The 57,671-nt window shown below is 45.1% G+C and carries 52 protein-coding genes (1 of these 52 only partly in view); 35 read left to right on the top strand and 17 right to left on the bottom strand.

The annotated features are described in order from the left end of the window. Nucleotides 1-135 precede the first annotated feature (135 nt). Nucleotides 136-1,320, top strand: coding sequence for an NnrS family protein (locus tag L1D37_RS15075; protein WP_239848372.1), 1,185 nt, complete (start codon nucleotides 136-138; stop codon nucleotides 1,318-1,320). Between the two features lie 85 nt (nucleotides 1,321-1,405). On the opposite strand, the gene L1D37_RS15080 is transcribed toward L1D37_RS15075, so the two are convergent. Further along, nucleotides 1,406-2,416, bottom strand: a complete 1,011-nt coding sequence (locus L1D37_RS15080) for an adenosine deaminase (RefSeq protein WP_239848373.1) — start codon at nucleotides 2,414-2,416, stop codon at nucleotides 1,406-1,408. Between the two features lie 349 nt (nucleotides 2,417-2,765). Here L1D37_RS15080 and L1D37_RS15085 point away from each other — a divergent pair, with 349 nt between their 5' ends. After that, nucleotides 2,766-3,083: a DUF3622 domain-containing protein gene (locus L1D37_RS15085; protein ID WP_017056240.1), complete on the top strand. Its 318-nt coding sequence runs from the start codon at nucleotides 2,766-2,768 to the stop codon at nucleotides 3,081-3,083. 191 nt (nucleotides 3,084-3,274) lie between these two features. On the opposite strand, the gene L1D37_RS15090 is transcribed toward L1D37_RS15085, so the two are convergent. After that, nucleotides 3,275-4,321: a succinylglutamate desuccinylase/aspartoacylase family protein gene (locus L1D37_RS15090; RefSeq protein WP_017633425.1), complete on the bottom strand. Its 1,047-nt coding sequence runs from the start codon at nucleotides 4,319-4,321 to the stop codon at nucleotides 3,275-3,277. A gap of 271 nt (nucleotides 4,322-4,592) precedes the next feature. On the opposite strand from L1D37_RS15090, the gene L1D37_RS15095 reads away from it, so the two are divergent. Next, on the top strand, nucleotides 4,593-5,132 hold the full coding sequence (locus tag L1D37_RS15095; protein WP_017066819.1) for a DUF3332 family protein: 540 nt from the start codon (nucleotides 4,593-4,595) through the stop codon (nucleotides 5,130-5,132). A gap of 139 nt (nucleotides 5,133-5,271) precedes the next feature. Here L1D37_RS15095 and L1D37_RS15100 read toward each other — a convergent pair whose 3' ends face one another. Then, entirely contained in the window at nucleotides 5,272-6,744 is a 1,473-nt protein-coding gene (locus L1D37_RS15100; RefSeq protein ID WP_239848374.1) for an aminoacyl-histidine dipeptidase, read from the bottom strand. A gap of 1,063 nt (nucleotides 6,745-7,807) precedes the next feature. Here L1D37_RS15100 and L1D37_RS15105 point away from each other — a divergent pair. The 15 genes from L1D37_RS15105 (at nucleotide 7,808) to L1D37_RS15175 (ending at nucleotide 21,016) form a co-directional block, all read left to right on the top strand. Continuing rightward, on the top strand, nucleotides 7,808-9,097 hold the full coding sequence (locus L1D37_RS15105; RefSeq protein WP_017633422.1) for an NCS2 family permease: 1,290 nt from the start codon (nucleotides 7,808-7,810) through the stop codon (nucleotides 9,095-9,097). An 84-nt stretch (nucleotides 9,098-9,181) separates the two neighbouring features. Further along, complete coding sequence (gene tet(34) / locus L1D37_RS15110) at nucleotides 9,182-9,646, top strand: oxytetracycline resistance phosphoribosyltransferase domain-containing protein Tet(34) (RefSeq protein ID WP_004741499.1); 465 nt, start codon at nucleotides 9,182-9,184, stop codon at nucleotides 9,644-9,646. A gap of 89 nt (nucleotides 9,647-9,735) precedes the next feature. Beyond that, nucleotides 9,736-10,989, top strand: a complete 1,254-nt coding sequence (gene frsA / locus L1D37_RS15115; protein WP_239848375.1) for an esterase FrsA — start codon at nucleotides 9,736-9,738, stop codon at nucleotides 10,987-10,989. Between the two features lie 144 nt (nucleotides 10,990-11,133). Further along, complete coding sequence (gene crl, locus L1D37_RS15120; RefSeq protein ID WP_123311983.1) at nucleotides 11,134-11,523, top strand: sigma factor-binding protein Crl; 390 nt, start codon at nucleotides 11,134-11,136, stop codon at nucleotides 11,521-11,523. A gap of 76 nt (nucleotides 11,524-11,599) precedes the next feature. Next, on the top strand, nucleotides 11,600-12,784 hold the full coding sequence (gene proB, locus L1D37_RS15125) for a glutamate 5-kinase (protein ID WP_171349567.1): 1,185 nt from the start codon (nucleotides 11,600-11,602) through the stop codon (nucleotides 12,782-12,784). A gap of 66 nt (nucleotides 12,785-12,850) precedes the next feature. After that, nucleotides 12,851-14,101 carry a glutamate-5-semialdehyde dehydrogenase gene (locus L1D37_RS15130; RefSeq protein ID WP_239848376.1) on the top strand — a complete coding sequence of 417 codons (1,251 nt, stop codon included), beginning with the start codon at nucleotides 12,851-12,853 and terminating at the stop codon, nucleotides 14,099-14,101. Nucleotides 14,102-14,255: 154 nt separating this feature from the next. Further along, complete coding sequence (nrdR, locus tag L1D37_RS15135; RefSeq protein ID WP_004734394.1) at nucleotides 14,256-14,705, top strand: transcriptional regulator NrdR; 450 nt, start codon at nucleotides 14,256-14,258, stop codon at nucleotides 14,703-14,705. A gap of 40 nt (nucleotides 14,706-14,745) precedes the next feature. Continuing rightward, a complete protein-coding gene (gene ribD / locus L1D37_RS15140) occupies nucleotides 14,746-15,825 on the top strand; it encodes a bifunctional diaminohydroxyphosphoribosylaminopyrimidine deaminase/5-amino-6-(5-phosphoribosylamino)uracil reductase RibD (protein ID WP_239848393.1) in 1,080 nt (359 codons plus the stop codon). A 69-nt stretch (nucleotides 15,826-15,894) separates the two neighbouring features. Then, nucleotides 15,895-16,551 (top strand): riboflavin synthase, encoded by a 657-nt coding sequence (locus L1D37_RS15145; RefSeq protein ID WP_048612249.1) that lies wholly within the window; start codon nucleotides 15,895-15,897, stop codon nucleotides 16,549-16,551. Between the two features lie 108 nt (nucleotides 16,552-16,659). Next, on the top strand, nucleotides 16,660-17,769 hold the full coding sequence (gene ribBA / locus L1D37_RS15150; RefSeq protein ID WP_176680330.1) for a bifunctional 3,4-dihydroxy-2-butanone-4-phosphate synthase/GTP cyclohydrolase II: 1,110 nt from the start codon (nucleotides 16,660-16,662) through the stop codon (nucleotides 17,767-17,769). Between the two features lie 279 nt (nucleotides 17,770-18,048). Further along, nucleotides 18,049-18,519 (top strand): 6,7-dimethyl-8-ribityllumazine synthase, encoded by a 471-nt coding sequence (ribE, locus tag L1D37_RS15155; protein WP_004741508.1) that lies wholly within the window; start codon nucleotides 18,049-18,051, stop codon nucleotides 18,517-18,519. Next, entirely contained in the window at nucleotides 18,519-18,986 is a 468-nt protein-coding gene (nusB, locus tag L1D37_RS15160; RefSeq protein ID WP_004734399.1) for a transcription antitermination factor NusB, read from the top strand. The genes ribE and nusB overlap by 1 nt, the downstream gene beginning before the upstream one ends. Nucleotides 18,987-19,101: 115 nt before the next feature. Then, complete coding sequence (gene thiL / locus L1D37_RS15165) at nucleotides 19,102-20,076, top strand: thiamine-phosphate kinase (protein ID WP_239848377.1); 975 nt, start codon at nucleotides 19,102-19,104, stop codon at nucleotides 20,074-20,076. Next, entirely contained in the window at nucleotides 20,076-20,582 is a 507-nt protein-coding gene (gene pgpA / locus L1D37_RS15170; RefSeq protein WP_239828699.1) for a phosphatidylglycerophosphatase A, read from the top strand. The genes thiL and pgpA overlap by 1 nt, the downstream gene beginning before the upstream one ends. Nucleotides 20,583-20,656: 74 nt before the next feature. Continuing rightward, entirely contained in the window at nucleotides 20,657-21,016 is a 360-nt protein-coding gene (locus L1D37_RS15175) for a putative quinol monooxygenase (protein ID WP_102437309.1), read from the top strand. A gap of 150 nt (nucleotides 21,017-21,166) precedes the next feature. On the opposite strand, the gene dxs is transcribed toward L1D37_RS15175, so the two are convergent. Genes dxs through xseB form a run of 3 tightly spaced genes read right to left on the bottom strand, consistent with a single transcriptional unit; the run spans nucleotide 21,167 to nucleotide 24,219 of the window. After that, on the bottom strand, nucleotides 21,167-23,050 hold the full coding sequence (gene dxs / locus L1D37_RS15180; protein ID WP_239848378.1) for a 1-deoxy-D-xylulose-5-phosphate synthase: 1,884 nt from the start codon (nucleotides 23,048-23,050) through the stop codon (nucleotides 21,167-21,169). Nucleotides 23,051-23,071: 21 nt separating this feature from the next. Beyond that, nucleotides 23,072-23,956 (bottom strand): (2E,6E)-farnesyl diphosphate synthase, encoded by an 885-nt coding sequence (gene ispA / locus L1D37_RS15185; protein ID WP_239848379.1) that lies wholly within the window; start codon nucleotides 23,954-23,956, stop codon nucleotides 23,072-23,074. A gap of 20 nt (nucleotides 23,957-23,976) precedes the next feature. Continuing rightward, the gene (gene xseB / locus L1D37_RS15190) at nucleotides 23,977-24,219 is read right to left on the bottom strand and encodes an exodeoxyribonuclease VII small subunit (protein ID WP_004734405.1); all 243 of its coding nucleotides are present in this window, start codon (nucleotides 24,217-24,219) and stop codon (nucleotides 23,977-23,979) included. A gap of 297 nt (nucleotides 24,220-24,516) precedes the next feature. Between xseB and pomA the strand changes: the two genes are divergently transcribed. The 8 genes from pomA (at nucleotide 24,517) to L1D37_RS15230 (ending at nucleotide 34,144) form a co-directional block, all read left to right on the top strand. Beyond that, complete coding sequence (gene pomA, locus L1D37_RS15195) at nucleotides 24,517-25,281, top strand: flagellar motor protein PomA (RefSeq protein ID WP_004734406.1); 765 nt, start codon at nucleotides 24,517-24,519, stop codon at nucleotides 25,279-25,281. Nucleotides 25,282-25,293: 12 nt separating this feature from the next. Then, nucleotides 25,294-26,241 carry a flagellar motor protein MotB gene (locus tag L1D37_RS15200; RefSeq protein WP_017633412.1) on the top strand — a complete coding sequence of 316 codons (948 nt, stop codon included), beginning with the start codon at nucleotides 25,294-25,296 and terminating at the stop codon, nucleotides 26,239-26,241. A 337-nt stretch (nucleotides 26,242-26,578) separates the two neighbouring features. Next, nucleotides 26,579-28,027, top strand: coding sequence for a tRNA uracil 4-sulfurtransferase ThiI (gene thiI / locus L1D37_RS15205; RefSeq protein WP_239848380.1), 1,449 nt, complete (start codon nucleotides 26,579-26,581; stop codon nucleotides 28,025-28,027). 635 nt (nucleotides 28,028-28,662) lie between these two features. Beyond that, nucleotides 28,663-29,571, top strand: a complete 909-nt coding sequence (locus tag L1D37_RS15210; RefSeq protein ID WP_017080068.1) for a transcriptional regulator GcvA — start codon at nucleotides 28,663-28,665, stop codon at nucleotides 29,569-29,571. Then, nucleotides 29,564-30,187 carry an alpha/beta fold hydrolase gene (locus tag L1D37_RS15215; RefSeq protein WP_239848381.1) on the top strand — a complete coding sequence of 208 codons (624 nt, stop codon included), beginning with the start codon at nucleotides 29,564-29,566 and terminating at the stop codon, nucleotides 30,185-30,187. The genes L1D37_RS15210 and L1D37_RS15215 overlap by 8 nt, the downstream gene beginning before the upstream one ends. After that, complete coding sequence (locus tag L1D37_RS15220) at nucleotides 30,177-30,575, top strand: DUF423 domain-containing protein (protein WP_017632369.1); 399 nt, start codon at nucleotides 30,177-30,179, stop codon at nucleotides 30,573-30,575. The genes L1D37_RS15215 and L1D37_RS15220 overlap by 11 nt, the downstream gene beginning before the upstream one ends. Continuing rightward, nucleotides 30,572-31,663 carry a 23S rRNA (cytidine(2498)-2'-O)-methyltransferase RlmM gene (gene rlmM, locus L1D37_RS15225; protein ID WP_086715245.1) on the top strand — a complete coding sequence of 364 codons (1,092 nt, stop codon included), beginning with the start codon at nucleotides 30,572-30,574 and terminating at the stop codon, nucleotides 31,661-31,663. Before L1D37_RS15220 ends, rlmM begins: the two co-directional genes overlap by 4 nt. Nucleotides 31,664-32,113: 450 nt before the next feature. Next, nucleotides 32,114-34,144, top strand: coding sequence for a TonB-dependent receptor (locus L1D37_RS15230; protein WP_239848382.1), 2,031 nt, complete (start codon nucleotides 32,114-32,116; stop codon nucleotides 34,142-34,144). A 128-nt stretch (nucleotides 34,145-34,272) separates the two neighbouring features. On the opposite strand, the gene xni is transcribed toward L1D37_RS15230, so the two are convergent. The 5 genes from xni to queF all read right to left on the bottom strand — a co-directional run bounded on the left by xni (nucleotide 34,273) and on the right by queF (nucleotide 41,752). After that, the gene (xni, locus tag L1D37_RS15235) at nucleotides 34,273-35,046 is read right to left on the bottom strand and encodes a flap endonuclease Xni (RefSeq protein WP_213865401.1); all 774 of its coding nucleotides are present in this window, start codon (nucleotides 35,044-35,046) and stop codon (nucleotides 34,273-34,275) included. A gap of 189 nt (nucleotides 35,047-35,235) precedes the next feature. Next, nucleotides 35,236-36,600, bottom strand: a complete 1,365-nt coding sequence (ppnN, locus tag L1D37_RS15240) for a nucleotide 5'-monophosphate nucleosidase PpnN (RefSeq protein ID WP_239848383.1) — start codon at nucleotides 36,598-36,600, stop codon at nucleotides 35,236-35,238. 309 nt (nucleotides 36,601-36,909) lie between these two features. Next, complete coding sequence (locus tag L1D37_RS15245; RefSeq protein WP_017630802.1) at nucleotides 36,910-38,475, bottom strand: GGDEF domain-containing protein; 1,566 nt, start codon at nucleotides 38,473-38,475, stop codon at nucleotides 36,910-36,912. Nucleotides 38,476-38,593: 118 nt separating this feature from the next. Beyond that, the gene (locus L1D37_RS15250; protein ID WP_239848384.1) at nucleotides 38,594-40,852 is read right to left on the bottom strand and encodes a tetratricopeptide repeat protein; all 2,259 of its coding nucleotides are present in this window, start codon (nucleotides 40,850-40,852) and stop codon (nucleotides 38,594-38,596) included. Nucleotides 40,853-40,906: 54 nt separating this feature from the next. Further along, nucleotides 40,907-41,752: an NADPH-dependent 7-cyano-7-deazaguanine reductase QueF gene (gene queF, locus L1D37_RS15255; protein WP_176680317.1), complete on the bottom strand. Its 846-nt coding sequence runs from the start codon at nucleotides 41,750-41,752 to the stop codon at nucleotides 40,907-40,909. 131 nt (nucleotides 41,753-41,883) lie between these two features. Between queF and syd the strand changes: the two genes are divergently transcribed. The 3 genes from syd to L1D37_RS15270 all read left to right on the top strand — a co-directional run bounded on the left by syd (nucleotide 41,884) and on the right by L1D37_RS15270 (nucleotide 44,826). Next, a complete protein-coding gene (gene syd, locus L1D37_RS15260) occupies nucleotides 41,884-42,429 on the top strand; it encodes a SecY-interacting protein (RefSeq protein WP_017630799.1) in 546 nt (181 codons plus the stop codon). A gap of 4 nt (nucleotides 42,430-42,433) precedes the next feature. Beyond that, nucleotides 42,434-43,210 carry a Zn-ribbon-containing protein gene (locus L1D37_RS15265; RefSeq protein ID WP_017630798.1) on the top strand — a complete coding sequence of 259 codons (777 nt, stop codon included), beginning with the start codon at nucleotides 42,434-42,436 and terminating at the stop codon, nucleotides 43,208-43,210. A 410-nt stretch (nucleotides 43,211-43,620) separates the two neighbouring features. After that, the gene (locus L1D37_RS15270; RefSeq protein WP_239848385.1) at nucleotides 43,621-44,826 is read left to right on the top strand and encodes a carbohydrate porin; all 1,206 of its coding nucleotides are present in this window, start codon (nucleotides 43,621-43,623) and stop codon (nucleotides 44,824-44,826) included. Between the two features lie 110 nt (nucleotides 44,827-44,936). Here the strand turns inward: L1D37_RS15270 and L1D37_RS15275 are convergent, their stop codons facing one another. The 3 genes from L1D37_RS15275 to metN form a co-directional block, all read right to left on the bottom strand. Beyond that, nucleotides 44,937-45,746: a MetQ/NlpA family lipoprotein gene (locus L1D37_RS15275; RefSeq protein WP_017630795.1), complete on the bottom strand. Its 810-nt coding sequence runs from the start codon at nucleotides 45,744-45,746 to the stop codon at nucleotides 44,937-44,939. Nucleotides 45,747-45,826: 80 nt separating this feature from the next. Beyond that, entirely contained in the window at nucleotides 45,827-46,510 is a 684-nt protein-coding gene (locus tag L1D37_RS15280; RefSeq protein WP_017060764.1) for a methionine ABC transporter permease, read from the bottom strand. After that, nucleotides 46,500-47,534 (bottom strand): methionine ABC transporter ATP-binding protein MetN, encoded by a 1,035-nt coding sequence (metN, locus tag L1D37_RS15285; protein ID WP_017060763.1) that lies wholly within the window; start codon nucleotides 47,532-47,534, stop codon nucleotides 46,500-46,502. Before metN ends, L1D37_RS15280 begins: the two co-directional genes overlap by 11 nt. A gap of 207 nt (nucleotides 47,535-47,741) precedes the next feature. Here metN and gmhB point away from each other — a divergent pair, with 207 nt between their 5' ends. The 5 genes from gmhB (at nucleotide 47,742) to treC (ending at nucleotide 53,270) form a co-directional block, all read left to right on the top strand. Continuing rightward, nucleotides 47,742-48,326, top strand: a complete 585-nt coding sequence (gmhB, locus tag L1D37_RS15290) for a D-glycero-beta-D-manno-heptose 1,7-bisphosphate 7-phosphatase (RefSeq protein ID WP_017060762.1) — start codon at nucleotides 47,742-47,744, stop codon at nucleotides 48,324-48,326. A 115-nt stretch (nucleotides 48,327-48,441) separates the two neighbouring features. Then, nucleotides 48,442-48,777 carry an MliC family protein gene (locus L1D37_RS15295; protein WP_239848386.1) on the top strand — a complete coding sequence of 112 codons (336 nt, stop codon included), beginning with the start codon at nucleotides 48,442-48,444 and terminating at the stop codon, nucleotides 48,775-48,777. 91 nt (nucleotides 48,778-48,868) lie between these two features. Next, the gene (gene treR / locus L1D37_RS15300) at nucleotides 48,869-49,813 is read left to right on the top strand and encodes a trehalose operon repressor TreR (RefSeq protein WP_239848387.1); all 945 of its coding nucleotides are present in this window, start codon (nucleotides 48,869-48,871) and stop codon (nucleotides 49,811-49,813) included. Between the two features lie 205 nt (nucleotides 49,814-50,018). Further along, complete coding sequence (treB, locus tag L1D37_RS15305; RefSeq protein ID WP_239848388.1) at nucleotides 50,019-51,443, top strand: PTS trehalose transporter subunit IIBC; 1,425 nt, start codon at nucleotides 50,019-50,021, stop codon at nucleotides 51,441-51,443. A gap of 141 nt (nucleotides 51,444-51,584) precedes the next feature. Further along, nucleotides 51,585-53,270 carry an alpha,alpha-phosphotrehalase gene (gene treC / locus L1D37_RS15310; RefSeq protein WP_239848389.1) on the top strand — a complete coding sequence of 562 codons (1,686 nt, stop codon included), beginning with the start codon at nucleotides 51,585-51,587 and terminating at the stop codon, nucleotides 53,268-53,270. Between the two features lie 144 nt (nucleotides 53,271-53,414). On the opposite strand, the gene L1D37_RS15315 is transcribed toward treC, so the two are convergent. The 3 genes from L1D37_RS15315 to L1D37_RS15325 all read right to left on the bottom strand — a co-directional run bounded on the left by L1D37_RS15315 (nucleotide 53,415) and on the right by L1D37_RS15325 (nucleotide 56,669). Then, complete coding sequence (locus L1D37_RS15315) at nucleotides 53,415-54,323, bottom strand: hypothetical protein (protein ID WP_239848390.1); 909 nt, start codon at nucleotides 54,321-54,323, stop codon at nucleotides 53,415-53,417. Between the two features lie 145 nt (nucleotides 54,324-54,468). Next, nucleotides 54,469-55,977: a winged helix-turn-helix domain-containing protein gene (locus L1D37_RS15320; protein ID WP_239848391.1), complete on the bottom strand. Its 1,509-nt coding sequence runs from the start codon at nucleotides 55,975-55,977 to the stop codon at nucleotides 54,469-54,471. A gap of 89 nt (nucleotides 55,978-56,066) precedes the next feature. Continuing rightward, nucleotides 56,067-56,669: a YitT family protein gene (locus tag L1D37_RS15325; protein ID WP_017630786.1), complete on the bottom strand. Its 603-nt coding sequence runs from the start codon at nucleotides 56,667-56,669 to the stop codon at nucleotides 56,067-56,069. A gap of 347 nt (nucleotides 56,670-57,016) precedes the next feature. Between L1D37_RS15325 and glyA the strand changes: the two genes are divergently transcribed. Beyond that, nucleotides 57,017-57,671, top strand: the 5' portion of a protein-coding gene (gene glyA / locus L1D37_RS15330) for a serine hydroxymethyltransferase (protein WP_017066387.1). Its footprint extends 596 nt past the window's final position; the window shows 655 of its 1,251 coding nt (coding positions 1-655); its start codon is at nucleotides 57,017-57,019; the stop codon falls past the right edge of the window.

Consider the following 57,671-nt stretch of genomic DNA (forward strand, 5'->3'; position numbering starts at 1 on the left):
TGAGTGGCTGTTTTTACTGGCTTTATCGAATTGGCGCGTTTCATGCAATGTGATCTGCATATTGCATCGAATTTGATGCACACCAAATTTGGTTTAGGTAATACCTGGCCGCTTATCTGAGAATTAGGAGCGAGTTTGTTAAATATCACAGATAAAAGTGTAGAAGACGCGATTCCAGCCTACCTGCGTTTAGGCTTTCGACCTTTCTTCTTTTTAGGCAGTCTCTATGCCGTGATTGCGATTGTGGCTTGGGTCATCATGTTCCAAAACGGTCAGCTAGAGATTTTAAACGTGCCCGCACTGTGGTGGCACGTGCATGAGATGCTGTTTGGTTTTTCGATGGCGATTGTTGTCGGCTTTGTGCTCACTGCCGTGCAAACCTGGACCGGGGTCAATGGCACCAAACACTATCGATTAGCGGTGTTAGTTGGTTTGTGGTTGGCACCTCGCATTCTGTTTTGGACACCCGCTCCGTTGTGGTTGATCTCTTCGATTGAAGCGCTGTTCTTAATCTTCGCGGCTTACGAGATTGGTTTTCGTGTCGTGAAGTCGAAAGGTTGGAAGAACCTGTTCTTCGTACCGCTGTTTATATTGGCTATCGTGGCGAACTTTGCGAGCTACGCGACCATTAAAGGTATGCCTCCGTTTCCATCATCAGCGGTATGGCAAGCGATGTTGTGGTGGTTTACGTTATTGCTGTCTGTAATGGGAGGACGAGTGATTCCATTCTTTACCGCTCGTCGCTTCGACTTTGAGAAAGCACAGCCATTGGTCTGGTTGGAATGGCTTGCAAACTTGCCTTTGGTTGGACTGTTTGTTTTGAGCTTCTTCCCACTCACCTTTGCTCAGGTAGGTAACGAGTTAATGGTGTTTGCAGGCGTGACTCAGTTAGTTCGCTTTATTCGTTGGAAGCCATGGACAACCTTGTCAGAGCCTTTGGTGTGGTCACTGCATGCGGCTTACTTGTGTATCCCTTTAAGCTTGTTGTTACGTGGTCTGTTAGACAACCCATTTGCGAGTCATAACATGCTGCACCTGTTTGCGATTGGTGGCTTGAGCGGTTTGATTCTTGCGATGATTACCCGAGTGACAATGGGACACACAGGTCGTGCGATTTACAAAGGCCCAAGCATGGCGCTAGCCTTTTCAGCGATTTTTACTGCAGCACTCGTTCGTAGCTTAGGCGTGACTTTCTTCCCTGCTTACTTGTTTGAGATGGTTAACATCAGCGCAGGTTTATGGACGTTGGCGTTTGGTCTGTTTATCTGGAAATTCGGCATGATGCTGTTAACTCCACGAGTGGATGGTCATCCGGGCTAAGTTAATTTCAGTCTATTGATTAACAAAGGGAAGCGTTGAGCTTCCCTTTTTTGATCGTGTGGAAGAGTGCGGCCACTTCAATAAATCATTCACTATTTGCTGCAAGATATTGGCGTATTTGGGTAATGAGGTCTTCTTTGGCGTGAGGGGAGATGAAGCTCGCCTCGACGGCGTTAATGCTGAACTGCGCTAATTCTTGATGAGTGAGTGGGTGTGCATTGGCCACGGCGAGGAAGTTGTCATTCATGTAACCACCAAAGTAAGCAGGGTCATCCGAATTGATGGTGACACACAGCCCTTTTCTCAGCAGTTCAACAATGTTGTGCTGTTGCATGGTGTCGAAGACTTTTAGCTTGGTATTCGATAGCGGGCAGACCGTCAGTGGAATCCGTTTTGTTGCTAACTCTTCGACTAATTCAGCGTCCTCGATACAGCGAACTCCATGGTCAATTCGAGTGATGCCCAACAAGCTCAACGCATCGATAATGTTTTGTGCAGGGCCTTCTTCTCCGGCGTGCGCGACGGTTAGAAATCCTTGATTGATGGCTTCTTGGAAGACATGTTTAAACTTCTCTGGCGGGTTCCCTTGCTCGGATGAATCTAGCCCAACCGCAATGATTTTGTCTTTGTAGAAAAGGGCTTGTTGGAGTGTTTCAAATGCGCTGTCTTCATCAAGGTGGCGTAGAAAACACATGATCAGTTGGCTGCTGATCCCGAGTTCCTGTGTGGCTTGCTCTAGTGCTTGGGTAATGCCGCCTACAATCGTGTCAAAAGCGATGCCGCGTTCCGTGTGGGTCTGAGGGTCGAAGAATATCTCAGTGTGAACCACGTTATCTTGTTGGCATTTCAACAGGTAAGCCCACGTTAGATCGTAGAAATCTTGCTGGTGGATCAGCACCTTGGCGCCTTGATAATAGATGTCGAGAAAGGACTGAAGATTGTGGAATTGGTATGCGTCTCGCACTTGGTCTGGGTTTTCAAAGGGAATCGACACGTTATTACGCTTGGCGAGCTCGAACATCAGCTCTGGTTCTAATGTGCCTTCTATGTGTAAGTGCAGCTCAACCTTCGGTAAATTTTTGATGAAGCTATCCATAGCAACTCCTTAGCTATTTTAATTATGGGCGGAGTAGGTGAGATGTGAGCGCCTATCAATAGGAAGTCTTAGCGATTCATTTATCTCTGTTTGAGCATAGTTCATTTCATTGTGGTCGATAAAACAGTGCCGAAATTGGTGGTGAATAGAGGCTTGCTAAGGAATTGAAATGAGCCGCAAACGATTTGCTGCATAGGAGTGTGATCCGCTGCAAATATTTGCAGCAATATTCATTGATTTGTGCTCTAATACCGCGCTTACCAAGGGATGGTGTTAAAAGATGCTCACTTAGATGGAGTTATCAAAGTTGACCGATCCCTTAATGATCTCCCTTAGGAAAAAATAGAACATGTCTAAGAACAAAAAATTTGATATCCGCCTTACAGAAAAACGCAACGGTTGGTGTGCAGAGATTACTCGTCAAGTAACGTCTCGCAGCACAACAGTATCTAAGCGTGAGTCTGGTTTCGAAACTGAAGCTCTTGCACAAGAGTGGGCAGAGAAAGAGCTAGCATCTTTCATCGCAAACCAAGCTGAACGTAACGAGCGTAAATCAGAACAGCGTAAAGAGCGTGACGAATTACGTCACACTAAAGAGCTAAAAGCTGAGCAAGCACGTGAAGCACGCGCTAAAGCTCGTGCAGAAGAGCAAGAAGACGCTGAGTAATTCGGTGCACGATTAACTTATAGGTCCCTTAATTTTAAGATAAGGGACTTATAAAAAAAGCCCCAATATAGTCACCTATATTGGGGCTTTTTCGTTTGTGGAGTTCGTTTCTATTTTGCCTAAGACCGACGGTTTTAGCTTTAGCTTTAGCCTTGGCTTGTCGCTTTTAACGTCGATCTCCTAAGCTTTAATCAGTTGTTTAGCGCAGTTAGCCAATCGTCTTCTGCTACTTCTTCAATGTAGCTCTCTACTGATTGTCCCACTTCTTCATCGTCTTGCTTGAAGTAAGCGATGTGGAACACAGCATCACCTTCGTTCACCAAAGGCAGAGTCTGCTGACCAATCACGATACCGCCTTTGGTCGTGATCACTTGGCCTTCTTGGTGACCTAGCGGAGAACTGATGTAAGCCAGAGTTTGTCCTGCTTCAACTTGTTCGCCCAGCCTTACCATATTACGTAAGATGCCGTCTGATTCTGCGCGGATCCAGCTGGTAGATTTACTCAATACTGGCTCTGGCAACTTCTTACGGTTCGGGCGCAGCATGCCGATTTCTTTCATTACTTGGTGAATACCCAAGTAACCAGCACGAATCGCTAGATGATCGAAACGCAGCGCTTCACCACCTTCGTAAGTTAATACAGGAATACCAAGTTTTTCTGCTTCGCTACGCAGTGAACCGTCACGCAGTGGAGAATCGATGATCACTGGTGTTGCGAATGCTTTCGCGATGCGCATTGTTTCTGGGTTCGATAGGTTTGCACGAATCTGTGGCAGATTGGTACGGTGAATCGCGCCCGTGTGAAGATCCAAGATGTAATCGCAGTGCTTCGCTACATTCTCGAAGAAAGTGTAAGCGATACGTGATGTTAGAGAGCCTTTCTCACTACCTGGGAAGCAACGGTTTAGGTCGCGACGGTCTGGTAGGTAACGAGACTTATGGATGAAGCCGAACACGTTAACGATAGGCACGACAATCAAGGTACCTTTCAGTTTCTTTGGATCGATAGCGTTCGTCAGTTGTCGAGCAATCTCAACACCGTTTAGCTCATCGCCGTGGATCGCCGCGTTTACCATCAGTGTTGGACCCGCTTGGCGACCGTGAATGATTTCAATCGGGATCGAAAGTGGAGAGTGCGTGTAAAGCTGAGCTGCTTGCAGTTCAATCTCCATTCGTTGTCCTGGCTGAACAGTATAACCAAGTAATTCGAATGGTTGATTAGGTTTTAGTCTTGCCATTTAGGTTGTTCTCAACATGGTGATAATTCGTTAACACGGAATGTATCAATCGTTGATTTTTAGTACGAATCAATCACTTTACGGTCACGACAAAAGTTTTTTATGAAGGGGCTTCAGAATTGGTTTCCGTTTTTGATTTGGTGAATTAGAGGGTGTTTCAAATTGTGAATTTCCTGACAATACATTGATTTAACTCTGATATTTGTTGTTTGCTTGCTTGGTATTATCCATCGCCATTTTTTGGCGGCCAAATTCAAATATCGAGATAAAAATGAAAAAAACAATTTCAAAAGTCGTTGCACTGGCGGTGGTTTCTGTCGCTTTATCTGGCTGTGTTGGTAGTAACGCAGTAACGGGTTACCTAATGAAGTTCAACGTTAAGGCTGTTGATAACCGTTACGCACGTGGTGGTTTGAACATGCTACTTGCACCTGCTTACGGCCTAACGGTTGCTGCTGATTACCTGGTATTCAACTCACTAGAGTTCTGGACTGGTAGCAACCCTCTGACTGGTTCTCCACACATCTTTGATACAAAGACTGACACTTACTTAGATATCAACCATCAGTTGGATCCGTCTCTAACGGAAGCGCCTGTTGGTCCTATCACGAGTGCAGATGTGATCGAGAAAGGTCAAATGCAACAGATTGATGAAAACACGATCCAAATGGACATTACTTACCAATCTGGTGAGCGTGCGACGTTAATCGGTGTTCGTGATGGCGAGATGGTGACGTACTTCATCGATGGCGAAGTGGTTGCACAAACTTCAATTGATGAGCTAGAAAGCTACGCGGCTTCACGCGCTTAATTGTTTCTTTAGTCACAAATAGTCGATGACAAAGATTAGATACAAAAACAGGTACTCATTGAGTACCTGTTTTATTTTGTCTCGAATAAAAGGTGCTTACTGAAAAGCCCCCTTTACTGAACAAACATAGCTTATAGAATTAAGCTTTTTCTGGGATTGCTTCTAGTAGCGCAACCATTTGGTTCCAGAATAGCTCAACGGTGTCGATCTTCACTTTCTCATCTGGAGAGTGAGGGAACTTGATCGTTGGGCCGAAAGAAACCATATCCATGTTCGGGTAAGGTTCTTTGAATAGACCACACTCAAGACCAGCATGGATAACCATGATGTTTGGTTTGTGACCGTAGATACCTTCGTACATGTCGCGGAAGATGTGCATGATTTCTGAATCAGCGTCTGGTTTCCAACCTGGGTAAGCGCCAGAGAACGCGATGTTCGCGCCTGCTAGCTCAGCAACAGAGTTCAGCATGCCTTCAACTTGCTTACGACCAGAGTCGATCAGAGAACGAATCAGGCAAAGTACAGTGATTGAGTTCTCTTCTGTTGTGATAACACCAACGTTTAGAGACGTTTCAACAACACCTTCGATCTCGTCACTCATACGAATCACGCCGTTTGGCGCAGCGTTTAGTGCAGCGATAAAGCGAGCTTGGTCAGGTGCTGCTAGAGCGCCCATTTCAACCGAAGCTTCTTCGTTGAAAGTAACAATGCTGTCTTCTACTTTACCTAGCTCTGTTGAAAGAAGCTCTGTGTAGTAGTTGTATAGCGAAGCCAGTTTCTCTTGGTTTTCAGCAGGTACTGCAACTGTTACGAAGCCTTCACGAGGAATCGCGTTACGAAGGCTACCACCTTTGAATTCTACGATGCGTAGGTCTAGCTCTTTCGCGTGACCCGCTAGGAAGCGAGCAAGCAGTTTATTCGCGTTTGCACGACCAGTGTGGATATCACAACCAGAGTGACCGCCTTTAAGGCCTTTTAGCGTTAGCTTACGTGTTACGAAATCAGCAGGAATTGCGTTACGTGCAACATCAAATGTCATTGCGCCGTCGATACCGCCAGCACAACCCATGTACACTTCGCCTTCTTGCTCAGAATCGGTGTTAAGAAGGATGTCACCTTCTAACCAACCTGCCTCAAGACCGAAAGCACCTGTCATACCTGCTTCTTCGTCTACTGTTAGTAGAACTTCGATAGGGCCGTGCTTGATTTCGTTTGAAGCAAGAACTGCCAAACAAGAAGCCATGCCCATGCCGTTATCAGCGCCAAGCGTTGTGCCTTTTGCTGTAACCCACTCACCATCGATGTATGGTTGGATTGGATCTTTAGCGAAGTCATGAACGGTGTCTTCGTTCTTTTGTGGAACCATATCGATGTGAGCTTGTAGCACCACACCTTTTTTGTTTTCCATACCCGGCGTTGCAGGCTTCTTGATGAATACGTTGCCCGTTGGGTCACGACGTACATCTAGGCCTTGCTCTGTTGCCCAAGCAATAATGTATTGAGCAAGCTCTTCTTCATGCTTTGAAGGGTGTGGGATTGAGCAAATCTTATCGAAGAACTGCCAAATAGGGGCAGGGGATAATTTACTGATCTCAGAATGGAATTCAGACACGGATGACTCCTTTTTTATTTGATAACCATATATTTAGGATTTTTATAGGTAAAAACTTAGAACAAAAATCTAAAGTATGGGTCTGTTTTGATGGCAACAGCATACCACTAGAGTGTTTTGACGAGTAGCGCTTCTAAACCTGAAATGCCTCAAATTTTGAACGCCATCTTGTTCATTTGATCTTGAATAAGTGCGTTGATGCTTATAAATGGCGCAAGCAAACGTTTGTTTAAGTCTGTTTTGTAATTTAATTACGAAATTAAGTTTGCAAAATAACCATAAATGGCAAAAAGTGTGACGTATAGCAAAAAATACTTGTAATCTTTTTTCTTTGAGGTATATTAATAACCAACTTCTGAAGTGAAGAGTAAATGCTCAAAGGATGAGTCCGTTTTATCGCCTCCAAGGAACCGAGAAATCAAATTCGTTTTTTATTGATTTATTAAGGTGATAGTTATGAAAGGTTTACCATCTGCAATGTTCTGGCTTAACAGCTCTGTTTACACTAGCAACTTTGCATACCCTACAAGCTTCGGTTACTAATACCGTAAGCATGTAACTCGAACAGTTTTGTTCACCCCTATATATTGGAATTCTTTTACAGCCCTTTTGGTTGACAGATTCTACCGCCACTCAGTTTTGAGTGGCGTTTTTTTTGCCTGCTACTTTTCCAAACCGCTTTATCTTGTCTCTTTTCTGCTGTTCTTCATGGTTGTTTTTTAAACGCCAAAATATCAATTTGCGCCTTATTACTGATCCTGTTGAAAAATACACAACTCTTGTGGGTTTGAATTCAGAATTTAATGGTTAGATTCTCTATCAAAATAATCGATGGTCGAAAAAGTAACCAAGATTTTTTATTGGGCTAAATGGCTTTAATTGACTGTTTATTATGGCTATTTCTTGGGAAGCACTTCGTTTTTAATCGCTTTGTTTCATACGGCATTCTGATAAATATCGATTAGAGCCTTAATTCTATCTGGAATTTGTTATTTGATAACTTTATAATCCACAGCCAATCGATTACGCAACCGTTTACTTTTTACCCTTATAGGATTCGATAATGTTCGAAAAGCTATTCAAACTCAGTGAAAACGGCACCAATGTGCGCACTGAAATCATCGCAGGTCTAACAACCTTCCTAACAATGGCTTACATCATTTTTGTAAACCCAATGATCCTAGCTGATGCTGGTATGGACCACGGCGCTGTATTTGTAGCAACCTGTTTAGCGGCTGCTATTGGCTGTTTCATCATGGGCTTTGTTGCTAACTACCCAATCGCTCAAGCACCAGGTATGGGTTTGAACGCATTCTTTACCTACGCAGTAGTTATGGGTATGGGTTATACGTGGCAAGTTGCTCTGGCAGCGGTTTTCGTATCAGGCGTAATTTTCATTTTCTTAAGTATCTTTAAGATCCGTGAATGGATTATCAACTCGATTCCTATGTCTCTGCGTGTTGGTATCTCTGCGGGTATCGGTCTTTTCCTAGCGTTTATTGCACTGAGTAATGCTGGCATCGTTGTTTCTAACCCAGCAACTAAAGTCTCTCTGGGCGATATTACTGCGATTGCTCCTATCCTAGGTTCATTAGGCTTCTTCCTTACGATTGCTCTTGTTCACCGTGGTGTGAAAGGCGCAGTAATGATTGCGATTCTAGCGATCACGGCTCTTGGTATTATTATTGGTGACGTTCAATACGGCGGCATCATGTCTACACCACCAAGTCTAGCTCCTACGTTCATGCAGCTTGATTTCTCTGCTGTATTTGAAATCGGTATGATTTCAGTAGTATTCGCATTCTTGTTCGTCGATTTGTTCGATACAGCGGGTACGCTAGTGGGTGTTGCAACGAAAGCAAACCTAATCAAAGAAGACGGTAAACTACCTCGTCTAAACAAAGCACTGCTTGCTGACTCTACAGCAACCTCTATTGGTGCATTGCTAGGTACATCAAACACAACTTCTTATGTAGAGAGTGTTGCAGGTGTCGCTGAAGGTGGTCGTACAGGTCTAACTGCCGTTGTTGTTGGTATCTTATTCCTATTGGCTCTTTTCTTCTCGCCACTTGCAGGTATGATTCCGGCTTACGCAACATCAGGCGCGCTTTTCTATGTAGCAATTCTGATGATGTCTGGCCTAGTTGGCATTGATTGGCGTGATCTTACGGAAGCTGCACCAGTCGTGGTAACATGTCTGCTAATGCCGCTGACGTACTCTATCGCTGAGGGTATCTCACTAGGTTTCATCGCTTACGCTGCAATTAAGCTGCTAAGTGGTAAAGGTCGCGATGTTTCACCTGCTGTGTGGGTAATGTCGGCTATCTTTATTCTTAAATACATTTTCGCTTAATCGTCTAGATTTCTGCTTAATCGCTGAAGAGGCTATGTACGACATAGCCTCTAATAACATGACAAAATTATTAGGTTTTATACTATGAGCAACAAATTCGTTATCACTTGGGACAACATGCAGACTTACTGCCGTCAACTAGCTGAAAAGCAAATGCCAGCAGAGCAGTGGAAAGGCATCTGGGCGGTAAGCCGTGGTGGTTTGGTTCCTGGTGCAATCTTGGCTCGTGAGCTAGGTATTCGTCACGTAGATACGATTTGTATTTCTAGCTACGACCACGATCACCAACGTGATATGACAGTAGTTAAAGCACCTGAAGGTGACGGCGAAGGCTTCCTAATCGTTGAAGACCTAGTGGACAGTGGCGACACTGCACGTAAGCTTCGCGAAATGTACCCGAAAGCGAAACTAATCGCAGTATGTGCAAAGCCATCTGGCGCACACCTACTAGACGAGTACATCGTAGATATCGCTCAAGACACATGGATTGAGCAACCTTGGGATACAAGCCTAAGCTACGTTGAACCAGTAAATCGCAAGTCAAAATAAGTGTAAACTTAGTTTTTTGAGAAATGACCCTTTATAGGGTCATTTTTTTTTATATGATTAGTGACAACCATTTCTTATTAAGTATCCCAATGTCTGAATCAGAAGAAACGAGCTCGAACCTTTCGGAAACCTTGTTTGTAAAGCACAAGCAGGCCAAAGAGACCTCAATGCTGACACAATACATGCCAAGCTCTGAAGCGTTATTGGATGAGAAGCGTGAGCAGCAGAATTTATCTTGGTATCGAAACCTAAGACGTCTTCAGTGGGTATGGCAAGGCGTTAACCCAATTGAGCAAGAGGCGGTATTGTCACGAATCGCATCGTCAGGCAACTCACGCACAACCGATGAGTGGTTGGATACCGTGATGGGCTACCGCAGCGGCAACTGGGCATACGAGTGGACCAAGCTAGGTATGCAACATCAGAACCGTTCTAATGAAAAGAGCGGTGAAGAGATGGCGGAAGAGCTGTTCTCTGCGTCTTTGTGTTTCAGCATTGCGGGCTACCCACATCTTAAGAACGATAACTTGGCGGCTCAGGCTCAGGTATTGGCGAACGCGGCCTATTCGGAGGCGATTAAGCACACCAAGCTGATCGTTAAGCAGATTGAAGTGCCGTACCAAAACAAGAAGATCAAAGCGAATTTGCACCTAGCGAAAACAGACAAGCCTCAACCGGTTGTTATCGTGAGTGCTGGTTTGGATAGCTTACAAACAGACATGTGGCGTTTGTTTAGGGATTACTTAGCACCTAAGAACATCGCGATGCTGACGGTAGACATGCCATCGATAGGCCACAGTTCTCACTGGCCATTAACGGAAGATTCTTCGTGCTTACACCAAGCGGTATTGAATGAGCTGCCAAACATCCCTTGGGTTGATCATCACAAGGTGGGCTTATTTGGCTTCCGCTTTGGTGGCAATGCCATGGTGAGATTGTCGTTCGTTGAGCAACAGAAGATCAAAGCGTGTATCTCTCTTGGTGCGCCTATCCACGATATCTTTGTTCATGCCGATAAACTTAAGCAGATGCCGAAGATGCACTTAGATGTGCTGGCTTCTCGCTTAGGTAAAGGTGCGGTGGATATTAACAGTCTTTCTGGGCAGTTGATGGCGTGGTCACTTAAGGTGCAAGGGCTGCTGTCAAACAGTAAAACCCGTGTTCCTATCTTGGCATTAGCCTTAGAAGGGGACCCAGTATCACCGCCAATGGATAATCAACTGGTTGCTATTTACAGTGATTACGGTAAAGCGAAGAAAATCAAAGCTAAATCAATTACACAAGGTTATGAGCAATCCCTCGAATTGGCGATAAAGTGGCTTGAGGATGAATTATTTAGATGACATTTCTCCTAAATTAGTTAAGCATGAAAAGTGTACAGATTAAGTACCTGATACTCAGAGAAAATTTATAAAATCCAACTGCGTACTTTCAACGTATTGCAGTCTGAGTAACGTCATTCTTAACATTGAAAACGGAGATTCAATATGTCAGAAGTGACACAAGAACCAACGCATTATCGCTTGTTAAACGTTTTAAAGGCCATTGGTCCTTATTTGAGGGAGCCGCAGTCAGAAGAAGGCCATTATCTTTTTGATTGCTTGTCTGTGTGTGTGAACGATAAAAAATCACCAGAAGAACGTGAGTTCTGGGGCTGGTGGTTGGAATTGGATAAGTCGGAAGAGGGATATTCGGCGAAGTACAACATCGGTAAATACAACATTGAAGGCAACTGGGATTCTTTACCACTGCCTAAAAAGGCGGTCGCTGAGGTGTCTCGAACTCAAGAAGCCTTCCATCAAAAATTGGTTGATGAACTTCAAAGTAAGTTTGAAATCAGTATCCAATTAGACGAAGAGTCTGTCGAATTCGTCTGATTTTAAAGGTTACTCTTCTCTATAAAGCAAAAAGGTGCGATTTCGCACCTTTTCTACTTGTGAATTCCCCTGTTGATTGCTAAAACATCACCTCTTATTTGTTTTATCCATAAAAGACTTCATGACAACAAATCATCAAAGCGGGACAACAACACAGCGTAAAACTGTCGTTGTTAAACTGGGTACCAGTGTCTTAACTGGTGGAACATTGGCATTAGATCGTGCTCACATGGTTGAGTTGGTTCGTCAATGTGCTGAATTAAAAAAACAAGGCCACTCTGTGGTTATGGTTTCGTCTGGCGCAATTGCAGCAGGACGTGAGCACCTTGGTTACCCCGCACTTCCCAACTCAATGGCGAGCAAACAGTTGCTTGCGGCAGTTGGGCAAAGTCAGTTGATTCAAGTTTGGGAGTCTTTGTTTGCTATCTATGGCCTTAAGATTGGCCAAATGCTACTGACTCGTGCTGATCTTGATGATCGCGAGCGTTTTCTAAATGCACGTGACACGATCAACGCACTCGTTGAGCACGACATTATTCCTGTCGTAAATGAAAACGATGCAGTAGCGACCAACGAAATTAAAGTGGGCGACAACGATAACTTGTCGGCTCTGGTTGGTATTTTATGCGGTGCGGATAAGCTTTTGCTGCTGACCGACCAAAAAGGTCTGTTTACAGCTGACCCTCGCAAAGACCCAAATGCTGAGCTCATCAAAGAAGTGAAAACAATTGATGACACACTGCGTAAGATCGCAGGCGGCAGCGGCACTACGTTGGGGACTGGCGGCATGGCAACAAAACTGCAGGCGGCAGATATTGCTCGTCGTGCAGGTATTGAAGTTATTATTGCGGCAGGCAGTGCTGAAAATGTGGTGTTCGACTCTTTGAGCGACAACCCACAAGGCACCCGTTTCCTACCGTTAGCTGAAGCGCTTGAAAACCGTAAGCGTTGGATTTTAGCTGGCCCTGCTTCTGCAGGTGACATCGTGGTAGACGATGGTGCAGTAAACGCTGTTAACACCAAAGGCAGCAGCTTGTTGGCGAAAGGGGTTATTCGAGTTCAAGGCGAGTTTTCTCGTGGTGAAGTTACCCAAGTCACAGACAGCAAAGGCAAGGTAGTGGCGCGTGGTATCGCTAGCTACTCAAGCCAAGACCTAGCAAAAATAGCAGGCAAGCACAGTAAAGATATTGGCGACATACTTGGTTACGATTACGGGTCAGAAGTCATTCACCGTGACGACCTTGTTGTAATCCAAGAATAGATCGTGATGAGAAGGCGAATCGCCTTTTTGCATCCAAAGACAGACAGAATTTAGGGAGAGTTAAACGTGGATTTAACTAACATGGGTATCGCAGCAAAAGAAGCTGCTTTCCACCTAGCGACCGCATCTACGGCGCAAAAGAATAAAGCATTGGCGATCATCGCTGATGAACTAGAAGCAAACGCAGCAACGATTTTAGAAGCGAATGCGAAAGACATCGAACTAGGCCGTGAAGCTGGTTTAACTGACGCACTGCTTGACCGTCTACTTCTTAACGAAGAGCGCTTAACAGGCATTGCTAACGATGTTCGTAACGTAATTAGCCTGAATGACCCAGTTGGCAGCGAGATTGACAGCAAAGTACTGGAAAACGGTATGTCACTGTCTCGTCGTCGCGTACCACTTGGTGTGGTTGGTGTTATCTATGAAGCGCGTCCGAACGTAACCATCGATATTGCGGCACTGTGTCTGAAAACAGGTAACGCAAGCATCTTACGTGGTGGTAAAGAGACGTTCTTCTCGAACATGGAACTGGTTAAAGTCATCCAGTCTGCACTAGAGAAAGCGAAACTTCCTGCGGCTTCTGTTCAGTACATCGAGAAACCGGATCGTGAGTTGGTATCTCAATTGCTTAAACTGGACGACTACGTGGATATGATCATTCCTCGTGGTGGCGCTGGTCTGCACAAGATGTGTAAAGAGAACAGTACGATTCCAGTGATCATCGGTGGTTTCGGTATCAGCCATATCTTTGTTGATGAGAGCGCTGATCTTGAGAAGTCTGTTGATGTGGTTGAAAACTCAAAAGTTCAACGTCCATCTGCATGTAACTCATTGGATACGCTGTTAGTACATGAAGCGGTTGCTGAAGCTTTCCTTGCTAAGCTAACACAACGTTTAGCTGGCAAAGTAACCTTGGTTGCTGACGCGAGTGCAAAATCATTGCTTACTGGTTTTGAAGACCAACGTGACGCGGTTGAAGGCGACTTTGACACTGAATGGTTAAGCTACACGCTAGGCGTGAAAGTGGTTGCGGACGTTGCAGAAGCGATTGACCACATGCGCGTACACAACGCGAGTCACTCAGACGCAATCATGACTAACAGTCTAGAAAGCTCTGAGCGCTTTATTAACTCGGTAGGTTCTGCTGCGGTTTACGTGAATGCATCAACTCGCTTCACCGATGGCGCACAGTTTGGTTTAGGTGCAGAAGTGGCGGTATCTACTCAGAAACTGCATGCTCGCGGCCCAATGGGCTTAGAAGAATTGACAAGCTACAAATGGGTGGGTAAAGCGAACTATTTAGTTCGAGGTTAACGTTCTCGTTAATTTTCCTCCTCAGCTCATTTTGAAATTGCTATCGCGTAGCAATAATCAATGAATCACCACACAAAAGGGCCTTAATTGGCCCTTTTTCTTTCCTAACGTTTGGCAATTCCGTTACACTGATATTCAATTATTTGGAGGTGATATGCATTGTCCTTTTTGTTCAGAGAACGACACTAAAGTAATCGATTCAAGACTGGTAGCCGATGGTCATCAGGTTCGTCGTCGTCGTCAATGCCTTGCATGTAGCGAACGTTTTACTACGTTCGAATCGGCAGAACTTGTGATGCCTAAAGTAATTAAGTCGAATGGAAACCGCGAACCATTTAATGAAGATAAAATGGTCGGTGGTGTTCAGCGCGCCCTAGAAAAACGCCCAGTGAGTGCTGATGCAATTGAACTTGCGATCAGTACGATTAAGTCACAACTCCGTGCAACTGGTGAGCGTGAAGTACCAAGCGAGATGATCGGTAATCTTGTGATGGGCCAATTGAAAGAATTGGATAAAGTGGCGTACATCCGTTTTGCCTCTGTTTACCGCAGCTTTGAAGACATCCGAGAGTTTGGCGAAGAAATCGCTAAATTAGAGGACTAACCCCTCAATCATGTCTAATTTTACTCCCCTAGATTTTCAAATGATGTCGCGTGCTATTCAATTAGCGAAACGCGGCATTTACACCACTGCGCCAAACCCAAATGTCGGCTGCGTCATCGTACAAACCGATGGTCAGATCGTTGGTGAAGGTTTTCATGCTAAAGCGGGCGAACCTCATGCTGAAGTGCATGCCATGCGAATGGCTGGTGAAAAGGCAAAAGGCGCAACAGCTTATGTCACACTAGAACCTTGTTCTCATTACGGTCGAACGCCGCCTTGTGCTGAAGGTTTGATTAAGGCTCAAGTTTCAAAAGTGATTTGTGCCATGCAGGACCCAAACCCTAAAGTCGCAGGGCGTGGTATCAACATGCTACGCGATGCGGGTATTGAGATTGAAATCGGTTTGCTTGAGCAAGATGCTCTCGACTTGAACCCTGCATTTATCAAGCGTATGCAAACAGGCATGCCTTTTGTTCAGCTTAAGATGGCAGCGAGCCTTGATGGGCAAACAGCATTGGCAAATGGTCAAAGCCAATGGATAACATCGCCAGAAGCACGTCGTGATGTTCAAAATTATCGAGCAAAATCAGGTGCGGTGCTATCAACCAGCCAAACGGTGATTGAAGACAACGCATCGCTGAATGTTCGTTGGGCCGAATTACCAAGCAGCACTCAAGCTCATTACGCTGAAGACGAACTACGTCAGCCGATTCGCGTGATTCTTGATCGCCAAAATCAACTGCGCCCTGAGCTCAAGTTGTACCAGACGCCAACATCGGTATTGAGAGTCGCTGAAGCCTCTGCCGATATTACAGTTGGAATAACGGATGCAGGTCAGCTGGACTTACACGATTTGATGCGTCAGTTACCTGCGAATCATATTGACCATATTTGGGTCGAAGCGGGCGCCACGTTGGCAAAAAGCTTGATTGAAGCGCAGTTGGTGGATGAGCTAATCCTCTATTTAGCACCTAAACTTATGGGCAGTGACGGACGAGGTTTGATGGGCGCATTAGGGCTCACCTCAATGTCTGATGTGATTGACCTAGAAATTAAAGATGTTCGACAGGTTGGTGTGGATATTCGCATCGTAGCGAAACCCGTATTTCGAAACCGATAATAACGAAACTATAGTGGGAATAAATCCGCTCACTACATACATGTCGTTGACAACAAAAAGAGTTTTAAAATGTTTACAGGAATTGTAGAAGCCGTAGGTACATTGAGTGCAATCACTCCCCGCGGAGAAGACATCACCGTAACGGTTAACGTGGGTAAGCTTGATATGGCTGACGTTCAGTTAGGCGATAGTATTGCTACCAATGGTGTTTGTTTGACGGTTGTTGAGTTCAATGACCACAGCTACAGTGCAGACCTTTCGCTTGAAACCCTGAAAAAAACGGGTTTTGTCGATTACCAAGCTGGCGATAAGGTGAACCTAGAGAAAGCGATGCTACCGACGACTCGTTTCGGTGGTCACATCGTATCGGGTCACGTGGATGGCGTGGGCGAGATTGTTGAGCGCAACCAAGTTGGCCGTGCGATTGAGTTCTGGGTAGAAATGCCGGCTGAAATCTCAAAGTACGTCGCTCAAAAAGGTTCGGTGACGGTGGATGGTATTAGTCTTACCGTGAATGATTTACGTAAGAATGCATTTAAGCTAACGATCGTTCCTCACACATCTTCAGAAACCACCATCGACCAATTCAATGTCGGTCGCAAAGTGAATCTAGAAGTCGATGTGTTAGCACGCTACATGGAGCGTCTACTTCAAGGCCAACAGCAAGAGTCTGAGCCTGAATCTCGATTGACGATGGAATTCTTACAGCAGAATGGTTTTGCCTAATCGTTGAGACAAAGTGCGTTAAGCATCACTTTGTAAAGCGAAGCAATATCATCAGGTTTAAATAGTGTCGGTTCTAGGAAGCAGAACCATTTCAAAGGATATAGAACAATGCCAATTAGTACTCCTCAAGAAATTATTGAAGACATTCGCCTAGGAAAAATGGTTATCCTGATGGATGATGAAGATCGCGAAAATGAAGGCGATCTGATCATGGCAGCAGAACATGTTACGCCAGAAGCGATTAACTTCATGGCGATGTACGGCCGTGGTTTAATCTGTCTAACGCTGACCAAAGAGCGCTCAAGCCGCATGGGTCTTGCGCCTATGGTTCAAGACAACAACGCTCAGTACACCACGAACTTTACGGTTTCGATTGAAGCGGCAGAGGGTGTAACGACCGGTATTTCAGCATCAGATCGCGCGGTTACAGTTCAAGCTGCAGTGGCGAAAGATGCAAAAGCGGCTGACCTTGTACAACCAGGTCATATCTTCCCGCTAACAGCGCAAGACGGTGGTGTTCTAACTCGCGCTGGTCACACAGAGGCAGGTTGTGATTTAGCTCGTCTAGCAGGCTGTGAGCCAGCATCAGTCATCGTTGAGATCCTAAATGATGACGGCACTATGGCGCGTCGCCCTGATCTTGAAGTGTTTGCTGAAAAGCATGATATCAAGCTAGGTACCATCGCTGACCTGATTGAATACCGCAACAATACAGAAACAACTATTGAGCGTGTTGCACAATGTCACCTACCGACTGAATTTGGTGATTTTGAGTTGGTGACTTACCGCGACACGATTGATAACCAGATCCACTACGCGATGCAAAAAGGCGACCTATCTAATGGTGCTCCTTTAGTGCGTGTTCATCTACATGATACGTTCACCGATCTGCTTCATTCTGATCGTGGCACTGAGCGTAGCTGGTCGTTAGATAAAGCGATGAAGCGCATTGGCGACGAAGGCGGTGTGTTGGTGATTCTTGGCAACGAAGAGTCGTCTGACTCTCTGATCCACAAAGTGAAGACGTTCGAAGCTCAAGATAAGAACGAACAGCCAACGATGGCTAAGAAGCAGGGTACTTCGCGTCGTGTTGGCGTAGGTTCTCAGATTCTACAAGACCTTGGCGTTCATGATATGCGTCTATTGTCTTCAAGCACTAAGCGTTACCACGCACTAGGTGGTTTCGGTCTGAACGTGGTTGAATACGTTTGTGAGTAAGCACTCACAGATTAATTTGTAGCAACACAATCAATGATGACTCTGATTGCTCTTTTGGTGACGAATTAGACCAAAAGAGCACAGTCGCTAAGCTTAATTTTTCGTGCGTTAAATGCAGATGCTTGGCGACTTGTTGTTCCTATACGGTTGGGAGCAGCGCTGCGTTATCATCTTTACATCTCCGGTGTCTGTTCTGCTAAATTAGCATTAGATATTGCTCACAGTTTTGTGCTAGAATCCGGCGATTCTCACTTGATGAAAATAGTTAAAGGAAGGCTTATGAAAGTGATCGAGGGTGGCTTCCCAGCGCCAAATGCAAAAATTGCTATCGTTATTGCTCGTTTCAACAGTTTTATTAACGAAAGTTTACTTTCTGGTGCAATCGATACTTTAAAGCGTCACGGACAAGTAAGCGAAGACAACATCACTGTTGTTCGTTGCCCTGGTGCAGTTGAACTTCCACTTGTAGCGCAGCGCGTTGCAAAAACAGGTAAGTTCGATGCGATTGTATCTCTTGGTACAGTAATTCGTGGCGGTACGCCTCATTTTGACTATGTTTGTAGTGAATGTAATAAAGGTTTGGCACAAGTTTCTCTGGAATACTCTCTTCCAGTAGCATTCGGTGTGCTAACTGTTGATACGATCGATCAAGCTATTGAACGCGCAGGAACCAAGGCTGGTAATAAGGGTGCAGAAGCTGCACTTAGCGCACTTGAGATGATCAACGTTCTTTCTGAAATCGATTCCTAATGGGGGCCAGTGTGAAACCAGCCGCACGTCGTAACGCACGTCAATTTGCTCTACAAGCAATTTATTCTTGGCAAATTACTAAAGAAAATATTGCTACCGTTGAAGAACAGTTCTTATCTGGTGGTAAGTATGATGAAGAAGAGCATCATGCTGCAGAACCTGCACTTGCTATGCCAGAAACAGACGTTGCATACTTCCGCGACCTGCTAACTGGTGTTGCTCTTAGCCACATGGAACTTGATAGCAAGCTTCGTCCATTCGTATCTCGCCCTATGCAAGATCTGGATCTGATGGAACTAGCGCTTCTACGTTTAGCTATGTACGAGATGACTCGTCGCGAAGATGTACCATACAAAGTGGTTATCAACGAAGCTATCGAGCTTGCGAAAGTATTCGCAGCAGAAGACAGCCATAAGTTTGTTAACGGTGTGCTTGATAAAGCTGCACCGCACGTTCGTAAGAAATAAGACGTTCGTATATTGAATCTAAAGGTCAGCTATCATGCTGGCCTTTTTTGTAACTAAATTTCTGTAATACCAATAATTATGGAGATTTGTATGAAGACTAAAGATAGGGCATGTGATGTCTGGCGAATTTAACCTGATTGAAAAATATTTTGTAAATCGACAACCACAACGTAAAGACGTATATCTGGCAGCTGGCGATGATTGTGCTTTGGTTAAAGCACCGAGCAATGTTGAGATTGCGATCAGCACCGACACCTTAGTCGCGGGCACTCACTTCTTAGCGGAAGCGAACCCGGCCTGGGTTGCACACAAGGCTTTGGCGTCTAACATCAGTGACCTTGCGGCTATGGGCGCGACACCCGCATGGGTTTCATTTGCGTTAACCATGCCGGAAGTTGATGAAACGTGGCTTGCCCCATTTTGTGATTCATTTTTTAAACTGGCTGACTATTTTGGTATCCAACTGATTGGTGGTGACACTACCAAAGGCCCTCTGAGCTTGACGCTTACCGTGCAAGGCTTTGTTCCTGAAGGTCGAGCACTACGCAGAGATGGCGCGAAGGTTGGTGATTGGATTTACGTAACCGGCAATCTGGGTGATAGCAAAGCTGGGCTAGAGGTGTTATTGAACCCTGAACAGAACAAAGCTAAGCCTTACGCTCTTGAGCTTGAAGAGAGGCACTATATAAGCTCTCCACGAGTGCTAGCAGGGCAGGCGCTGGTGAACCTTGCTTCGTCTGCGATTGATATCTCTGACGGTGTGATTGCTGACCTAAAGCATATCCTGAAGCGTTCAGAAGTCGGCGCAAGCATTGATGTGAGCACGTTGCCTATCTCTCAAGAGTTACGCCAGTTTGCACCTGATATTACTGCAGCGCAGCAGTACGCGCTTACCAGCGGCGAAGAGTACGAACTTTGCTTTACGGTGCCGGAAGAAAATAAAGGTTCACTGGAAAGTGCTTTGTCACACACTGGAACAAAAGTCACCTGCATTGGCCAGATAAGACCTGTAGAATATTTTGAATTACACAATAATGGTGAACCATTAAGTTGGAGCTTAACTGGTTACGATCACTTTAAGGTTAATTGATGACAAACCCACTATCTGCAATCTCTCTTAAAAACCCTTGGCACTTATTAGCAACGGGTTTTGGCAGTGGCTTATCGCCTATTATTCCCGGAACAATGGGCACGCTTGCGTCTATTCCATTGTACTTATTGTTGGTTCAATTACCTTTCCCGGCTTATGTTGCCATCGTGGTGGTCAGCTGCATTATTGGTATCAAGATCTGCCAAGTGACGTCTGATGATATGGGGGTTCACGATCACGGGTCTATCGTATGGGATGAGTTCGCAGGCTTTTGGATCACAATGGCCCTAGTGCCAATGTTGAATATCCCTGCTGATGATTGGAAATGGCTATTAACTGGCTTTGTGCTATTCCGTTTCTTCGACATGGTAAAGCCTTGGCCAATTGGCTGGTTAGACGCTCGAGTTCATGGCGGCTTAGGTATCATGATTGATGATATCGTAGCGGGTATTATGGCGGCGATTTCGCTGTATGCCGTGGCGCATTTTGCAGGTTGGCTAGTTTAAGAGCTAGGCTGTATTTGCTATAAAGATTTAGATATAACGGCTTAAGTCTAAAGTAAAAAAAACAAGGAATTACAATGTCTAAGAAGGTTTACTGCATCGCTCAATTTCAGCCAAAAGAAGGCAAACTGAACGAGTTGTTCGAGGTTTTAAAATCACTAGAGCCAAACACGCTGCGTGAAGATGGTTGTATTCAATACACAGTGACTCGTCACATTCAGAGCCCGTTTGCTGAAGGCCAGAGTTTCCCTATTGCTTTCAACGAAATCTGGGCGGATAACGAAGCGTTTGAAGCGCATTGCCAACGTCGAGAGATTCAACAGTTTTTCCAAGAGCAGTGTGTTGAAGAGACTGGCTTAGTTGAGAACTTCAATGTGGCTATCTACTCTGATGAACCAGAGAACTATGATGCACCAGTGCTTAAGCCTTGTTGCTAAGTAGGCTTAATTGCTATTAATTACTAAGCTAAACAGCTAAACAGCTAAACAGCTAAACAACGAATAGTTTATCAGTTAGCAGATACTAAAAAGGTTGACCCTAGGGCCAACCTTTTTTGTTTCGTAGCTTATGCTGTTTGCTTGCGAAAGCTATTTGGCAAGGTAGTCAGAGATAGACTTCTCAATACCTTTCGCATCTAAGCCAAGCTCTTTATGCAGTTCGCCTTGAGTACCTTGAGCAATAAACTTGTCTGGAAGGCCAAGGTTCAATACTGGCATTAGCAGCTTCTCTTGCATCAAGAATTCAATCACACCCGAACCCGCACCACCTGCGATGGCGTTTTCTTCGATAGTAACCAGTACATCGTGGTCAGCAGCAAGTTGTTTGATCAGAGCTTCGTCTAGCGGCTTCACAAAACGCATATCTGCAACCGTCGCATCAATAGCGTCAGCGGTTTGAAGTGCACTTTCTAGGAAGGTACCGAAGCTTAAGATTGCGACTTTCGAGCCATCTTTTGCTTTCGTACTTTCTCGAACGATACGACCTTTACCAATCTCGAGCGCAGTAAACTCACTTTGGATCTCAGTACCCATGCCATTACCACGAGGGTAACGAACAGCACTTGGACCTGTGTGTTGGTGGCCTGTGTATAGCATTTGGCGACATTCGTTTTCGTCACTTGGTGCCATGATCACCATGTTTGGAATACAGCGCATGAAGCTTAGATCGAACGCACCTTGGTGAGTTTGACCATCGGCGCCCACAAGACCTGCACGGTCAATTGCGAACATAACCGGTAGATCCATGATAGCCACATCGTGGATCAGTTGATCGTAGCCACGTTGTAAGAACGTCGAGTAGATAGCCACAATCGGCTTATCATCCGCAATCGCCATACCGGTTGCTAGCGTCACAGCGTGTTGCTCTGCAATCGCAACATCGAAGTATTGCTCTGGGTATTCTTTCGAGAAACGCACCATGCCAGAACCTTCACGCATTGCTGGCGTGATCGCCATTAGCTTAGGATCTTGCGCGGCCATATCACATAGGAAGTCGCCAAAAATCTTAGAGAAAGTTGGTTTAGAGCTGGTGCTCTTAGGCAGACTTGAGTGTGCAGGATCGAACTTAGGTACACCGTGGTAGCCAATTGGATCTTTCTCTGCTGGCTCGTAGCCTTTGCCCTTCTTGGTCATGATATGCAGGAACTGAGGGCCTTTAAGGTCTCTCATGTTCTTAAGCGTTTTAATCAGCTCATTCACATCGTGACCGTCAACCGGGCCAATGTAGTTAAAGCCTAACTCTTCAAACATGGTGCCAGGGACAACCATGCCTTTTAGGTGTTCCTCTGTACGACGAACTAGCTCTTTAATCGGCGGAACGCCAGATAGCACTTTCTTGCCGCCCTCACGAATAGACGTGTAAAGACTGCCAGAAAGAACTTGAGCTAGGTGGTTGTTCAGAGCACCTACGTTTTCAGAGATCGACATCTCGTTATCGTTAAGGATAACCAGCATGTCATTGTGAATATCGCCCGCGTGGTTCATAGCTTCGAAAGCCATACCTGCGGTAATCGCGCCGTCACCAATCACACTCACGACTTTACGATTCTTGCCTTCTTTTTTGGCACTGATTGCCATGCCGAGAGCAGCACTGATCGATGTTGAAGAGTGACCAACAGAAAGCGTGTCGTATTCGCTTTCTTCACGCCATGGGAATGGGTGCAGACCATCTTTTTGACGGATAGTCGACAAGCGGTCACGACGACCAGTAAGAATTTTGTGCGGGTATGCTTGGTGGCCAACATCCCAAACCAATTGGTCAAAAGGCGTGTTGTACACATAGTGCAGAGCTACTGTTAGCTCTACCGTACCTAAGCCTGATGCTAAGTGACCACTTGACTGGCTCACTGAGTTAAGAAGATAGGTGCGTAATTCATCACAAAGCTGTGTTAGCGTCTCTTTCGGAAGAAGACGCAAATCCTCTGGCTTATCAGCCAAAGCAAGAGTTGGGTACTTTGATATATCAAGAGTCATAGGTAATGCGCGCTTATTGTCTTAGTTCTTGCGCTCGATGACGTATCGGGCGAACTCTTCGAGTAACTGGGTATTGTATGGGATTGCAGCCAAAGCTTGAAGCGCTTCCTGTAGCAGAGTTTGCGCTTTTTCTTGAGCGCCCTCTAAACCTAACAAAGAAGGGTAGGTGCTTTTGTTCAAATCTTGGTCAGAACCCTGTGGTTTACCCAACGTTTCAGTGTCGCTAGTAATATCTAAGATATCGTCTTGAACTTGGAAGGCTAACCCGATGGCATCGGCGTACTTGTCTAATTGAGGTAGAACTTCAAACGCTTTCTCACCAGCAGCCAGTGCACCTAAACGAATTGCACTCTTCATTAGAGCGCCCGTTTTATTACGGTGAACTTCTTCCAGTTCTTCTAGTGTGACAGCGCGGTTTTCTGCTTCAATATCAAGCGCCTGACCAATACACATACCTTGAGCACCAGAGGCTTCAGCTAGGCGTTGAATCATTCGAACGCGATTGCTTTCCCCGTCAGCACTTAATGTGCCTTCCGCAAGTATAGTAAACGCGAGAGTTTGTAGTGCATCGCCGGTTAAAATTGCTGTCGCTTCATCGTATTTGATGTGACAAGTCTGATGGCCACGACGCAGTTCGTCGTCGTCCATTGCTGGAAGGTCATCGTGAATCAGAGAATAGGCATGAATACATTCGACTGCAGAGGCTGGAGTGTCGAGCTCTTCAGCGGTACAACCGAGCATGTCCCCTGTAATGTAGACAAGAAATGGACGTGCGCGTTTACCGCCTAAAAGTAATCCATAACGCATCGCGTTGATAAGATTCTGATTTTGGTGTGGTAGGCGATCAAGCCAAAGGTTCAATTGCTCGTTATTACGTGCTTGATAAGACAATAAAGTCTCGATCATAGGGGATCTCATACAATTCGTTATTCAGGTTGTGGGTTAAAGTCACTCAGCTCTGCATTTTCATCATTTTGCAGTAGGATGCTAACACGTTGTTCAGCATCGTTTAGTTTACTTTGACCGGCACGAGCGAGGGAGATGCCTCGTTCGAATTTTTTCAGCGCATCATCTAAAGCTAGATCACCATTTTCTAGTTGATCAACCAAGCCATCAAGCTCTTCGATTGCTGCTTCAAAGCTCATATTTTCAGGTTTCTTAGTAGCCATAATAAATCTGCGTTTGGAAAGATGAACGAACGTTACCCTAGGCCGCTGATATGGTCAAATGTAACCAATAAATTTTGCTAGAAAGTTCGTTTTTAAGAGGCTTCAAGCCACTTTCATCGAATAACCCCACCTTTATCGAGTTTATGACTGGCTGATAAGAGCAAAGCGGGTAATAGTTGTGATTCAAAAACCAAAAGTGTGATACTTAGGCCAAGAATTTACTAAAAGATCTTATAGTCTTGCCGATAAAAAGATTATCGTCGACATAGAGCTACAAAAAAGCATGAGGAGTGCTCAGTGGATTTAGCAACCCTAATAGGTTTGATTGGTGGATTTGCCTTTGTAATCATGGCAATGATCCTAGGTGGAAGCCTCGGGATGTTCTATGACACGACATCCATTTTGATCGTGGTTGGTGGTTCAACATTTGTTGTTCTAATGAAGTTCACCATGGGGCAGTTCTTTGGAGCGACCAAGATTGCCGGCAAAGCATTTATGTTTAAAGCCGATGAGCCTGAAGATCTGATCGCGAAAGTGGTTGAGATGGCAGACGCTGCTCGTAAAGGTGGCTTCTTAGCACTTGAAGAGATGGAAATCAGTAACAGCTTCATGCAAAAAGGCATCGACTTATTGGTGGATGGCCATGATGGTGATGTGGTGCGTGCTGCACTGCAAAAAGACATCGCATTAACAACAGAGCGTCACGAACAGGGTGCGAAAGTGTTCTCTGCATTCGGTGATGTTGCCCCTGCGATGGGTATGATTGGTACCTTGGTTGGCCTAGTAGCCATGCTTTCGAACATGGATGATCCTAAAGCGATCGGCCCTGCGATGGCGGTGGCACTTTTAACCACGCTATATGGTGCGATTCTTTCGAACATGGTGTTCTTTCCAATCGCCGATAAGCTTGCGCTTCGCCGTGACCAAGAGACACTTAACCGTCGCTTGGTGATGGATGGCGTGTTAGCGATTCAAGATGGCCAGAACCCACGAGTTATTGATGGTTACCTCAAGAGCTACCTCAACGAAGGTAAGCGCACGATTGATGGTGAACCGGCGTAAGAGGAGTTTAAGATGGATGAAGAGAATCCATGTAAATGTCCTCCTCCGGGGTTACCTCAATGGATGGGGACATTTGCTGACTTGATGTCACTGCTGATGTGTTTCTTCGTACTGCTGCTCTCATTCTCTGAGATGGACGTACTGAAGTTCAAACAGATCGCGGGCTCGATGAAGTTTGCGTTTGGTGTACAAAACCGCTTAGAAGTGAAAGACATCCCGAAAGGGACCAGCATCATTGCACAAGAGTTTCGCCCTGGTCGTCCAGAGCCAACACCGATTGATGTGATCATGCAGCAAACCATTGATATTACTCAGCAGACGCTGGAATTTCATGAAGGCGAATCTGAGCGTGCTGGCGGCACCATGCGCGACCAAGGCAAGATGACCGGAGGCAAGTCGCCAGAGGTTTCGACTCATGACAATCAAAACTCTGAGTCAGACCAACAGCAACAACAGGCTGAAGCTCAATCGCAAGAGATGGAAACCTTGATGGAGAGCATCAAGAAGGCGTTGGAAAGAGAAATCGACCAAGGCGCGATTGAGGTAGAAAATCTCGGTCAGCAGATTGTGATTCGAATTCGTGAGAAGGGCGCATTCCCATCGGGTTCTGCTTTTTTACAGCCTAAGTTCCGACCTCTGGTGAGACAGGTGGCTGAACTGGTGAAAGATGTTCCGGGTATTGTTCGAATCTCAGGGCACACCGATAACCAAAGACTTGATTCTGAGCTGTATCGTTCGAATTGGGATCTGTCATCTCAGCGAGCAGTATCTGTTGCTCAAGAGATGGAGAAGGTGCGCGGGTTCTCTCATCAACGCTTGAGAGTACGTGGCATGGCCGACACTGAGCCAGTAGAGCCGAATGATACTGAATGGCAACGCAGCCTAAACCGCCGCGTAGAGATCAGCATCATGCAGGGCGAGCCGCTATACAGTGAAGAAGTCCCTGCTATCTCTCAATAGTATCGAGATCTGAGTTATATCGAGTGATTAAATAAACTAGAAAGCCCAACCTTATGATGAGGTTGGGCTTTTTGTTTTTTCGCTAGTTCTTAGTTGATCATTGCGTTGTACATCCATCAAACTGTCGATAGCGAGCAGAGGTGCTATTTTTAATAAGGTGCGTATTTATTACTGGTGCCCAAGCAAGCACTCTTTTCCTTGTTTCATTTTCTCATGTATAATTCGCGCCCTTAGATTTAGATATGATCTACTCTTGCTTCAAGTGCTGTGTAAATTCTCTAATTTACTTGGCGAAGAGCCTTTTAAAAATTTTGAACATTAATGTTGTGAAAGTACTATGAAATTTATTGTTAAGCCCCATCCGGAAATTTTTGTAAAAAGTGAATCGGTGCGTAAGCGCTTCACAAGGATTCTAGAGTGCAACATTCGTAACGTTATTCAGCGTCGCTGTGAAAGTGTTGCGGTATTCAACCGTCGCGACCATATCGAAGTGACATCTGAGAGTGACCAGTACTACACAGAAGTGTTAGAGGCTCTGACTCACACTCCAGGTATTCACCACTCTCTTGAAGTTCAGCAGTCTGAATTCAAAGATTTGCACGATATTTACGAGCAAGTACTGGAACGCAGCCGTGCTGACATTGAAGGCAAGACTTTCTCTGTTCGTGCTAAGCGTCGTGGTAAGCATGACTTTACGTCTATCGAGCTAGAGCGCTACGTAGGCGGCGGTCTAAACCAAGCCGTTGAGTCAGCGAAAGTTCGACTAAAGAACCCTGACGTAACGGTTAAGGTTGAAGTGGCTAACGACAAACTGAACCAAGTACTGGCTCGTCACAAAGGCCTTGGTGGTTTCCCTCTTGGTACTCAAGAAGACCTACTAAGCTTGATCTCTGGTGGTTTCGACTCTGGCGTTTCAAGTTACCTGCACATCAAACGTGGTTCTAAGGTTCACTACTGTTTCTTTAATCTTGGTGGTCCTGCGCACGAGATTGGTGTTAAGCAAGTGGCTCACTACCTATGGAACAAATACGGTTCTTCAGCAAAAGTGAAGTTCATCTCTGTAGACTTCGAACCGGTTGTTGCTGAAATCCTTGAGAACGTAGAAGACGGCCAAATGGGCGTTGTTCTTAAGCGTATGTTCATGCGTGCTGGTGGTATGGTTGCAGAGCGTTTTGGTATTGAAGCGCTAGTAACAGGTGAAGCATTAGGTCAGGTTTCTAGCCAAACGCTAACTAACCTTCGTCATATCGATAACGTGACGGATACGTTGATCCTTCGTCCGCTTATCAACTGGGACAAAGAAGACATCATCGATCTTTCTCGTATCATCGGTACGGAAGACTTCGCGAAAGTAATGCCTGAGTACTGTGGTGTTATCTCTAAGAAGCCAACAGTGAAAGCGAAGAAAGGTAAACTAGAAGCAGAAGAAGCTAAGTTTAACTTTGAAGTACTGGATCAAGTAATCGAGAACGCTCGTGTTATGGATATTCGTGACATTGAGAAAGAGAGCCAAGAGCAAGCACCTGAAGTTGAACAAGTTCAGGCTGTTGCTGACCACGCTATCGTTCTAGATATCCGTAGCCCAGACGAAGAAGATGAAAGCCCACTAGAAATCGACGGTGTTGAAGTGAAACACCTACCTTTCTACAAGCTAGCGACTCAGTTTGGTGACCTTGACCAAGGTAAAGAGTACCTATTGTACTGTGACCGTGGCGTAATGAGTCGTCTGCAAGCACTTTACTTGCAAGAGCAAGGCTTCAAAAACGTTAAGGTTTACCGTCCATAGTTAGCCTTTGACGGCATGACATCGGTTGAGAACACATACGAAAAGCCGCTTACTGAAAAGTAAGCGGCTTTTTATTTATCGGTTGATTGTTATTCTGTCGTAGATAAAGTGGTTTGCCTCACTCGTGCAGTCTTTTGTCGTAAAAACAAGGCTGTGTGATAAATAGAGTTTAGGTGATAGTTGTTACCAAAATGCGCAATGAAGTGCTTATATTTGTATGCGTATGATTGTTTACGTAAGCGGGCGTTAAATTTTGTGATTAGAGTGAGAAAATAGTAAGGATTAATTAGCACAGCTATTGATAAACTTGTTGTTACTTTTCTCTGGGCATAAAAAAACACCGCCGTATAGGCGGTGTAAACAAATTTGACAGACAGGTCAAAATAAATACAGGAAGTATATGCCTCGTTTCAGGGTATAACTGCAACAAAACATTTGGTAGAACTCTACCCAACTCGAAAAGTACGAGTTTGCAAACACAACATCGCAGGAGCTAAGCCAATTGATTCTAGAGAGAATCAAGCCGTTCAGGCTAGCTGCTGCGGAATGAAATATAGAATTTCTCTGGCCGCTAGGCAATGGACAAATTATAATGTTTCAGATAAAAAAAACTAATGCTTATTTAGAGAGTAACTATGTCTCGTCGATTACCCCCATTAAACTCGTTGAGAGTGTTTGAAGCTGCTGCTCGACACTTGAGTTTTACGCGTGCTGCAGAAGAGTTGTTTGTTACTCAAGCGGCGGTTAGCCACCAGATCAAAGCACTTGAAGAATTCTTATCTTTGAAGCTTTTTCGTCGAAGAAACCGTTCTTTGTTGCTAACTGAAGAAGGGCAAAGCTACTTCTTAGATATCAAAGATATTTTCACATCACTCGCAGAAGCCACTGACAAAGTGCTTGAGCGAAGTGAGAAGGGTGCATTGACCATCAGCTTACCACCAAGTTTCGCCATTCAATGGTTAGTACCAAGGCTTGCCGACTTTAATCAGCAAGAACCTGATATCGATGTACGAATCAAAGCCGTGGATATGGATGAAGGCTCGCTAACGGATGATGTGGACGTTGCTATCTATTATGGTCGAGGCAATTGGTCGGGGCTAAGAGCCGACAAGCTGTATCAAGAATATTTGATTCCGCTTTGTTCTCCTTCAGTGTTGCTAGGAACAAAACCATTAGAATCTCTAAGTGATTTAGCATGTCATACGCTATTGCACGATACCTCTCGAAAAGATTGGAAACAGTTTGCTAAACAAAATGGCATCGATGGCGTTAACGTGAACCATGGCCCTATCTTCAGTCACTCAACCATGGTGCTTCAAGCGGCAGCTCACGGCCAAGGCATTGCATTGGGTAACAACGTTCTCGCACAACCTGAAATAGAAGCGGGTCGCTTGATAGCGCCGTTTGATGAGGTGTTGGTGAGTAAGAATGCCTTCTATGTCGTGTGTCACGAGAAACAAGCGGACATGGGCAGAATCGCGACCTTCCGTGATTGGATGCTGGCTAAAGCACAAAGTGAACAAGAGGACTTGCTGGATGAATAACATCATTATTGATGGTGAAGACAACCCAATCACCTTTATCTTCGCACACGGCGCGGGTGCTGGCATGGACCACGAGTTCATGCAGTCGGTAGCCAAAGGGTTGGCCTTTAAAGGGATACGAGTGATTCGTTTCAATTTTCCTTACATGATCAAGCGTGCTGAAGATGGCAAGCGTCGTCCACCTGACAGAGCCCCTAAGCTACTTGAAGCCTACCAAGAGATCATCGAACAAACCGATGCTGACAAACTTGTGATTGGTGGTAAGTCGATGGGAGGCCGCATGGCGAGTCATCTATCTGAGTTGGATAAAGTGGCTGCGATGGCGTGTTTGGGTTTTCCTTTCCATCCGCCGGGTAAACCAGAGAAATATAAAGGCGAACATCTCGCTGAGTTAACTAAGCCGTGTCTTATTTTACAAGGCGAGCGCGATACCTTTGGTAAGCGTGAAGAGTTTGCTGACTTCAATCTGTCGGATTCAATTCGAGTTGAATTTATTCCCGATGGCGACCACAGCTTCAAGCCGCGCAAGAGCTCTGGCTATACGGAACAGCAGAACATCGCGTTAACCGTTGAAAAGCTATCTGCGTTTATCAAAGAGGTGCTCAATGAAAAGTAAGTATTTACTCACTTTCGCAGGCATTTCTGGTGCGATCGCTGTGATGCTTGGGGCATTTGCTGCACACGGTTTGAAAGCCATCTTGCCTGAGTATCTTTTGGGTGTGTTCGAGACGGGTGTTCAGTACCAATTTATCCATACTCTAGCGATATTGGCGTGTGGCGCTCTGCTACAGATGAAACTTGGCGCTAAATCACAAAAATATTTTTTCATTGCGGCAATTTGCTTTATCATCGGCATCCTTTGTTTTAGTGGCAGCCTTTATGGGCTAGCACTGACAGGAATAAAATGGTTTGGCCCTATAACACCGTTTGGTGGTCTACTATTTATCATTGGTTGGGGAGTCTTCTCCTTCGCTGCTTTGAATATAAAAGAGGTAACTCAGTGAAACACGTACTACTTTATTGTCGCTCTGGTTTTGAAAAAGAATGTGCTGGCGAAATTCAAGACAAGGCAACACAACTGGAAGTGTTTGGTTTTCCTCGCCTAAAGAACAATACAGGCTTTGTATTGTTTGAATGTTACCAAGCAGGTGAAGCAGATAAGTTGATCAAAGAGATCGACTTCCAATCACTGATCTTTGCTCGTCAGATGCTAGCAGTAGCAGTTGAAATCAAAGACCTGCCAACTGATGACCGTATCTCTCCAATTCTTGAGGCACTTTCTGAGAAAGAAGGCTTCCCACGTTGTGGCGATATCCGTATTGAAACGCCAGATACCAACGAAGCAAAAGAGCTATTGAAGTTCTGCCGTAAGTTTACCGTGCCAATGCGTCAAGCAATGCGTGGCAAAGGCTTGATGACGGCTAAGGACAACGCTAAGAAGCCAGTACTGCACTTGTGCTTCATCGCTCCGGGTCACTGCTTTGTGGGTTACTCTTACCCATCGAACAACTCGCAGTTCTTCATGGGTATTCCTCGTCTGAAATTCCCATCAGATGCACCAAGCCGTTCTACATTGAAGCTAGAAGAAGCGTTCCACGTATTCATCCCTCGTGATGAGTGGGATGAGCGTCTGGCTCCGGGTATGTGGGGGGTTGATTTGGGTGCGTGTCCAGGCGGTTGGACTTACCAACTGGTTAAGCGTTCGATGTTCGTTCACTGTGTTGATAACGGCATGATGGCAGACAGCCTAATGGAAACGGGTCAGATTAAGCACCACATGGTGGATGGCTTTAAATTCGAACCAGACCGTAAGAACGTAACTTGGATTATCTGTGACATGGTTGAGAAGCCAGCTCGCGTTGCACACCTTATGGGGGAGTGGATCATCAAAGGTTGGGCACAAGAAGCACTATTCAACCTGAAACTGCCAATGAAAGGCCGTTACGATGAAGTACTACAGGATATCGAGAACCTAAAAGTGTTCCTTATTGAGAACAAAGTGAAGTTCAAGATGCAAGCTAAGCACCTTTACCACGATCGCGAAGAGATCACGGTTCACATCCAGTCGCTTTCAAATATCTCACCGCACTAATATTTACGTTAGTGCAGTCTCAGTATCGAGATAAAGAAAATGCTCCTTTAAGGGGCATTTTTTGTATCTGCAGTTTGGCAATTGCTCAGTTAAATCCATTGTTACATGTCGTGGAAAGTCGCACTCATGAGTCAGCTATGGGTGTTATGACTATCAACACAACTGACAGGAAAATCGTTAAATTCCCTATATCAGCGGTGATTTGATATGAAAAAAGCCGTAAGTGATCGAGACATACGGCTACCTAATTCAGGGGTGATACGAAGAAGGGTTTATTCAAAGATTCAGCAGCAAAACGAAGTAAGTTTTACAGCGAGAACATCCTAATCGAATTCTGTTTTATTAAAAGTAAGGGAACGTAAGTAAAGAATGTAAATGATAAGAATTATCATTCAAATTGTGTAATATTCACGCCTCCTCACTCGAATCTATAAAATATAAAAACAGAATATGAAACTTAAAGCATTATCAGTGGCCGTTACGGTTGCCTTAACTTCACTTACAGCGCTTGCTGCTGACGAACAAGAAACCGTTGTTGTTATCGGTTCTGCCCTTGACCAACTTGTTCAAACTGAAATCAACTCTGACACGCTTGAAAAGAAACAAGCATCGGACATCAAAGATGTTCTGAACACCATGCCAAGTGTGACGGTAGACGGAAACGCACGTTACTCTCGTAAAGTGTATGTACGTGGTATGGAAGACAAATTTGCCGTAGTGACCATTGATGGTGCACGTCAAGAAGGTCAACTGTTCCACCACTCGGGTGATCAGGCGATTGACCCTGCGATGCTTAAGCGTGCTGAAATTGAACTCGGCGGTAACTCTGCGCTATCGGGTTCAGGTGCGATTAACGGCTCGTTTAGCTACGAGACTAAAGATCCAAGCGACCTTCTTAAGCCAGGTGAAAGCATTGGTGCTCGAGTTAAAACCAGCTACCAAACAGCTTACGAGCGTTTCGCAACCAATGTTGCTGTGTATGCAAAAGTGAACGACAAGCTGCAGTTCATGGGTATTGCAAACTACTCAGAAGATGGCGACCTGCATATCCCAGATCAGGAAGCGGTAACCTCTAAGCAGGGCGAGCTGAAATCTGGTTTGGCTAAGGTTGTTTTCATTCCCAATGATGCCAACGAATTCAAGCTGACTTTCAACCGATACAACGATGGCGGTAAGCGCCAATTGTCAGGTGAGAAGGCAGGTGCTCTGTATGCTGATGATGAACACAACTACCACTCGCTAAACCGCGATACTGTGACTCTGCAGCACGAATACGACGCAGGTAGCGATTTGGTACATCTGAAAACCAATATCTACTACAACCGCCAGTACATGGAGCGTGATGCGCTTGTTGATACTGCTTGGGATAAAGACGCGAACGGTAACTGGATTAAAGATGGCACAATTGCTATCCCTGATCGCGAATACAATGTGACGACCATTGGTGGTGACATCCGTAATATCTCTTGGGTTGGAGAGCATGAGCTGACTTACGGCCTTGATGGTTACAAGGCAGAGCAGTGGATTGACGCGGGTGACGGTGTTTACCAAAGCGGTTCTAAGCAAGGTGAAACCAAGAAGTACGGCATGGATGGCGGTACGGTGACGGCTTACGGCCTTTACCTACAAGACATGTATGAGTTTAGCGATTTCCGTTTAACAACAGGTTTGCGTTACGACGTTCATAAACTTGGTGGTGTTTACGATGGTGATTTCGACCAGCTGTCTCCGAAATTCAAAGGTGAATATCAAACCACGGATAACCTAAAACTGCGTGTCGGCTATGGTCGTCTGTTTAAAGGTGCATCATTGCCAGAAGCATTAACGATGAAAGCTGCACCTGATGTTAACCAGTCTGATACTAAGGCGATGACGGGTAATAACTACGAAGCGGGCTTTGATTACGAGCTGACACGTCTGCTTGCTGCTGATTACGCTATCTTAGGTTTCACGGCTTACACCTACAACCTTGATAACCAAATGCACCCAACCAAGAACAACTCAACACTAGCAAACCAGTATGATGTTGAAGTGTGGGGTGTGGAAACAGTATTGAGCTATGAGCTAGATTCTCTGAGTGTATACGCTAACCACTCATACTCAGACGGTGACCAGAAAGATCTAGAGAATGGCAAGACAAGCCATATGAGCAAAACAGGCATTCACAACTTCAAAGCGGGCTTCAACTACAGCCTAAACAGTGAGTTTGTGTTTGGTTGGGATTCTCGCTTTGTGCCAGGTAATGACTACATGGACGAAGATGGTGAACAAGTGAAGCGTGCTGGTTTTGCAACACACAACATTTGGGCGGCTTACACCCCTACGTTTGCTAAAGACCTAGAGATGAACATCGGTATCGATAACCTACTTGATAAGAAATATGCAGAGCACACTGGCTTTGGTATCTCTTGGGGCTCTGATAAGTACACCAGCTACGAAGCCGGTCGTAACTTCAAAGCTTCTATCGCTTATAACTTCTAATCATCCGATTAAGTTCGCTTAGGCGGGCGCCGTAAATAACAAAAAGCCTTAGTGTCGACTAAGGCTTTTCTGTATCTGAAGCTCTGTATAACAGACGTTCGTTATAATAGAGGCTTTGTATATGAGAGCTAAGCGTTCGCTTCGTAGCGAATATCTTGCAGGTTAAAACCTAAATCGATGTCTGTTTTCAGCGCTGAAACCAGCTTACATAAACGAGCTGACTCGATGTGTTCATCGAACTTCTTGCGATATTTCTTCGGCAAGTCTTCTGCTTGATAGGCGGTTTCAATATCTGGGTAGGTGGTTAATATCTCTTTTGCTGCTTTAGGGCCGACACCTGGAATCCCCGGCACTTGGCTAGAGCTGACACCGGTTAAGCCCCAGTAATCAGCAAGCTGCTCAGGCTTTACACCAAACTCCGCTTCGATAAAGGGTTTATCCAACCATCGATGTTGGAAGTAATCACGGATCTGCAGGGTAGGTGATAGCAGTTGGCAGTAGCCCTTATCTGTCGAGATAATGGTGACGGTTTCGCCGTGATCAGCCACTTTCTTTGCCAATGTTGCCACTAGATCATCCGCTTCATCGCCATCCGACAATAGTGAATCAATACCTAATTCCCACCAAGCTTGTTGGATCGCATCAAGGCCCTTCATCAGTGGTTCTGGCATCGGTTTACGATTCTGTTTATAAGCTGGCAGTACTTCAGCGCGCCAGCCTCTGTCTTGTAGGTGATGATCAAAAACCGCGATGATGTGAGTTGGCTTAGACTCAGAAAGAATTTTATTGAGCGTACGAGTTGTCGTGGTGATGGTTCTTGCTATATCGGTTGGATCCGGCTGAACAGAGTGCACGCGTCGGATGAGGTTCAAGGCATCGATAATAACAAGATGGATAGACATAAGTTTCCACTAAATAGGCAATAAAAAAGGGGCTGCTAGCCCCTTATAGTAACGTATCACTTGGTGAGTTGAAACGTTAGCGACGTAAACGTCATAACCTGATTAACGTTATGCCTAGCAATTGGTTATCTGTGACTTGGTCAGCACTTACTTAGCTATCATTTACTTGGTTGTAATGAGTGAATGTAACTAATCGCTCGGTGCAATTTTATAACAAGGCACATAGTCCGTACCGCCCGGCAGTTTCATTCGATGCTGTTCAACAAAGTCATTCAGCAGTTGGTCCATTTTGGTCATCAGCTCTTTGTCGCCATCAATCAGGAATGGGCCATGTTTTTCTATTTCTAGAATCCCTTCAGCTTTGACGTTACCTGCCACTATACCAGAGAAGGCTTTACGTAAATTCGCTGCTAGGCTCTCTGTTTTTTGGTCCATATGAAGATCCAGTGCCGCCATTGACTCATGAGTCGGGTCGAATGGTAGTTGGAACTCTGGCTCAATATGCAGTGACCAGTTGTAGCTATACGCATCGCCGGTCTCTTTACGGTGTGAACGCACATCTGGCATCGCTTGTTTCATGATCTTCGCAGCGCGTGCCGGGTCGTCAATCACGATCTCATAATGTTTTTGTGCATCAGGACCTAAGGTCTCACCAATGAACTTATCAATCGAGCGGAAGTAAGCTTCGCTCTCTTTCGAGCCCGTCAACACAATCGGCATTGGTTGCTCGGCGTTATTCGGGTGCATCATGATCCCTAAGATGTACAACAGTTCTTCGGCAGTACCTGGACCGCCCGGGAAAATGATGATGCCATGCGCCATACGAACAAACGCTTCGAGACGCTTCTCGATGTCTGGCATGATCACCAGTTCGTTGACGATCGGGTTTGGTGGCTCAGCCGCAATGATCGAAGGCTCAGTAAGTCCTAGATAACGATGTTCGGTGTAACGTTGTTTTGCATGACCAATCGCTGCCCCTTTCATTGGACCTTCCATCGCGCCCGGTCCACAACCGGTACAGATATTCAGTTCACGCAGGCCAAGTTCATTACCCACTTCACGTGTGTATTGGTATTCGCTGGCATTAATAGAGTGACCACCCCAACACACGATGAGGTTTGGCTCGATGCCCGGAGTCAGCGCGCCTGCGTTTCTCAAAATACCAAATACTAAGTTGGTGATGTGAGTGGCGTTGGTAAGGTTGAGCCTTTGGTTATCGGCCAAGTGCATGTTGACGTAAACAATGTCACGCAACACGGAAAATAGGTGTTCTTGGATGCCCTTGATGATTTCACCATCGACAAAGGCATGCTCAGGTGGGTTGCTCAGTTCGAGCTTGATACCACGCTCACGGCGAACGACTTCGACATCGAACGACAGATACTTGTCGAGCAACTCTTTGGAGTTGTCGGTGTGGCTACCTGAGTTGAGTACCGCTAACGTACAGTTACGATACAGTTGGTACAGATCACTAGACGCGGTTTTCTTAAGACGCTCAACCTCAAGTTGAGAGAGTAAATCCATGCTACCGGCAGGGCTGATATGAGTGATCATAGTGCCTCCTTGTTGAAAAGAGCAGGGGACGTTGAAGTGACCCTCTGGCTCGAGAGTGAGAAGCAAACGTTGAAAGTGTTTGGTTAAGGGAGAGAGAGTTAACCAGACGAAACGGATACGACAGCGTTGCTTAATGGCTTATGTAAACTTGCTTAATAGCTCATATGCATTGGCTTAGGAGCGACTTTACAGCATTGCTTGCCAAGAATGCTTGTTAAGCGAATGTTAATCATTAGCTTAGCAAACATTGAGGGGAATGGTATGTGATAAGTATATGAAAAAATGAAATAAATTAAATCTAGGGTGGGTCTAGTTCCAAACCAGTTGGTTAGTACCGCGCTGTTTTGCTTTATTTAGCGTCTTATTGAGTCGCTCTAACACTTCTTCAGGTGTATCTGATTCTTTAAATTGAGTACTCGCAGCGCATAAGGTAATCGTGATTTGTTGGTCACGGAACTTAAACGGTAGGCGACTAACTTGAGTCTGGATGTTTTGAATCACCTGATGGCAATATTCATCGGTTTGCTCTGGTAGCAACAAGATAAACTCTTCACCAGAAAAGCGAGCCACAGTATCGGTGGTGCCGGTTTCTTTAGTGATGGTTCTCGCGATGATCTTGAGTGCCTTGTCGCCTGCGGTATAACCAAAGCTATCGTTAATGGCTTTGAAGTTATCGATGTCTAGCAATACCACTCGCAGTGAGTGTTGTGCGCGAATCCAGCGGCGGTATTCCAGTTCTAAGCGATCGGTAAAGGCTGTGCGATTGTAAACCTTAGTAAGTGGATCAAGCAGCATACGCTGAGCCTGATCTTCCAAGCGCTTACGATAATCTTGGGTGACTTCATAGAGCGAGTCTAACTGAGTCTTGCCGTAACTCATTCTCTCTATTAGAGCTTGTTCTTTCTGCTCTGCGTGATTCAGTCTTTCTGAAAGCGAGGCGATTTCACTGAGTAGGGGATTAATCGACATCTTTAAGTTATCGATGTCTGTGGCTTTATCCACAGAGCTTTGGCTCTTAGAAACCAACTCATTCAATTCTGAATTCAGACCTTGGCGGTGCTCAAAGTAGCTTTGGCTCTGGTCGGCATTTTGGTCTGCGGTTTTGATGCTAGACGCGAGTGAAGAGTTAAGCTGATCAATAAACTGTTCAGACTTTTTGCGCTCTAGGTTGGTGCCTTCAATGACCAGCTTGAGAATTTGCAGTGTCAGCTCAAGTAGGTTTTGTGTGGAAACACCAAGTAGCAGTTTTGCTCGAATATCGGTAAGCAGATCACCCGATTCACCCTCGAAGTCGAGTTCAGTGATCAGATGTTGTAATTCGTTTGATAGGTCGGAAAGGAGTTCTTGCTCTGGAGATTGCGCAGCGTCGGCAAAATGGGTGCGTGAGTTGTTCGCCATAATCTTTATGGCACGCTCATAAATACCGAGAAGTTTCATGGCATGGTCGACTTTCTGACTGCCATTGCATTCGGAGAAGCTAAGTAAGTTTCGTAGGTCGCGTTTCAACTGCGCTGGTAAACCAGTGATGCGTTGCAGCGTTTCCCCACTGTGCTTAATGCTATCGTCCAGATATCCGTTCTGTTTATCCATAGCCAACGTTTTCTGCTTAAGCATCCTTTCTAATACTGCCAGCTTTGGGATCATTGAGCTAATGTCTTTTTGCTTTTCTAGCTCTTCCCTAAGGGCAATGAGGTTTTCATCTAAATGGCTATTACTGCCAACACATGCATCACTTAAAGATGTGACGATACGCTTTAGAACTTTCTGTTCTCGAATAAATTTGAACGAGGTGTCTCTTTGCGTCAAACGGACCTGCTCCAACTGAGATTTCAGCTGGTGGAGTTGCGCCTGAATGTCTTTTTCAAGAATGCCCATAGATGTATTAATTAGCGCCGCGTAGACCGATCTCGATCATTTTGATGAAATTCCGTTACATCGATAATAACAAAACTAAAAATAAGGTCACGACTTGCAAGTCTTAACCGCTCGCAAATCAGTCATCTTTTAGCATTTTTTTGATGTTGTCCTCATTCTGGTACGACGATTGTATTTTTATTAACCCTTGATTAATCGCATGTTTACACGCTTCTCTTATGTTACCGGTTGCAAGGCTTGCTGCTGGTGCATTGTCGATAGCTTTGAGGTATACCCACTGGCTGCTGCGCTCTTTGAGACTTATCTCACGCGCTAGGTTGGTTGACATCAATAACACGTCGAGCAGCTCTTGATCGTTAATCGCGGTGTAAGCGCGTGGCAAGAACGGGTAATCCGCGATGCCCATGCGAACGGTTCGGTTGATGTTGCGTTCGGGTTCGAAGTTATTCACCCAAGATTGAATCTTTTTGAACATCGCCTCAGGTGATAAATCACGGTCTGAGTTAGGTTCGATATAAAGCAGGTTGGCGTCCGAGAAGTGGTAAACACGAGCAGGGCCTTCCAGCTTTGATTTTAAGAACTCACCAAAAGCGTCTTCGAGCTCGAGACCCGCTTTGTAACCATTTTGCGTGTACATGTTGCGTAGGAATGGCAAGTCAATCATCACGAAGCGTAAACGGTCGTTGAGTGGTTCATGAATCAATTCACCCATCTGCCATTGCTCAAAGGTTTGACTGGTTTGCTCTAATGAATTTGAAAGCTTGGCGTTGAGCATTCGTAGGTTCGGAAGCTTTGAACGTGAGTGCGTAAACAGGTCGGTGCGCAGCGAGTCCACTTCCTTGGCTAAGGTTTGAATGATGTAGCCGCGACGCAACACAAAGAAGAACAAGATAATGCTGAACAAGAATAGGGCGAACGATATCTTCTGGAACTTGCGATGCTCCAGTTTGTATTTCTCTAGCTCTTGCGCTTGGCCTGCGTAGTGCAGGGTTTGTTCGGCAAACTCTTTCTGTTGGCGGAATGCGTCTTCGCCAACACGGTTGAGCTTTTGCTGTTCTAAAGAGACAAGGCTGTTGTATTGCTTAAGGTTAGCCAACGCTTGTTGCGGGCGACCTGCTTGTTCATAACCCAAAGAGAGTAAGTAGTATGAACGTTGCGACAAACGCATGTTCTCTACCTGACGCGAGATCTCAAGCGCACGTGTCGCATGCTTGATGACATCTTCGCTCTCTTGCAGATGGTAAGCCAAACCTGCTGATAGCAGTGCTGCGCGGCCTTCCAGCTTCGGAATGTCCGTGTACTCCAGCAGTTCAAGGGCACGGGTTAGGTATTGCTCTGCAAGAGGGTAGTTATAAAGACGTAAGTAGGTTGCCGATAAACTTAGACGAATATCAATGACTTGGTAGATGTCTCGGTCGGTACTCTCGTGATCAAGAACATTGAAAAAGTGGACAAGGGCTAGGTTGTATTTACCTTGGAAGAAGTACACATCACCCATCTTTTTAAGCACTTGTGCTAATACTGGGGAGTTTTCAAAGTTGTCGTAAAAATCAGCGGCTTGAGATAGATGTTCTAGTGCTTTATCTAATACTTGTCGCTCAAAGAAAAGCTGTGCCAATAGGCGGTTTACCTTAGCCAAACGAGAGCTCAAGTTGCCTTCTACCGACTTCCAGTAACCATACAACAATTCAGATAGCGCATGGTTGTATTCTTTGTGGTTCAGGTAAAATTCACCGACCGAGATGTGGTAGTCGATGGTCACTTTTTCAGAGTAACGCTGGTCGAGATAGGTCTTCGCTTCTTGGTAGAACTTTTCCGCTTCATCGATCTTGTTATCGTAAGAGGCGATATCGGCTTTCAACATGATCAAACGATAGGTAATGCCTTCCGTCAGACGTAAGGTTTTATTCACCGATTCTAGGTTCGCTTCAATATTGGCAAGCTCTGCCTTTGCTTTGGCGGACTTTCTGTCACTTAGCCAAAGTAAGCGTACTTTTAGGATCTCTAGATCCAGTTTGAGGTACTCAAGCTTATAGGTTTTCGCAAGCTCAGACGCCTTGTCGATGTGTTGAATCGCAATGCGAATGTTGCCAAGGTTGTACTCGGCTTTCGCCAAGATCTTGTAGGCATCGATGCTGCTGTTTGGCGTTCGAATCGAAGAGTCTGTCTCTTCGCGAGAAATCGCCGAAGGGCTTTTCTCGCGTTGATCAGAAAGGACACGAAGCGTTAGGTAGCTGTTGGCCATTTGTTTTGCTTGGCTCGGCTCGATCTCAACCAAATTATTGGCTTCGTTGAGCAGCGCCGATGAATAGACCGACGCATTAACCGATGTGCTTAAGCTTAAAATAAATAGGCTAACGACGTATAACCAACGCATTTCAATGTCCCTTTAAAGATGAGGTAGTTGCAATAAGTGTGTGTCTTGAGCCTATTATTGGCGAGCCATACGCTTGTTGTGGCTTGGTCTATCTTGTTCTGTTGAACGGTATGGATTGATGTCCAGACCACCACGACGTGTGTAACGTGCGAATACGGTTAGCTTCGATGGGCTACAGTATTTCATGATGTCAGTGAAGATACGTTCAACACATTGTTCGTGGAATTCGTTGTGTTCACGGAAAGAAACTAAATAACGTAGCAGAGCTTCACGGTCAATTTGCTTACCTGAATATGCGATCTCAACGCTGCCCCAATCCGGTTGATTAGTGATCAAACAGTTCGACTTCAATAGATGGCTGTGCAGTGTTTCTTCCACTTCTTGTTCGCCAGCAGCGCCTTCAAGCAGTGATGCTTCAAAGTCGTAGCTGGTGATTTGGATGTCTTGGTTGTCGATACAGTCGCCTTCCATCGTTACGATAGGTTGGTTGGTGTAGTCGGTTACTGAGTTTACATTCACAATGACGGTTTCGCCTGCACATGCTGACAAATCTTGGGTCAGTCGCTCAGTTACTTGTTCCCAGTTTTCGAATTGAGTCTGGTTGTAGCTGTTCAGGTACAGCTTGAAAGATTTTGATTCAATTAAGTTTGGGCTTGTTGCTGGGATGAAAACTTCACCCACGGCGACTTGTGGCAGGCCATTAGTGTTTAGCCACGAAAGTTCGTACATTGTCCAAATATCATGACCAACAAAAGGCAGTTCTCCGTTTAGCGCAAGATCATCACGATTCAGGCTACGAGGTACTGGTTGCAATAAACTTGCATCGTATTGGTTAGAGTACTCAGTTTTTTGGCCTAGGGTTAAACCCGCTAGCTCTTTTGCGTCAGAATATTTGCTCATACTTTCGTTTCAAATTCGATTAGAATGGGGTCGATTTTACTGAATCCCCATTACCCTGTCATTAAGTCATCGCCTAATCGACACGGAAAGGGCTCGGATTCTATTTATTATTTTGTGTTTAGGAGATTTTCATGACTCAACGTGCTCAAGACGCACTACTTTCTTTTAGTCAGCGATACGTTGACGCGTGGCAACAGCAACACCAAAGCTTACCTCGCAATGAGGAGTTGGTGGACGTGGTATCGCCATGTGTAGAAGAAAAGAGCGGCGATGCCGTGTTATGGAAGCACTATCCACGTGAGCAATTCGCAGATTTCACTAACGTTGAAACGGGCATTGAATTGACGCTGCACGAAGACATCAAAACCTTCTACGGTGCGCAATACAGCGCAGACATGAATGCGACCTTCGACGGTAATGAACTGACTCTATTACAGATTTGGAGTGACGAAGACTTCGAATGCCTACAAGAAAACATCTTAGGTCACCTCGTGACTCAACGTCGCTTAAAGCTAAAGCCTACGGTTTTCATCGCAGCTACTGACGCGGAACTGGATGTTATCTCTATCTGTAACCTAACGGGCAACGTGATTTTAGAGCGCTTAGGCACTAAAAATCGAGATGTACTCGCCGAGACATTGGCAGAATTCTTAGAAAAGCTACAACCAGCGGTATAAATAGATGTACGTACTAGAACTTCAATTTGAGTGTTTTGATAACACAACGGTAAGCGCTGTCGACAAGGCTGTTAATGGCTTAATGGATGCACTTCGTTATAACGGACAAGTGCTGGGTCGTGAGTTTCCTATCGTGATGGGTGACGGTGAGTTTTATGTTCGCGTTGTCTGTCCAGAGCAAGACAGCTTACATCCGCGTAACCACTCAGATTTCGTGAAAGTGTGTTTTGATCGCTTGTCTAACGCGAGCCTGCTTGCGCCAAAAATGCGTTTACTTGGTCGAGATCTTAACTCTGAAGAAGTAGCTGAAGACGAAGCGCCTAGCTGGCAGGTACTTTACACGACGTTCGTTCATACCTGTTCACCGCTGCGCAGTGGCGACAGCTTATTGCCGATCCCTTTGTACCGCAATCCACCGACTTTTAATGGCGACCATAAAGCCGTGTTGAAATGGCAGACTGAATGGCAAGCCTGCGATGAAGTCCAAATGGGTGGTGGTTGTCGTGCTGAACACGCAACTCTAACTGAGATCAGTGATACCAAAAGCGTGTTGTTTAAACGCGGTTGGGGTTTAAGAGGGCGCATTGAGTATCTCACTAAGATCCCAACGTATTACTACTTGTACCGTGTGGGCGGCATTAGCTTAAAAGCTGAAAAAGAGCGTAAATGTCCGCAATGTGGTGGTGAATGGCTGCTAGATGCGCCGATCCACGACATTTTCTATTTCAAGTGTGATGACTGCCGTCTGGTATCAAACATCTCTTGGGATCATCTTAAGTAACTCCTAATCCCTAACTCCTAAAGCTTAATTAGCGATTCAAGGTATCGAAGTGTTGATCAATACTTCGATACTTATTCCTCTGTATTATCTCTGTTACCTTCTTGTTTGTTTCTCTTTCTTTGACCTCCATGTTGAGCATTAATCAGTATTGGGCTTTGCCAATATTGTCCAACCTATTTCGCCCTTAAATGCACACATTCTGTGCTGTATGTCTCTCTCTGTAGCTCTTAAGTATTCACCGAAATAATTCCACACCCATCAACTTTTGATCATTTCAATAGTTAACTGGATCACAGTAATCAATCAGTTCCCTTTCAATTTATATTCCTCTCAATATAAATGGGATCGATCCCATGGGAATGTTCCCATTTATAAAAATAACGTAATTCTAGATGTTAAAGGAATGGACGATGAAACTGTTACCTATTGCTGCTGCACTCTCTACTGCTTTACTTGCACCTAATTTATACGCTGATGAAACCATGCCATTGGAGTTTAATGGCTACATGCGCGGCGGCGTTGGCCTGAGTAATGAAGGCGGTTCAAATAGTAAATGGGAGGTGAGTAAAGTTGGACGACTCGGCAACGAAAATGATCTGTATGGCGAGTTTGGTTTTAAAAAAGAAGTGTATGCTGAGGACGACGTTTCATTTTTAGTTGATTCCATGTTGTCGTACTGGCAAGGCCAAGATGAGAACGCGGCGGATAAAAGCGTGGATGTCGTTCAACTCAATGTTCAAGCGGTAGGGCTTTTTGAAGATAAAGACATTGGCATTTGGGCGGGTGAGCGCTACTACCAACGCCATGATGTACACATCGTTGATAACTACTACTGGGATGTCAGTGGTATTGGTGCGGGGGTTGAACACATCAATATGGGACCAGGTAAATTATCGGTGGCTTTGATTCAAGACACAGTGACAGGCGATGTGTTTGATGGCAAAGAAACCACAGCCATGATTGCTGATATACGTTATGCGGGTATTCCATTGTGGAACAATGCAGACCTTGAGGTCGGTATTGATATGAACTTCGCCAATGAAAAGCAGGGTCAAACGGTGGACGCGGATGATAGCGTGATGCTGACAGCCAGTCTAAATCAAAACCTAGCGGGTGGTTTCAACAAAACCATTCTCCAAGTGGCTAACTCTGGTTATGCCGAGCAGATGACCACCTTTGGTACCGGTAAGGGTATCGTTCGTGATGCAAACAACAACGATGCGGATGGCTTCCGATTGATTAACTGGGGTGTGCTTGCTATCGGTGAGAACATCGAATTTGGCCACACGGTTCGTTATGCTGCGTCATCGGGTGTTGGTGCTAATAACAGTGATGATGAGTCGTTCAGTGCCGTAATCCGTCCGCTTTATAAGTGGGACAAGCGCATGCGTACCATTCTTGAAATTGGTGGCTTTGTGGAAACCATTGATAACCAAGACGGCGCGGGCGGTAAGTTCACTGTCGCTCAGGCTTGGGTTCCGCAAGTGGGTTTCTGGTCTCGTCCTGAATTCCGTATTTTTGCGACTTACCTAAACGATGCTGAAAATGACAATGCCTTCGGTGAAGGTAAGAACAGTGAAATGAGTGTCGGTATGCAAGTGGAAGCTTGGTGGTAAGCCGTGCCTTTCTAACGAACTGCGGTACATAAAAAACTGCCGTAGATAAAAAAGGGGCTGACGTTATGTCAGCCCCTTCGGGTATCTATACGATGCTGCAGCTTAGGTGATTACCAACCTTTAACTACGCCACCTTGGAAGATATCAGAAGCTGCGTTGTACACTTCTTCAGTTTGGTAAGCTTTAACGAAGTTCTGCACGTTTTCAGCGTTTAGGTTGTCTTCACGAGAAACGATTAGGTTTACGTAAGGAGAATCTTTGTCTTCAACGAATACACCATCTTTTTGTGGAGTAAGATTGATAGAGCTTGCGTAAGTTGTGTTGATGATAGAAAGCGCTACATCATCAAGAGAACGTGGCAGTTGTGCTGCGTCTAGTTCAACAATCGTTAGGTTTTTAGGGTTCTTAACGATGTCACGAACGGTTGCTAGAAGACCAGCACCTTCACGAAGCTCAAGAAGACCTTGTTGCTCAAGAAGTAGTAGAGAACGACCTAGGTTTGTTGGATCGTTTGGTACCGCAATACGAGCACCGTCTTGGATTTCGTCTACAGATTTCACTTCTTTAGAGTAACCAGCGATAGGGTAAACAAACGTGTTACCAGCGATAGTCAGTTTGTAACCACGGTCAGCTACTTGCTGATCTAGGTACGGTGCGTGTTGGAATGCGTTGATGTCGATAGAGCCATCATCCAGTGCCGCGTTTGGTGTTACGTAATCCGTAAAAGTAACCAGTTCAACGTCTAGGCCGTACTGCTCTTTTGCTACTTTAGCTGCAACTTCAGCAACTTGCGCTTCAGCACCTGCCATTACGCCAACTTTTACTTTAGACGTATCCACTTCTTTATCACCACAACCTGCTAGTACTAGCGCTGATGCCGCTGCTGCGATAGTAAGTAAACCTTTAAGGCTAAATTTCATAATAATCTCCTTTTAATAAATCTATTTAATTTGGTTCAGATGACTCTTGTCTTAGATAGTTTGCGTTTAACGCTGAGTCTTTATCTGTGGTCAACGCGGCGAACTAATGAATCACCGATTGATTGAATAATTTGTACAAGCACAATCAACATCACTACCGTTACAGCCATGATGGTCACATCGTAACGGTGGAATCCGTAACGAATCGCGACATCACCTAGGCCACCGCCACCAACCGTACCTGCCATTGCTGAATAGCTCACAAGTGTCACTAGCGTAATCGTTACTGAGTTGATAATAGTCGGTAGTGCTTCAGGAAGCAGAACCTTATTGATGATTTGTGTTGGTGTTGCGCCCATTGATTGAGCCGCTTCTACTAGACCTGTTGGTACTTCAAGTAGCGCACTCTCGATAAGTCGAGCCACGAATGGGATAGCGCCAATCGTTAGTGGAACAATCGCAGCGGTTGTTCCGATGAAGGTACCAATCAGCATCTTAGTCAGTGGGATAATCGCAACCATCAACACTAAGAAAGGCACTGAACGACCCACGTTCACAATCGCACCTAGAATCTTGTTTACTTTGGTGTTCTCTAACAGGCCACCTTTTTTAGTCGTATGTAGAATCACGCCTAATGGAATACCGACAGCAAAGCCAACAATGCCCGCAACTGCAACCATGTAAAGCGTTTCGCCAGTTGCGCCTAATAGAAGGTTACCGTTAAGGCTGATCCAGTCAGCAATCTCGTTGAAACTAAAGGACATAACCAAGCACCTCTACTTTTACATTGTTGTCGCGTAGGAATTGGATAGCAGCATTATCATCTGCTTCATTACCGAACAGTTCAGCAACCATCATGCCGAACTTCACGCCGCCGGCGTAATCAAGGTCAGAGCTTAGAATGCTGACATCGATATTGAATTTGCGTGCAATCTGAGTCATCAGCGGAGCATCAACCGTCGCGCCTGTAAACTCAAGGCGCACTAGCGGGTAACTACTGTTTACGCGAGTCTCTTGCAAGCGCGCTTGGTAATCTTCAGGAATCGTCAGATCCAGCGTTGAACGAATAAATTGATGCGCAAGCTCAGTTTTAGGGTGAGCAAAGATGTCACCAACTGTGCCTTTCTCTACCAATTCACCACCGCCAATGATCGCCACTTCGTGACAAATGCTCTTAACTACATCCATCTCGTGCGTAATAAGCAGGATAGTGATGTTCAGCTTGCGGTTGATTTCACGCAGCAGCTCAAGAATCGATTGAGTGGTTGCAGGATCCAGTGCGCTGGTCGCTTCATCACACAGCAGTACTTTCGGGTCAGAGGCCAGTGCACGAGCAATCGCAACACGCTGCTTTTGACCACCACTTAGGTTTGCAGGGTAAGTGTCACGTTTATCAGCCAAGCCAACGAGTTCAAGTAACTCACTCACTTTCGCTTCAATAATCGCTTTATCTTTACCTGCAAGTTCTAAAGGCAGTGCTACATTGTTAAATACAGTACGAGAAGACAGCAGGTTGAAGTGCTGGAAAATCATGCCGATGTTACGGCGTGCTTCGCTAAGTTCAGATTTGCTGAGTTTTGTCAGGTCGATACCGTCAACAATCACTTCACCTGAAGTTGGCGCTTCCAACATATTTACACAGCGGATTAGGGTACTTTTGCCTGCACCTGAAGAGCCGATGACTCCAAAGATTTGACCTTGAGGAATGTGGAGGTTGATATCAATTAAGGCATTGATTTCTTTAGTACCTTGATAAAAAACCTTGTTGACTTGATTCACTTTAATCATAGAGAAACCCGTGCAGGTAGAACAGAATAATATGTCGATAGCTCGCTCGATTTACAGACGATGCTATGGTGTTCTATGATCTAAGTCAATAGATATTTTTACGTCTAGACGGCTAAACGTCGATTGTATGGCTAAGCTGGAAACAAATCGTTAACGAACGCAAAACTAAATAGATAGTGATGAAGCAAATAAAGCGTGTAATAATTAATGATTAATAGAGAGTTGATAGAGAACAAAATTTTGTCTAAACCTGCTGTTTTTTTAGATCGTGATGGTGTGATTAACGTTGATCACGGCTACGTACATGATGAGCATGACTTTGAATACATCGACGGTGTGTTTGAAGCGGCGAAAGCGTTTAAAGATATGGGCTATTTATTGGTGCTAGTGACTAACCAGTCAGGCATTGCTCGTGGCATGTTTAGCGAAGACCGTTTTCTTTCTTTAACGCAGTGGATGGATTGGAACTTTGTTGATAATGGTGTCGAGCTCGATGGCATTTATTACTGTCCTCACCACGCTGAGCACGGCATTGGTGACTACAAGCAAGATTGTGAATGTCGTAAGCCAAAGCCAGGCATGTTCATTTCTGCTCGTGACTTTCTGAAGATTGATATGGCTAACTCTGTGATGATTGGCGATAAAGCTGAAGACATGATGGCTGCAGAAGCCGCAGGTGTTGGCACTAAAGTATTGGTAAGAACTGGTAAGCCAATCACTGAAAAGGGTGAAGCGCTAGCTAGTGTGGTACTTGATAGCATTAAAGATGTACCTGCTTTCTTAAAAGGCTAAGCGTTTATTTGTCACTAAGGTATTTACCTATCACTAGGCACTTACTTATCAATAAGGTTTTCCTAACCTGAGACTAAACTAAGTGTCATGACTATATAAAGATGAGGAACGAAGTATGAAAGCTATGTTGGTAGCATCTCTATGTACGGTAGCATTGGTCGGGTGCTCTAAATCTGCAGCCCCTGATAGTGCAGCATCGGATAATCAATTCGTGACTTATCAATGTGAGTCTGACGTCACGTTTGATGTGGCTTACCTTAGTAATGAAAAAGCAGTATTACGTTTACCTGATAACGAGTACCAATTGACTCAAGTACCGGCAGGCTCAGGAACCAAATACATTCTAGATGATGGCACCTCAGAGATGATTAACAGCATCACTTTGCGTACTAAAGGTGACGACGCACGCCTCGAACTTGGCCGTGTGGTCTATCGTAATTGCCAAAAGTAAGTCATAGTAAGAACTGCTATAATTTACAAATAGTTAAGTGAGGGAACCTACCCTCACTTTTTCTTCTCTTCCCTTTAACGTTAGACTTTTTATGAGCAAAAAACTCACTATTCTCGATATTGCTAAGCTGTCCGGTGTTGGTAAGTCAACCGTATCTCGCGTTCTGACCAATGATCCTAAAGTGAAACCTGAAACCCGTGAAAGGGTGGAAAGAGTAATTCAAGAATCTGGGTACACGCCTTCAAAGTCTGCGCAATCAATGCGTGGTGGCAGTCAAAAAGTCATCGGCGTGATCATCTCTCGTTTAGACTCTCCCTCTGAAAACAAAGCCGTTAGCACCATGCTAGCTGAGTTGTATCGAGCGGATTACGACGTGGTGATCATGGAAAGCCAACTCGACAGAGAAAAAGCCAATGAACACCTTCAGGTTCTAAAGCGTCGCAATGTGGATGGCATCATTGTGTTTGGCTTTACGGACTGTGATATTCCTGCGATCGAAGCGTGGGAACACAAAGCCGTGGTTATTGCTTTGGATACCGAGAACGTAACGTCGATTAACTACGATAACCAACAGGTGATCAATAGTGCGTTAGCGCATCTTTCGGAGCAGGGGATCTCAGATGTCGGCTTTATTGGTGTTGATCCTAGCGATAAATCAACCGGTGAGCTGCGTCTTAAGGCTTATCTTGATTGGTGCGAAAGCACTGGAGTGATTGCGAACTATCGTACTGGGCAGCTTCATCATGAAAGCGCTTATCAGCTGGTGGATGAGGTACTGACTCCTACTACTCAAGCACTTGTTTGTGCCAGTGACACATTGGCTCTTGGTGTGATCAAGCGTCTACAAGAACTACAACGTGAAGATGTGGTTGTGACAGGCGTTGGTGGTAATGATCTTCTCTCTTTCTTGTTCCCTCGTGTATTTAGCATTGATCCTGGCTACCAATCTGCAGGTAAGTTGGCGGCTAATCTATTGATCTCTCAGCTTTTAGGCAATTCAGAGATCTCTCATCACACCCAATCTCCGATTCTATAATCCACTCAATTAAGCGAAATCTAACCGCTTAGATTAAAATTAGAGTGTGATCTCTTTCAATTAATGGGACTGTTCCCATTTTAATTTATCATTCATGCGGGCATTATAACAATCGTGATTGGGAATGTTCCCATAAATCTAAATCTTGAGTGGTTGTTGCTGCATGGTTTAGATGAGTAATTGAATGAAACCAGGGTGGGGTAGTATGAGTAAGATAGCGAAGCAAGACGTTGCGCGTCTTATCGAGTTAGTCGGTGGCAAAGAAAATATTGCGAGTGTCAGCCATTGTCTGACTCGACTGCGTTTTGTATTGAACGATACAGAACAAGCGGACAAAGCAGAACTAGAAAAGCTGAAGCTGGTAAAAGGCTGCTTTACGAACGCAGGTCAATTCCAAGTCGTGATTGGTACAGAGGTTGATGAAGTGTACGCACTTCTGATTGAGCAAACGGGTAAAGAGGCATCATCAAAAGATGAGTCTAAACTTGCTGCTCGTCAGAACATGAACTTCCTTGAGCGTGGTATCTCCCATTTAGCCGAAATTTTCGTACCACTGCTGCCTGCCATCATTACGGGTGGTTTGATTCTTGGTTTCCGTAATGTGATTGGCGACATTCGCATGTTCGACGGCAAAACCCTCGTTGAAATCAGCCAATTTTGGGCAACCGTTCACTCTTTCTTGTGGCTGATTGGCGAAGCGATTTTCTTCTTCCTACCGGTTGGCGTGTGTTGGGCGACGGTTAAGAAACTCGGCGGAACCCCTATTTTGGGTATCACGCTCGGTGTGACCTTGGTTTCTCCACAGTTGATGAACGCTTACATGATAGGTAAATCGGTACCTGAGGTTTGGGACTTTGGTTTGTTTGTGATTGAGAAAGTTGGTTATCAGGCACAGGTGATCCCTGCGATGTTAGCGGGTGTGGCTCTGGCGTTCATTGAGACTAACCTTAAGCGTATTGTTCCTTCTTATCTGTACCTTGTTGTCGTGCCATTTGTCTCGATTATTTTGTCTGTGATTCTAGCGCACGCTTTCATTGGCCCATTTGGCCGTATGTTAGGCGATGGTGTGGCATTCGCGGCTAAAGCAGCAATGACAGGTGACTTTGCGATTCTTGGTTCAGTGGTATTTGGCTTCCTATACGCACCTTTGGTTATTACAGGTATTCACCACACAACCAACGCAGTCGACCTACAACTGATGCAAGACTTAGGCGGCACACCAATCTGGCCTTTGATCGCGCTATCAAATATTGCACAAGCTTCAGCTGTTGTCGGCATCATCATCTTAAGCAAACGCGAAGGTGAACGAGACATCTCGGTTCCAGCAGCAATCTCTGCCTACTTAGGCGTGACAGAGCCTGCGATGTACGGCATCAACCTTAAATACAAATTCCCAATGTTGAGCGCAATGATCGGCAGTGCTGCAGCGGCTGCAATCTGTGGTAGTGCAGGTGTGATGGCGAATGGTATCGGTGTTGGTGGCTTGCCGGGCATCTTATCGATTCAACCGCAATATTGGTCTGTTTACTTAATTGCGATGCTGGTGGCGATTGTACTACCCGTCACGTTAACACTGTTCTTCTATAAACGAGCACAGATGAAAGGCGAGCTAGAAACCGCCAACGCGTAATGCATTAAATAAGCGATGACTCCAAAGTGAGCCATCGCTTTTTCTCTTAGTTATAGCTTTTTCTTTTAGTTATAACGGCTATTCGACCATGATTCACATGGTGATTTTTTATTTATATTTTCTGGTAAGTGAGTGTTAGAGATGGCGATGACTGAGCATGATGAAAGTTGGTGGAAAACCGCAACCATCTATCAAATCTACCCAAAGAGCTTTTGTGACAGTGGCAGTAAAGGTACTGGCGATATCAAAGGGATCATTTCGAAACTGGATTATCTTAAACACTTGAGTGTGGATGCAATTTGGTTAACCCCAGTTTACGCATCCCCAATGATCGATAACGGCTACGATATTTCAGATTACTATGCGATTAACCCGCAATTCGGCACCATGGAAGACTTCGACCTATTGCTGGCTGAAGCGCACCAACGTGGTATTCGTATCGTGATGGATATCGTGGTAAACCACACCTCAACAGAACATGCGTGGTTTCAGTCTGCATTGGGTGACAAAAACAGCCCATACCGCGACTACTACATCTGGAAAGACCCAGTAAACGGTCAAGCGCCAACCAACTGGCAGTCTAAGTTCGGTGGTAATGCATGGGAAATGGATGAAGCGACGGGTCAATATTTCCTACACCTCTTTGCAAAAGAGCAGGCCGACCTTAATTGGGAGAACCCGGTTGTACGTGAAGAAGTGAAAGACGTCATCAGCTTCTGGGCTGAGAAGGGCGTTGATGGCTTCCGCTTGGATGTGATCAACCTGATTTCGAAACAGCAAGATTTCCCTAACGATGATATCGGTGATGGTCGTCGTTTTTACACTGATGGCCCACGAGTGCACGAATACCTGAAAGAGATCAGCGAAGCGGTATTCCAGAAGTACGGTAGCGTGACAGTAGGCGAGATGTCTTCAACGACACTGGAGCATTGCCAGCGATATTCAAACATTGATAACAGCGAGCTATCGATGGTGTTTAACTTTCATCACCTCAAGGTGGATTACACTAATGGTGAGAAGTGGACTAATGCGCCGTTTGATTTCTTACAGCTCAAGTCGATCTTCAATCATTGGCAAACAGGCTTGAACGGCAAGGGGTGGGGCGCATTGTTCTGGTGTAACCACGATCAACCGCGAGTGGTGAGCCGTTTAGGTGATGATCAGCAGTATCGTGTTGAGTCGGCGAAGATGCTGGCTGCGTCTGTACACATGATGCAAGGCACGCCGTATATCTATCAAGGTGAAGAGATTGGCATGACCAATCCTGGTTATACTGAGATCAGCCAATATTGTGATGTCGAGAGTACCAACATGTATGACATCATGGTTAACCGTGATGGTGTGGCGCATCAAGATATGATGGCGATTCTGGCGCAGAAATCTCGTGATAACTCTCGCACGCCGATGCAATGGAATAGCGAAGCGCATGCAGGCTTCTCACAAGCTAAGCCGTGGCTAGATGTTGCGAATAACTTCACTGAGATTAACGCTGAGCAAGCGCTGGAAGACAAAGATTCTGTTTTTTACTTCTACAAGAGCTTGATTGAGTTACGTAAAGAAGTGCCCGTGATTACTCATGGTAGCTACAAAGATTTGTTGCCTGAGCACCCATCGGTATTTGCGTATTCTCGCGAGACGGATAGTCAGACTTTGTTGTGTATTAATAACTACTATGGTGAAGAGGCGGAATGCGTTTTACCGGAACGTTTTGATATGAGCAAGGCGAAGAGTTTGTTGTCTAACTATCAAGAAGCGAACACTTCAGCAGCATTACATCATCAAGTCTTACGTCCTTACGAGACTCGTATTCTCTTGATTGAAGGTTAACCTTGTTTCATTTTAAGAAGCCTGATTCTTACTCCCCTTAAAGGATTGGGCTTTTACAAAGGCTTTGGAGAGCTCCCCAAAGCCTTTTTTATTGTTTGTAGCTAGTCAGCAGTTACGCTCAGGTTCAGTGAATCTAAGTCAGGGCTAGCTAATCGAAGTCAGTGACGCTGCTGATTCTTCGATCGCAGATTGTTCTACAGACATCAATTCAATCTGTTCAATTAAGCCGATGCTAGGGTTGAACCAGCGCTCTGATGATGTGCCAAATTCTGCGGAATCCATACCTTCACAGTTGATGTAGTAGGTGTTTTTCTCTGTTAGATTCGCAGCTTCGATTGATTTATCAGAGATCTTAAAATTCTTACGTACGCCTGTTTCTTCAATATGTTGTTGCCATGTGACTTGGCATGACGCATTCGTTGGAAGGCTTGAGACCCACGAGTGGTCTTCAAAGTCATTCAGCATGTTAGCGACAGCTTCGCCATCTAACGTCATTTGTAATGAAACGGTTTCCTTACTGATATCAATGATTGGGTTACTCTCTTTTACGTCAGCACCTTTTAAACGGAAAAGAGGGCTGCTGTGCATAACGGTTGTGATGTATTGGCTACCAATAAAGTAGGCATTGGTAACTTCGTGTAGACCGCGGTCAGGGCCTGCAAAATAAATGCTGCCGTCTTCTTCTGTACCTTCAACATTCGTCATGATGTCTTCAGAAACATAAAATTCGGTGATGCCGTAGTTGATTAGGTCATTGATAACTTGAACTACTGCTTCATTGCCAGCCTCCTCTTCTAGCCCTGCAATGATGAGTTCACCGCTTAAAGGAGTGAAGTTCATTGTCATCACGCCTTCAGTCTGACCATCTTTGGTAAATGAGTAGCTCAATGTTGTTTCTGGTTTAGGGGCAAATGCAGAGCTCGCAATTGGGTAATCTACCTGATTGCTTGGACCTTTATTGCCATCTGTTGAACCTGAAGAAGAGCCACCTCCGCCGCCACAGCCATAAAGAGCAAAGAGAGAAGTCGCAAGCAGCGTCATGGTTTTTTTCATGTTGAGCATTCCTAATATAGTTGGCCTAGAGCGGCCTGATGTTTTTAGGAATGCTATTGGTGAGAGAGTTAATAGGGCAAAAAATGAAGATACATAAGATCTTAATTTATATTTAAGTTTTTGTTTTTAAATGTTTTATGTTTTTTTATTCGGAAAGTTGATGACCGACATTCGTGCAGTAGTTAAGCATCAGATTTTCCCACTGCTTAATGATAAGTGGCTCTTTGATGCTCAATTTTAGATTTTTCCAAGGCTGGAGGCAGGTCGATTTCGACTCAGGTTTGGATAAGCGATCAAACAACTCTTCTGAAGGAATCACTCGTAATAACGCGACCAAAGATTCCATGTAGTTGAGGCGAAACTTATCCATGTCCCCTTGTTTGTAAGCAATATGGGAAATCATCATATAGACCAGTGCGTTCTCAATGGTCGAATTGCCCGCCGTGTTGGTCAGAAATTCCTTCGCGGTTTGCAGGTCTCTTAACTTGAAGTGAATAATCCCAAGCCAGAGTTTTAGCTCGTCGGGAATCAACTTAAAGCGAGTTTGTACCAGACTAGTGAAGCTAATAAGGCGTTGGTGGTCGGTCTCAAACAGTGCCAGCTGTCGAGCGAGCAAGGTTGAGGTCATCACGTTGAGTGGAATGTTATCAAGCTTCAGCGTTTCCCCGTTTAGCAAGCGGCTCAGCTCTTTATCACTGACAGACCACTCTGGTGATAGCGGAGCAGGTAAAGCGAAGTAGTTCGCTAGCTCTCTATTTATCTCCATCAAGTCTTCACTGAGGTTATCAATCTCTATTGAGTAGACACCGCGGAAAGCAAGTTTGCCTGAACTTGGATAAATAAGGCTGACTTTAGCAGCAAGACGTGTATCGACTTCCTGATCTTTCAATTGAATATTGAGCAGGTAATCACTGGTGCGCATGTTTTTGGCGCCCGGAAAAAAGGGCGTGCTGTCTATTGGGTCTACGAAATAACTTGGCGCGTCTTGATTTGCTAAATCGGTATAAGCGTATTCAATTTGTTGTTGAAGCAGCAGCGCTTTAACGGCTTTGCGATGCGTTCTCGCATTGTCTCCAATGGCATCGATACGGTTTAGCAATAGCTCGACCTTAGGAATCAGTCTTTGTGTGCGTTCAAGCTCTGAGGCTTGGTTTGAAGAGTGCCAAAACATATAGCCTAAAGTCGCAGTGCTTATCAGCAACACAACAGAGAGTGACAGTAACAACAGATTAAACGGTGATGTCTTTTTGCTCGCTTGAGGTTGCTCGGTTACCTCAAGAGGTTGGGGCTGGGCATTGGCCAAGCTCACAGAGCTAGGGTTAAGGAAGTACCCTTTGCGTGGGTAGGTGACCAAGATCTTAGTCGCATCACTTTCTGGTAGGTACTTCTGCAGCACGGAGCGGAGTGTACTGATCCTGTTAGTAAGCACATTCTTCGAGATGAAGTTACTTTGCCAAACCGACTCGATGATCTGTTCAGCTGCGAGCGGTTCACCCACGCTAGTCAGAAACAGTTCGAGTAATTCAATAGAACGAGGTTCTAGATCGATGACCTGCTCATTGCAACTTAAGACACGTGTCGCGGGGTTGAATTCTAAACCTTCAATAGAGATCGAGGTTTGAGTGTCTTTGGCGCTAGAGAGGTAATCTTGCATAAGAAAAGAGAGGGTAGCTTATAAAAGCTAAATACTAGCTGTTTTCGTTATGAAAAACAGCTAGTAATTCATTGATTGGATAGCTGGCGCTAAGACGCGTAGTTCACTGAATAACGCGTAGGCTTGTGATTCATCGCTAATACGATGTTCAATACCGCAGTGCCCAATACAGAAACTGCAATCACCCAAGGCGATACGAAGAAGAATGATGCAAACAGAATACACGCATCAATAGCCATTTGGGTTTTGCCTACTGAGATACCGTAGCGATCTTGAATGAACAAACACAAGACGTTGAAGCCGCCCAAGCTTGAGCGGTGACGGAATAAGATCAGCATACCTAAGCCCATTAACAGGCCGCCTGCAACAGCGCAGTAAATCTCATTATGAACTTCTAACGAGATCACCAAGTATAAATGATCGGCAAACACAGACACTAAAGCCCCTGATATGGCACTGCTTATTGCGAAGTGACGGCCAAATCGTTTCCATGCTAATAAGTAGAATGGGCAATTAGCAATAAAGTACAAAATACCAAAGGTTACCGGCATAAATTGACTCAAAAGCAGAGCCAAGCCAGTAGTGCCACCAGTAAGTAGGTTCGCTGACTGCAAAAAGAAGACGCCTAACGCCACTAAAAACGTGCCAGTGAGGATTGCTACCCAATCTTCTTTACGTGAGTGTTTTTCCATCGTTTTTATAATTACCTAACCAATAAAGGCGTGCATAGTAGAGAAAAACCTTAGCTTTCGGTAGCTAGAGGGGCAAAATTAAGGTAAACCTATGTAATCTGCGTTTTACAGGGTGTAAATCGTAAAATTGACAGTAAGCGTCATCTTTGGTTGGATAAGCTTAATAACCATGATGAATCTTATTTGTGATTATGAAAAAACTGCATGATAAAATTGCAATTAGCTCTTTATGACCTAGATCAAATTATGTAGAATGCGTCACATCAAAACGGTGACGGAAACGTTTGCTTTCGGTCGTTGTGTGGTTTTTTTGAAACTTTCAGTACAATCTGAGTCAGGAGATACAGATGCTTAAGCGTGACATGAACATTGCTGATTACGATGCGGATCTATTCGCAGCTATCCAAGAAGAAACTCTTCGTCAGGAAGAGCACATCGAACTTATCGCTTCAGAAAACTACACAAGCCCACGTGTAATGGAAGCTCAAGGTTCTCAGCTAACAAACAAATACGCTGAAGGCTACCCAGGCAAGCGTTACTACGGTGGTTGTGAGTACGTAGACAAAGTTGAAACTCTAGCAATTGAACGTGCATGTGAACTATTTGGTGCAGAGTACGCAAACGTACAGCCTCACTCAGGTTCTCAAGCAAACAACGCTGTATACATGGCACTACTAAATGCAGGCGATACGGTTCTAGGTATGAGCCTAGCGCACGGTGGTCACCTAACTCACGGTTCTCCAGTAAACTTCTCTGGTAAGCTTTACAACATCATCCCTTACGGTATCGATGAAGCGGGTCAAATCGATTACGAAGAGATGGAAAAGTTGGCTATCGAGAACAAGCCTAAAATGATCATCGGTGGTTTCTCTGCTTACTCTCAAATCTGTGATTGGAAGCGCATGCGTGAAATCGCTGATAAAGTAGGTGCTTACCTGTTCGTAGATATGGCTCACGTAGCAGGTCTAATCGCTGCAGGCGTTTACCCGAACCCAGTTCCAC

The organism is Vibrio sp. Isolate33 (assembly GCF_022397895.1).
Lineage (GTDB): Bacteria > Pseudomonadota > Gammaproteobacteria > Enterobacterales > Vibrionaceae > Vibrio > Vibrio pomeroyi.

Excerpts from the sequence above, each read along its gene's own strand:
- L1D37_RS15080 (WP_239848373.1), bottom strand. The coding sequence starts at position 2,416 with ATGGATAGCTTCATCAAAAATTTACCGAAGGTTGAGCTGCACTTACAC.
- L1D37_RS15085 (WP_017056240.1), top strand. The coding sequence starts at position 2,766 with ATGTCTAAGAACAAAAAATTTGATATCCGCCTTACAGAAAAACGCAAC.
- L1D37_RS15090 (WP_017633425.1), bottom strand. The coding sequence starts at position 4,321 with ATGGCAAGACTAAAACCTAATCAACCATTCGAATTACTTGGTTATACT.
- L1D37_RS15095 (WP_017066819.1), top strand. The coding sequence starts at position 4,593 with ATGAAAAAAACAATTTCAAAAGTCGTTGCACTGGCGGTGGTTTCTGTC.
- L1D37_RS15105 (WP_017633422.1), top strand. The coding sequence starts at position 7,808 with ATGTTCGAAAAGCTATTCAAACTCAGTGAAAACGGCACCAATGTGCGC.
- frsA (WP_239848375.1), top strand. The coding sequence starts at position 9,736 with ATGTCTGAATCAGAAGAAACGAGCTCGAACCTTTCGGAAACCTTGTTT.
- crl (WP_123311983.1), top strand. The coding sequence starts at position 11,134 with ATGTCAGAAGTGACACAAGAACCAACGCATTATCGCTTGTTAAACGTT.
- nrdR (WP_004734394.1), top strand. The coding sequence starts at position 14,256 with ATGCATTGTCCTTTTTGTTCAGAGAACGACACTAAAGTAATCGATTCA.
- ribD (WP_239848393.1), top strand. The coding sequence starts at position 14,746 with ATGATGTCGCGTGCTATTCAATTAGCGAAACGCGGCATTTACACCACT.
- L1D37_RS15145 (WP_048612249.1), top strand. The coding sequence starts at position 15,895 with ATGTTTACAGGAATTGTAGAAGCCGTAGGTACATTGAGTGCAATCACT.
- ribBA (WP_176680330.1), top strand. The coding sequence starts at position 16,660 with ATGCCAATTAGTACTCCTCAAGAAATTATTGAAGACATTCGCCTAGGA.
- ribE (WP_004741508.1), top strand. The coding sequence starts at position 18,049 with ATGAAAGTGATCGAGGGTGGCTTCCCAGCGCCAAATGCAAAAATTGCT.
- nusB (WP_004734399.1), top strand. The coding sequence starts at position 18,519 with ATGGGGGCCAGTGTGAAACCAGCCGCACGTCGTAACGCACGTCAATTT.
- thiL (WP_239848377.1), top strand. The coding sequence starts at position 19,102 with ATGTCTGGCGAATTTAACCTGATTGAAAAATATTTTGTAAATCGACAA.
- pgpA (WP_239828699.1), top strand. The coding sequence starts at position 20,076 with ATGACAAACCCACTATCTGCAATCTCTCTTAAAAACCCTTGGCACTTA.
- L1D37_RS15175 (WP_102437309.1), top strand. The coding sequence starts at position 20,657 with ATGTCTAAGAAGGTTTACTGCATCGCTCAATTTCAGCCAAAAGAAGGC.
- dxs (WP_239848378.1), bottom strand. The coding sequence starts at position 23,050 with ATGACTCTTGATATATCAAAGTACCCAACTCTTGCTTTGGCTGATAAG.
- ispA (WP_239848379.1), bottom strand. The coding sequence starts at position 23,956 with ATGATCGAGACTTTATTGTCTTATCAAGCACGTAATAACGAGCAATTG.
- xseB (WP_004734405.1), bottom strand. The coding sequence starts at position 24,219 with ATGGCTACTAAGAAACCTGAAAATATGAGCTTTGAAGCAGCAATCGAA.
- L1D37_RS15200 (WP_017633412.1), top strand. The coding sequence starts at position 25,294 with ATGGATGAAGAGAATCCATGTAAATGTCCTCCTCCGGGGTTACCTCAA.
- thiI (WP_239848380.1), top strand. The coding sequence starts at position 26,579 with ATGAAATTTATTGTTAAGCCCCATCCGGAAATTTTTGTAAAAAGTGAA.
- L1D37_RS15210 (WP_017080068.1), top strand. The coding sequence starts at position 28,663 with ATGTCTCGTCGATTACCCCCATTAAACTCGTTGAGAGTGTTTGAAGCT.
- L1D37_RS15215 (WP_239848381.1), top strand. The coding sequence starts at position 29,564 with ATGAATAACATCATTATTGATGGTGAAGACAACCCAATCACCTTTATC.
- L1D37_RS15220 (WP_017632369.1), top strand. The coding sequence starts at position 30,177 with ATGAAAAGTAAGTATTTACTCACTTTCGCAGGCATTTCTGGTGCGATC.
- L1D37_RS15230 (WP_239848382.1), top strand. The coding sequence starts at position 32,114 with ATGAAACTTAAAGCATTATCAGTGGCCGTTACGGTTGCCTTAACTTCA.
- xni (WP_213865401.1), bottom strand. The coding sequence starts at position 35,046 with ATGTCTATCCATCTTGTTATTATCGATGCCTTGAACCTCATCCGACGC.
- ppnN (WP_239848383.1), bottom strand. The coding sequence starts at position 36,600 with ATGATCACTCATATCAGCCCTGCCGGTAGCATGGATTTACTCTCTCAA.
- L1D37_RS15245 (WP_017630802.1), bottom strand. The coding sequence starts at position 38,475 with ATGGGCATTCTTGAAAAAGACATTCAGGCGCAACTCCACCAGCTGAAA.
- L1D37_RS15250 (WP_239848384.1), bottom strand. The coding sequence starts at position 40,852 with ATGCGTTGGTTATACGTCGTTAGCCTATTTATTTTAAGCTTAAGCACA.
- queF (WP_176680317.1), bottom strand. The coding sequence starts at position 41,752 with ATGAGCAAATATTCTGACGCAAAAGAGCTAGCGGGTTTAACCCTAGGC.
- syd (WP_017630799.1), top strand. The coding sequence starts at position 41,884 with ATGACTCAACGTGCTCAAGACGCACTACTTTCTTTTAGTCAGCGATAC.
- L1D37_RS15265 (WP_017630798.1), top strand. The coding sequence starts at position 42,434 with ATGTACGTACTAGAACTTCAATTTGAGTGTTTTGATAACACAACGGTA.
- L1D37_RS15270 (WP_239848385.1), top strand. The coding sequence starts at position 43,621 with ATGAAACTGTTACCTATTGCTGCTGCACTCTCTACTGCTTTACTTGCA.
- L1D37_RS15275 (WP_017630795.1), bottom strand. The coding sequence starts at position 45,746 with ATGAAATTTAGCCTTAAAGGTTTACTTACTATCGCAGCAGCGGCATCA.
- L1D37_RS15280 (WP_017060764.1), bottom strand. The coding sequence starts at position 46,510 with ATGTCCTTTAGTTTCAACGAGATTGCTGACTGGATCAGCCTTAACGGT.
- metN (WP_017060763.1), bottom strand. The coding sequence starts at position 47,534 with ATGATTAAAGTGAATCAAGTCAACAAGGTTTTTTATCAAGGTACTAAA.
- gmhB (WP_017060762.1), top strand. The coding sequence starts at position 47,742 with ATGATTAATAGAGAGTTGATAGAGAACAAAATTTTGTCTAAACCTGCT.
- L1D37_RS15295 (WP_239848386.1), top strand. The coding sequence starts at position 48,442 with ATGAAAGCTATGTTGGTAGCATCTCTATGTACGGTAGCATTGGTCGGG.
- treR (WP_239848387.1), top strand. The coding sequence starts at position 48,869 with ATGAGCAAAAAACTCACTATTCTCGATATTGCTAAGCTGTCCGGTGTT.
- treB (WP_239848388.1), top strand. The coding sequence starts at position 50,019 with ATGAGTAAGATAGCGAAGCAAGACGTTGCGCGTCTTATCGAGTTAGTC.
- treC (WP_239848389.1), top strand. The coding sequence starts at position 51,585 with ATGGCGATGACTGAGCATGATGAAAGTTGGTGGAAAACCGCAACCATC.
- L1D37_RS15315 (WP_239848390.1), bottom strand. The coding sequence starts at position 54,323 with ATGAAAAAAACCATGACGCTGCTTGCGACTTCTCTCTTTGCTCTTTAT.
- L1D37_RS15320 (WP_239848391.1), bottom strand. The coding sequence starts at position 55,977 with ATGCAAGATTACCTCTCTAGCGCCAAAGACACTCAAACCTCGATCTCT.
- L1D37_RS15325 (WP_017630786.1), bottom strand. The coding sequence starts at position 56,669 with ATGGAAAAACACTCACGTAAAGAAGATTGGGTAGCAATCCTCACTGGC.